Source organism: Sinorhizobium arboris LMG 14919 (genome assembly GCF_000427465.1).
GTDB lineage: Bacteria > Pseudomonadota > Alphaproteobacteria > Rhizobiales > Rhizobiaceae > Sinorhizobium > Sinorhizobium arboris.
In genome coordinates, this window is the sequence record NZ_ATYB01000008.1 from 1141972 (window position 1) to 1198414 (window position 56443).

The 56443-nt window shown below is 64.4% G+C and carries 48 protein-coding genes (2 of these 48 running past the window's edge); 21 read left to right on the forward strand and 27 right to left on the reverse strand.

Features of this window, described 5'->3' with window-relative positions; genetic code table 11:
- The 3 genes in view from SINAR_RS01000000133085 to SINAR_RS0105970 are tightly spaced (at most 13 nt apart) and all read right to left on the reverse strand, a layout consistent with a single transcriptional unit that may run on beyond the window.
- Nucleotides 1-232 carry the beginning of a CaiB/BaiF CoA transferase family protein gene (locus SINAR_RS01000000133085; protein WP_050577427.1) on the reverse strand. Its footprint begins 1022 nt before the window's first position, so the window shows 232 of its 1254 coding nt (coding positions 1-232); the start codon lies at nucleotides 230-232; its stop codon lies beyond the left edge, outside the window.
- 13 nt (nucleotides 233-245) lie between these two features.
- Nucleotides 246-1403: an OpgC family protein gene (locus SINAR_RS0105965; RefSeq protein WP_027998233.1), complete on the reverse strand. Its 1158-nt coding sequence runs from the start codon at nucleotides 1401-1403 to the stop codon at nucleotides 246-248.
- Nucleotides 1381-3006 carry a thiamine pyrophosphate-binding protein gene (locus tag SINAR_RS0105970; RefSeq protein WP_027998234.1) on the reverse strand — a complete coding sequence of 542 codons (1626 nt, stop codon included), beginning with the start codon at nucleotides 3004-3006 and terminating at the stop codon, nucleotides 1381-1383. Before SINAR_RS0105970 ends, SINAR_RS0105965 begins: the two co-directional genes overlap by 23 nt.
- 100 nt (nucleotides 3007-3106) lie before the next feature.
- Here SINAR_RS0105970 and SINAR_RS0105975 point away from each other — a divergent pair, with 100 nt between their 5' ends.
- Nucleotides 3107-3901 carry a CE1 family esterase gene (locus tag SINAR_RS0105975; RefSeq protein ID WP_027998235.1) on the forward strand — a complete coding sequence of 265 codons (795 nt, stop codon included), beginning with the start codon at nucleotides 3107-3109 and terminating at the stop codon, nucleotides 3899-3901.
- A gap of 20 nt (nucleotides 3902-3921) precedes the next feature.
- On the opposite strand, the gene SINAR_RS0105980 is transcribed toward SINAR_RS0105975, so the two are convergent.
- The 4 genes from SINAR_RS0105980 to SINAR_RS0105995 form a co-directional block, all read right to left on the reverse strand.
- Nucleotides 3922-4401, reverse strand: coding sequence for a hypothetical protein (locus SINAR_RS0105980; protein ID WP_167333589.1), 480 nt, complete (start codon nucleotides 4399-4401; stop codon nucleotides 3922-3924).
- A gap of 63 nt (nucleotides 4402-4464) precedes the next feature.
- On the reverse strand, nucleotides 4465-5781 hold the full coding sequence (locus SINAR_RS0105985; protein WP_027998237.1) for a tetratricopeptide repeat protein: 1317 nt from the start codon (nucleotides 5779-5781) through the stop codon (nucleotides 4465-4467).
- Complete coding sequence (locus SINAR_RS01000000133090) at nucleotides 5778-6029, reverse strand: hypothetical protein (protein WP_033057009.1); 252 nt, start codon at nucleotides 6027-6029, stop codon at nucleotides 5778-5780. Before SINAR_RS01000000133090 ends, SINAR_RS0105985 begins: the two co-directional genes overlap by 4 nt.
- A gap of 81 nt (nucleotides 6030-6110) precedes the next feature.
- Nucleotides 6111-6788 carry an RNA polymerase sigma factor gene (locus SINAR_RS0105995; protein ID WP_033057010.1) on the reverse strand — a complete coding sequence of 226 codons (678 nt, stop codon included), beginning with the start codon at nucleotides 6786-6788 and terminating at the stop codon, nucleotides 6111-6113.
- Nucleotides 6789-7115: 327 nt separating this feature from the next.
- Here SINAR_RS0105995 and aztD point away from each other — a divergent pair, with 327 nt between their 5' ends.
- On the forward strand, nucleotides 7116-8351 hold the full coding sequence (gene aztD, locus SINAR_RS0106000; protein WP_027998239.1) for a zinc metallochaperone AztD: 1236 nt from the start codon (nucleotides 7116-7118) through the stop codon (nucleotides 8349-8351).
- A gap of 73 nt (nucleotides 8352-8424) precedes the next feature.
- On the opposite strand, the gene SINAR_RS0106005 is transcribed toward aztD, so the two are convergent.
- A complete protein-coding gene (locus SINAR_RS0106005; RefSeq protein WP_027998240.1) occupies nucleotides 8425-9282 on the reverse strand; it encodes a sigma-70 family RNA polymerase sigma factor in 858 nt (285 codons plus the stop codon).
- Entirely contained in the window at nucleotides 9282-9755 is a 474-nt protein-coding gene (locus SINAR_RS0106010; protein WP_027998241.1) for a carboxymuconolactone decarboxylase family protein, read from the reverse strand. The genes SINAR_RS0106005 and SINAR_RS0106010 overlap by 1 nt, the downstream gene beginning before the upstream one ends.
- 173 nt (nucleotides 9756-9928) lie before the next feature.
- Here SINAR_RS0106010 and SINAR_RS0106015 point away from each other — a divergent pair, with 173 nt between their 5' ends.
- Entirely contained in the window at nucleotides 9929-10903 is a 975-nt protein-coding gene (locus tag SINAR_RS0106015; protein WP_027998242.1) for a C45 family peptidase, read from the forward strand.
- A 46-nt stretch (nucleotides 10904-10949) separates the two neighbouring features.
- On the opposite strand, the gene SINAR_RS0106020 is transcribed toward SINAR_RS0106015, so the two are convergent.
- The 4 genes from SINAR_RS0106020 to SINAR_RS0106040 form a co-directional block, all read right to left on the reverse strand.
- Nucleotides 10950-12455 carry a tripartite tricarboxylate transporter permease gene (locus SINAR_RS0106020; protein ID WP_027998243.1) on the reverse strand — a complete coding sequence of 502 codons (1506 nt, stop codon included), beginning with the start codon at nucleotides 12453-12455 and terminating at the stop codon, nucleotides 10950-10952.
- Nucleotides 12456-12562: 107 nt separating this feature from the next.
- On the reverse strand, nucleotides 12563-13024 hold the full coding sequence (locus SINAR_RS0106025) for a tripartite tricarboxylate transporter TctB family protein (RefSeq protein ID WP_027998244.1): 462 nt from the start codon (nucleotides 13022-13024) through the stop codon (nucleotides 12563-12565).
- 262 nt (nucleotides 13025-13286) lie between these two features.
- Nucleotides 13287-14261, reverse strand: coding sequence for a tripartite tricarboxylate transporter substrate binding protein BugD (locus SINAR_RS0106035; RefSeq protein WP_027998245.1), 975 nt, complete (start codon nucleotides 14259-14261; stop codon nucleotides 13287-13289).
- Between the two features lie 235 nt (nucleotides 14262-14496).
- Nucleotides 14497-15327, reverse strand: coding sequence for a pseudouridine synthase (locus tag SINAR_RS0106040; protein WP_084617094.1), 831 nt, complete (start codon nucleotides 15325-15327; stop codon nucleotides 14497-14499).
- Between the two features lie 219 nt (nucleotides 15328-15546).
- On the opposite strand from SINAR_RS0106040, the gene SINAR_RS0106045 reads away from it, so the two are divergent.
- Entirely contained in the window at nucleotides 15547-19164 is a 3618-nt protein-coding gene (locus tag SINAR_RS0106045) for a hydantoinase B/oxoprolinase family protein (protein WP_027998247.1), read from the forward strand.
- 138 nt (nucleotides 19165-19302) lie between these two features.
- Here SINAR_RS0106045 and SINAR_RS0106050 read toward each other — a convergent pair whose 3' ends face one another.
- Together SINAR_RS0106050 and SINAR_RS0106060 are read right to left on the reverse strand one after the other, a co-directional pair.
- Nucleotides 19303-19869, reverse strand: coding sequence for a dienelactone hydrolase family protein (locus SINAR_RS0106050; RefSeq protein WP_027998248.1), 567 nt, complete (start codon nucleotides 19867-19869; stop codon nucleotides 19303-19305).
- A gap of 584 nt (nucleotides 19870-20453) precedes the next feature.
- Nucleotides 20454-20924 (reverse strand): Lrp/AsnC family transcriptional regulator, encoded by a 471-nt coding sequence (locus SINAR_RS0106060; protein WP_027998250.1) that lies wholly within the window; start codon nucleotides 20922-20924, stop codon nucleotides 20454-20456.
- 117 nt (nucleotides 20925-21041) lie between these two features.
- Here SINAR_RS0106060 and SINAR_RS0106065 point away from each other — a divergent pair, with 117 nt between their 5' ends.
- The 9 genes from SINAR_RS0106065 (at nucleotide 21042) to SINAR_RS0106105 (ending at nucleotide 32526) form a co-directional block, all read left to right on the forward strand.
- A complete protein-coding gene (locus tag SINAR_RS0106065) occupies nucleotides 21042-23120 on the forward strand; it encodes an alpha-ketoacid dehydrogenase subunit alpha/beta (protein ID WP_027998251.1) in 2079 nt (692 codons plus the stop codon).
- A 2-nt stretch (nucleotides 23121-23122) separates the two neighbouring features.
- Nucleotides 23123-24271 (forward strand): dihydrolipoamide acetyltransferase family protein, encoded by a 1149-nt coding sequence (locus tag SINAR_RS0106070; protein WP_027998252.1) that lies wholly within the window; start codon nucleotides 23123-23125, stop codon nucleotides 24269-24271.
- Between the two features lie 157 nt (nucleotides 24272-24428).
- A complete protein-coding gene (locus SINAR_RS0106075; RefSeq protein ID WP_027998253.1) occupies nucleotides 24429-25451 on the forward strand; it encodes an ABC transporter substrate-binding protein in 1023 nt (340 codons plus the stop codon).
- A 248-nt stretch (nucleotides 25452-25699) separates the two neighbouring features.
- Nucleotides 25700-27205, forward strand: a complete 1506-nt coding sequence (locus SINAR_RS0106080) for a sugar ABC transporter ATP-binding protein (RefSeq protein ID WP_027998254.1) — start codon at nucleotides 25700-25702, stop codon at nucleotides 27203-27205.
- The gene (locus SINAR_RS0106085) at nucleotides 27205-28197 is read left to right on the forward strand and encodes an ABC transporter permease (RefSeq protein ID WP_027998255.1); all 993 of its coding nucleotides are present in this window, start codon (nucleotides 27205-27207) and stop codon (nucleotides 28195-28197) included. Before SINAR_RS0106080 ends, SINAR_RS0106085 begins: the two co-directional genes overlap by 1 nt.
- On the forward strand, nucleotides 28194-29150 hold the full coding sequence (locus tag SINAR_RS0106090; RefSeq protein ID WP_027998256.1) for an ABC transporter permease: 957 nt from the start codon (nucleotides 28194-28196) through the stop codon (nucleotides 29148-29150). The genes SINAR_RS0106085 and SINAR_RS0106090 overlap by 4 nt, the downstream gene beginning before the upstream one ends.
- Nucleotides 29147-30154: a LacI family DNA-binding transcriptional regulator gene (locus tag SINAR_RS0106095; RefSeq protein WP_027998257.1), complete on the forward strand. Its 1008-nt coding sequence runs from the start codon at nucleotides 29147-29149 to the stop codon at nucleotides 30152-30154. Before SINAR_RS0106090 ends, SINAR_RS0106095 begins: the two co-directional genes overlap by 4 nt.
- Before the next feature lie 55 nt (nucleotides 30155-30209).
- A complete protein-coding gene (locus SINAR_RS0106100; protein ID WP_027998258.1) occupies nucleotides 30210-31454 on the forward strand; it encodes a Gfo/Idh/MocA family protein in 1245 nt (414 codons plus the stop codon).
- A gap of 130 nt (nucleotides 31455-31584) precedes the next feature.
- On the forward strand, nucleotides 31585-32526 hold the full coding sequence (locus SINAR_RS0106105) for a bifunctional helix-turn-helix transcriptional regulator/GNAT family N-acetyltransferase (RefSeq protein WP_027998259.1): 942 nt from the start codon (nucleotides 31585-31587) through the stop codon (nucleotides 32524-32526).
- Between the two features lie 88 nt (nucleotides 32527-32614).
- Here SINAR_RS0106105 and SINAR_RS0106110 read toward each other — a convergent pair whose 3' ends face one another.
- Complete coding sequence (locus SINAR_RS0106110; RefSeq protein ID WP_027998260.1) at nucleotides 32615-33847, reverse strand: ROK family transcriptional regulator; 1233 nt, start codon at nucleotides 33845-33847, stop codon at nucleotides 32615-32617.
- A gap of 353 nt (nucleotides 33848-34200) precedes the next feature.
- Here SINAR_RS0106110 and SINAR_RS0106115 point away from each other — a divergent pair, with 353 nt between their 5' ends.
- The 6 genes from SINAR_RS0106115 (at nucleotide 34201) to SINAR_RS0106140 (ending at nucleotide 41899) form a co-directional block, all read left to right on the forward strand.
- Nucleotides 34201-35211: a substrate-binding domain-containing protein gene (locus SINAR_RS0106115; protein ID WP_027998261.1), complete on the forward strand. Its 1011-nt coding sequence runs from the start codon at nucleotides 34201-34203 to the stop codon at nucleotides 35209-35211.
- Nucleotides 35212-35304: 93 nt separating this feature from the next.
- Nucleotides 35305-36291 (forward strand): ABC transporter permease, encoded by a 987-nt coding sequence (locus SINAR_RS0106120; RefSeq protein WP_027998262.1) that lies wholly within the window; start codon nucleotides 35305-35307, stop codon nucleotides 36289-36291.
- A complete protein-coding gene (locus SINAR_RS0106125; protein ID WP_033057013.1) occupies nucleotides 36288-37076 on the forward strand; it encodes an ATP-binding cassette domain-containing protein in 789 nt (262 codons plus the stop codon). Before SINAR_RS0106120 ends, SINAR_RS0106125 begins: the two co-directional genes overlap by 4 nt.
- A 27-nt stretch (nucleotides 37077-37103) precedes the next feature.
- Nucleotides 37104-38135, forward strand: a complete 1032-nt coding sequence (locus tag SINAR_RS0106130) for a beta/alpha barrel domain-containing protein (RefSeq protein WP_027998264.1) — start codon at nucleotides 37104-37106, stop codon at nucleotides 38133-38135.
- Complete coding sequence (locus SINAR_RS0106135) at nucleotides 38132-39151, forward strand: carbohydrate kinase family protein (RefSeq protein WP_027998265.1); 1020 nt, start codon at nucleotides 38132-38134, stop codon at nucleotides 39149-39151. The genes SINAR_RS0106130 and SINAR_RS0106135 overlap by 4 nt, the downstream gene beginning before the upstream one ends.
- A 204-nt stretch (nucleotides 39152-39355) precedes the next feature.
- A complete protein-coding gene (locus tag SINAR_RS0106140; RefSeq protein ID WP_027998266.1) occupies nucleotides 39356-41899 on the forward strand; it encodes an NAD-dependent epimerase/dehydratase family protein in 2544 nt (847 codons plus the stop codon).
- Between the two features lie 31 nt (nucleotides 41900-41930).
- On the opposite strand, the gene SINAR_RS0106145 is transcribed toward SINAR_RS0106140, so the two are convergent.
- Both SINAR_RS0106145 and SINAR_RS0106150 read right to left on the reverse strand, forming a co-directional pair.
- Nucleotides 41931-42710, reverse strand: a complete 780-nt coding sequence (locus tag SINAR_RS0106145; protein WP_027998267.1) for a ZIP family metal transporter — start codon at nucleotides 42708-42710, stop codon at nucleotides 41931-41933.
- A gap of 217 nt (nucleotides 42711-42927) precedes the next feature.
- Complete coding sequence (locus SINAR_RS0106150; RefSeq protein ID WP_027998268.1) at nucleotides 42928-44007, reverse strand: alpha/beta fold hydrolase; 1080 nt, start codon at nucleotides 44005-44007, stop codon at nucleotides 42928-42930.
- A 93-nt stretch (nucleotides 44008-44100) separates the two neighbouring features.
- Here SINAR_RS0106150 and SINAR_RS0106155 point away from each other — a divergent pair, with 93 nt between their 5' ends.
- Entirely contained in the window at nucleotides 44101-45030 is a 930-nt protein-coding gene (locus tag SINAR_RS0106155) for a LysR family transcriptional regulator (protein WP_027998269.1), read from the forward strand.
- Here the strand turns inward: SINAR_RS0106155 and SINAR_RS0106160 are convergent.
- From SINAR_RS0106160 to SINAR_RS0106180, 4 genes are all read right to left on the reverse strand, one after another.
- Complete coding sequence (locus tag SINAR_RS0106160) at nucleotides 45017-46084, reverse strand: ATP-dependent DNA ligase (protein ID WP_027998270.1); 1068 nt, start codon at nucleotides 46082-46084, stop codon at nucleotides 45017-45019. The two genes, SINAR_RS0106155 and SINAR_RS0106160, sit on opposite strands and share 14 nt — an antisense overlap.
- Nucleotides 46085-46109: 25 nt before the next feature.
- Nucleotides 46110-48221, reverse strand: coding sequence for a catalase (gene katE, locus SINAR_RS0106165; RefSeq protein WP_027998271.1), 2112 nt, complete (start codon nucleotides 48219-48221; stop codon nucleotides 46110-46112).
- A 193-nt stretch (nucleotides 48222-48414) separates the two neighbouring features.
- Complete coding sequence (locus SINAR_RS0106175) at nucleotides 48415-49335, reverse strand: pyridoxamine 5'-phosphate oxidase family protein (RefSeq protein ID WP_033057130.1); 921 nt, start codon at nucleotides 49333-49335, stop codon at nucleotides 48415-48417.
- A 153-nt stretch (nucleotides 49336-49488) separates the two neighbouring features.
- The gene (locus tag SINAR_RS0106180; protein ID WP_027998273.1) at nucleotides 49489-50100 is read right to left on the reverse strand and encodes a glutathione S-transferase family protein; all 612 of its coding nucleotides are present in this window, start codon (nucleotides 50098-50100) and stop codon (nucleotides 49489-49491) included.
- Nucleotides 50101-50214: 114 nt separating this feature from the next.
- Between SINAR_RS0106180 and SINAR_RS0106185 the strand changes: the two genes are divergently transcribed.
- Nucleotides 50215-51120 carry a LysR family transcriptional regulator gene (locus tag SINAR_RS0106185; protein ID WP_027998274.1) on the forward strand — a complete coding sequence of 302 codons (906 nt, stop codon included), beginning with the start codon at nucleotides 50215-50217 and terminating at the stop codon, nucleotides 51118-51120.
- A 6-nt stretch (nucleotides 51121-51126) separates the two neighbouring features.
- On the opposite strand, the gene SINAR_RS0106190 is transcribed toward SINAR_RS0106185, so the two are convergent.
- The 5 genes in view from SINAR_RS0106190 to SINAR_RS0106210 are tightly spaced (at most 60 nt apart) and all read right to left on the reverse strand, a layout consistent with a single transcriptional unit that may run on beyond the window.
- Complete coding sequence (locus SINAR_RS0106190; protein ID WP_027998275.1) at nucleotides 51127-51903, reverse strand: pyrroline-5-carboxylate reductase; 777 nt, start codon at nucleotides 51901-51903, stop codon at nucleotides 51127-51129.
- A 60-nt stretch (nucleotides 51904-51963) separates the two neighbouring features.
- Nucleotides 51964-53034: an ABC transporter ATP-binding protein gene (locus SINAR_RS0106195; RefSeq protein WP_027998276.1), complete on the reverse strand. Its 1071-nt coding sequence runs from the start codon at nucleotides 53032-53034 to the stop codon at nucleotides 51964-51966.
- Entirely contained in the window at nucleotides 53031-55295 is a 2265-nt protein-coding gene (locus SINAR_RS0106200) for a glycoside hydrolase family 2 protein (protein ID WP_027998277.1), read from the reverse strand. Before SINAR_RS0106200 ends, SINAR_RS0106195 begins: the two co-directional genes overlap by 4 nt.
- Before the next feature lie 8 nt (nucleotides 55296-55303).
- The gene (locus SINAR_RS0106205) at nucleotides 55304-56122 is read right to left on the reverse strand and encodes a carbohydrate ABC transporter permease (protein WP_027998278.1); all 819 of its coding nucleotides are present in this window, start codon (nucleotides 56120-56122) and stop codon (nucleotides 55304-55306) included.
- A protein-coding gene (locus SINAR_RS0106210; protein WP_027998279.1) for a carbohydrate ABC transporter permease crosses the window boundary here: on the reverse strand, nucleotides 56119-56443 show its 3' portion. Its footprint extends 572 nt past the window's final position; only the last 325 of its 897 coding nucleotides appear in the window; its start codon lies off the right edge, out of view; the stop codon is at nucleotides 56119-56121. The genes SINAR_RS0106205 and SINAR_RS0106210 overlap by 4 nt, the downstream gene beginning before the upstream one ends.

Sequence of the window (56443 nt, forward strand, 5' to 3'; positions counted from 1 at the left end):
TGTTGCGGTTGGCCGAGAGGAAATAGGCGCTGAGGTCGCTGTCCGCCCCTTCCGCATCGGGCACGAAGGGAGGCCCCCAGCGCCGGGTGTCGTCCCCGAACACCGGTCTCTCCACTTTGATGACCTCGGCCCCGAGATCGCCCATCAACTGTGTCGCCGTCGGGCCGGCGAGAATCCGCGACAGGTCAAGGACCCGGATGCCGGCGAGTGCTCCTTTTTTGATCTGTTCCATCCGTTGAACTCCTTTACGTTTTCCACGGCGCCTGCTTGAACCAAGCCGCCCCATAGGCCGTCGCCACCAGAATTGCGAACCCGGCGAGATTGGCGGTCGCGACCGGCAAGGCGCCCCGCCCGACATGATCGAGCGCGATGCCGATGAGCTGTGCGGCGACCATGCCCGTCATGAAGACCGGGAGGGACTGCTGGCCGACCTTGATCAGGATCGTGGTCAGCGGCCGGACCGCTGGATGATAAAGCCGCGCCCCTTTGTCGCCGACGACGAGCACGGCGATCTGCGCAAGGGCTAGAAAGTGAACGAGCCGCAGGATACCGAAATCGGTCTTGCTCGTGAGGGGGGCGATCGCTTGCGCAGCCTCCAGGAAAACGGGCGAGGCCGAAAGGACGACGTGCCAGGCGAAGGGGATCGTGACGAGGACGAAGGCGATCGAAGCGATCAGCAACGGGCGGCTCCCGACCGGAAGCGTCAGCGTGCCGCGCATGAGAAAGAAGCCGAGAAAGAAAATGAGCTGCCAGCCGAAGGGATCGAAGAACCAGGGACGGTTGCTCCATGGCTCGGCCGGGAAATGGGTGAGGCCAAGCTGGGCCGACAGCCACAGCAGCGCCATGAGGACGAAGGGCAGTCGCGAGTCGATGCGCTCCGCCAGCAGCATGACCGGCATCAGCGCAAGGATCACCATGTACATCGGCAGGATGTCGAAATAGTTCGGCACATAGGTGAGCGTCATCAGGCCGGCGAGCAGCGGCCCGGGATCATCGAAGAAGCGGACGAGGTTGAGGCTCTGGACATAGGACGTGCCGTCGGGCTTGTTGCCCGCTGCAGCCATGATGGTGGCGACCGTCAGGAAGACGGCGACATGCGCCCAGTAGATCTGCCAGCACCGGTGGGCCACTCGCGCGGTGAGGAGCCCGAAACCTTCCCGGTCGAACAGTCTGCCGAAGGCGATCGCCGAGGCCATGCCCGAGAGGAAGACGAACATCTCGGTCGCGTCCGAGAAACCGAAGCGCGCCGGTATCCAGAGCGCCCAGGGATCGTTCGGGACGTGTGCGACAAGGATGATCAGCATGCCGATGCCGCGGAAGACATCGAGCCTCGGGTCGCGAGCGCGCTTGCCGGCAGTCGCTGAGGCCGGCAGCGTCAGTTCAGAAGGCGTCTTGGTAAGCATCCGCATCAAACCGGCAACTGATGAGAGTGAAATTCGAGCGGCTTTCGGCCGCACTGAGTTCGCGCTGCAGGTCAAGGGCATCGTCGACATTGACGCCGTAACCGCCGAAGCCCTCGGCAAGCCGGGCAAAGTCGGTCTGGCCGAGCGTGACGCCCGCGCGGGCGAGCCCGCTTGCCCGCTGCTTCATTGCGATCAGCGCAAGGCTGCAGTCCTGGAAGACGACGATCGTCAGGGGAAGTGCCAGATCTCGCAGCGTCGCCAGCTCGCCGACCCCCATCTCCAGGCCCCCATCTCCCATGACGGCTATGACGCGTCGTGACGGATCGGCCACTTTCGCGCCGATCGCCAGCGGCAGCGCGGCGGCCATGGTGCAGAACCCCGCCGACTGGATGAGCGAGAGCGGACGCCGGCAGACCCATTTCTGGGAAAGGAGAATGCGGTGGGCGCCGCTGTCCACCGTGACAAGGGCATCCGGTCCGACCGTTTCATTCAGCACTTCGATGATCGCATGCGGTCCCCAAATGTGAGGTCTGCCGAAAATCCGCTTCAGTTCGTTCGCGGCCCCTGCGGGTTCCCGTTCGGCCCATGACGAATGATCGGCAACCGCTTCCGCGAGCACTTCCACCGTTGCTGCCGTGTTCGCGACGAAGCGAAAGCTGCAGTGGTGCATGGCGTGGTCGGGGGGCGCCGCCGACAATTCGACGGTTCGGTCGGGATCAACGGTATCCAGCCAGCCGAGACGCATCTCGATCGGATCGTAGCCGACCATAAGGACGAGATCGGCCTCGTTGAAAAGAGCGAGCAGGACCCGATCCGCCGCCGGGGACAGGCCGGCCGCGCCGAGCGAAAGCGGGTGGGTTTCATCGATCAGACCCTTGCCCTTGTAGGTCGTGACGACAGGGGCCTCGATTTTCTCCGCAAGGCGGCGGATGGCCTCTCCTGCGCCATCGCGGGCGGCTTCGAAGCCTGCAAGAATGATCGGCCTTCGGGCCGCATCCAGGCGCTTGGCAAGGCTTGCGACAACCGCGTCGCCGGCAACGACCGACGGGCGGCGAATGGTTGCCGGCCGGACGATGCGAGGGGCGGGATCGTCCGTTGCCGCTACTGCGGGCGAGAGGTCAAGATGTACGGGTCCCATCGGCGCGGCGCATGCGATCGCCAGTGCTCGCGCGACCGTGGAGGCGGCGCTCTCCGGTTCGACCTCAAAGCTCGCCTTGACGATCGGCCGCAGGAGGGCGGCGTGGTCGATCACCTGATGCGTGTAGCGCGTTCGCGTCGAGCGATCGACGATGCCCGAGAGCACGACCAGCGGAACGCGTTCCTGCAGCGCGTCCGCAATGCCGTTGACGGCGTTGGCAAGGCCGGGGCCGACGGTGGTGACCAGGATGCCAGGCCCGCCGCTCAACAGACTGGCGCCCGCCGCCATCGACGCCGCGGCCGTCTCGTGGCGCGCCAGATGAAAGCGAATGCCGGCCTTTTCAAGGGCGTCAACGAGCGTGATCACCTCGCCGCCCGGCATGCCGAAGGCGTGCCGGCCACCGTGCTCGTAAAGCGTTGCGGCAATTGTGTCGGCCACCCTTGGTCTTTCGCGGTTTTCATTCATGGGGCCGGATACCTTTCGCGACGACGTGAACGGACGTGAAATTGTTGGTTCGCGGAAAAGGGGCTATGTCCACGGCTGTGACGTCGAGGGAGATCAACGTATGCACATCGCCGCCCCGGTCGTTCTTGCCGCAGTCTTTCTTCTTGCGCCCGGCGCCGGTGCCGAACCGTGCGGAGGTTCCGTCCCATGCACCGTCGAAGGCGGCTTCTACCGGATCGAAATGCCCGAAGGGGGCAAGCCCAAGGGGGGCTATGTCTTCTTCCACGGCTATCGCGGCTCCGCGCAACTGCAGATGCGGCATCGGGCATTGGTCGACGCCGCGCACCGCCATGGCCTTGCCTTCGTCGCGGTCGACGGTCTGCGGGGAACCTGGTCTCATCCGAATGCGCCGGTGCACTATCGCAACGAAGCAGCCTTCGTGCGCCAGGTTCTCGGCGACCTCAAAAAGCGTTTCGGCTTCGATCGGTCCAACACCCTGGTCGGCGGGTTTTCGCAAGGTGCCTCCATGGCGTGGTACACGCTCTGCCGGTCCGGCGACCGGTTCGCCGGCGCCGTGACCTTCTCCGGTGTCTTCTGGAACCCGCTTCCGAAACCGGAGGACTGCGTTGGCGACCTGCCGCCGATCATCCACTTCCACGGCCGGCAGGACGGAACCTTCCCGCTTGCCGGAAGAGCGATCGGGGACAGGTTTCATCAGGGGGATACGTTCAAGAGCATCGCGGTCGCGCGTGAAGCCGCCCGTTGCGAGGCAGATGCCGAGGCCCTCGATATCGCCGGTCTCTCCTGTTCCGTGTCCCGCTGTATTCGCGGAAGCGTGGCGCTCTGCCTCTACGACGGGGGACATCAGGTGAAGCCGGAATATCTCGACATAGGCCTGACGAGACTCGGATTTTGAACGAAGGCCATCGCGGACGGTCATTTCCCCCTCTCGCGCCACTCGACGACGTAGGCGACAACCACGCCGAAGAGGAGATGCCCGGCGAGCGACACCCAGGCAAGCGGTATGAAGCCGAGGAAAGCGGGAAGTCCGGCGATGAGGTGCGCCATGATGTAGAGCGCGAATATCCAAAGCCCGGTCCCGAAGCCGAGCGCGGTGAGGATCAGGGGCAGTCCGGGCAGAACCAGCCGCTGCAGCGGACGCGCGATGAAAAGATAGCCTATCGGATAGAAGACGACGCCGACGACCGCGTGAATCGCTTCCGCCAGGAGACGGTTTCGAAAGCCGAAGACGCTCTGAACGAGAGCGGCCGGCTCGAGCGGACCGCCTACCAGCATCGGCGTGATGACGCGTGCCCAGAACTCCCAGGCAAGATCGGCGGCAAGGCCGGCAAGAACGATCGTGACGAGCAATCTTGCAGAAGCTGTCGGGAAAAGCGCCCCCCGCTGGGCAGTCATCGTGTGCATGTCGATTCTCCGATAGTGGTGGGGTGAACAGGTGTCCTCTTGCGGCCTCTTGCCTCAAAGAGAGGCATGGCTCTCGATGGAGCCCAGCAGCCGGTCCTCGACCTTGAGATGGCGGCGCACACTGCAGATGCGCGAGAATGCAGCCCTGTCGCCGTTGGCACCGGCGGCCTTGGCAAGGGCGAGTACGAAGAAGTCACGTTGCGCATTGCTGCCGCCGATCTTCGGCAGACCGGTGAGGATCGCATCGAGCGAGCGGCGGTCCCTGCCAGTCGACAGTCCCGCGATGATGCGGGCAAGGGGAAGTCCGACATCGGCCGCGATGCGCGCCTGCTCGCCGGTGCCACGGGCTTTTATGGCCAGTTCCTCGACCATCTCGTGCGCGCTGCCGGTTTCGCCGAGAGCGACCAGGGCCGCGAGCGTGTGCAAGGCGGCAAAGACCAGGGTCGTGTCGCGGCGGCGGTTCAGCGCCGTCTCCGCCAGATCCGACCAGCGCAATCCGACGTCGACACCCGTCTGGCCGAGGCGCCAGAGAAGCGAAACGGCATTGGCCATATCGCGGAAATCATCGGTCTGCCGGGGGCGAACCTCGTCGTCGTAAATTCTCAGGACCTGCTCATGGTCGCCCTGCTCCAGGTGCAGCAGTGCCAGATGCCAGGCCATGTGGAAGGAGAAATTGTTGCATCGGGTCCACGACACGCGTCCGTGCTCGAGCCAGTTTATCCCCTTTGCCGTCTCTCCGCGCATCTCGTAGACGTGCGACACGGCGTGGCGCCCCCAGGCATCGTTGGGTTCCAGGCCGACGGCTTGCCGGCCGACCTCTTCGGCGGCATCGTAAAGACCGAGCTCTTCGAGCGCGAATGCGTGGCAGCCGAGCATGAATCCGGCCGCGGGCGTGTCCGTGCTCCACCGTTCCATGACCCGGGAACTGGCAGACAGCATTCCCGCAGCGTCCCCCAGCATGAACCGCAGCGCATGGGAGATCTTGAACGGCAGGAAAGTCGGCGCCCGCTCGGAGAATCCGTCGTCCAGCAGTCTCGCCGCCTCGGAGAAGGAGCCGCCGACCGCCCTCTCCAGGGCGTCGACCAGAATTCGCTCGTCGCGCGTGCCGCCGTCGCGGCCGGCCATCGCGCGCCTTGCCGCGGTCAGGGCCTGACCGGCCGACGCGACGAGCTCGGAACGGGCAAGGATCAGGCTTGCAAAGCCCTTGAACGCAAGCGCCGCGACATGACCGGGATCGGCCGCCAATGCCGCTTCGAGGGCGGCTCCCGTCGTCGGGCGGTGGGCCGCCAGGCCGTGGACGGCCTGTTCGAACGCGGTTTGCGCCTCTTCGCTCGTCGTGCTGGTGGAAAGGTTGAAGGCATCCAGTCTCATCGCTTTGGCTCCTCTGCAGAACCGTTGCGATCAGGTGCATTCAGGCCAAGCTTCCCGTAGAGATCGCCCGGAACGTCATCGTCGAGGCTCGCTGCGGCGAGCCTCGTGACGGTCTTCATGCCGCGCACATAAGTGCGGCAATGTCTGCATTGCAGAAGATGCAAGGCGACCATGAAATTGGTCCGCTTCGAGCCGTCCCGGCTGACGAAGTCGCTTGCTAGATCCGGTATTTCCCTGCATTTCAGCATATTGCTCGTCTCACGATGAAGAACCTGATCGGGTCCTTCCCGTGAGACCGCCGAACCGACCGGGCGTTACAGGACGAGAGGTCACGCTTTCGTGAGCGCGGCCCGATCGCCGGTCAGCTGCGCTGCGATCTCGTCGCGGATGCGCGTGCGTGCCCGGTGCAAAAGGGTTCGCTGGTTCTCGGGTGTCAGGTCGAGCAGCCGGCAGGTTTCCGCCGCGTCGGCCCCTTCGACGTCGCGCATCACCAGAACTGCCTTTTGCGCCGGTGGCAAACGATCGATCATCTGCCTCACATGCTCCCAGAGATGCCGGCCGGCGACGATCCGTTCCGGCGTGAGACCATCGAAGGAGACCGGCGCCTCGCGCCAATGGCCGCTTTCGTCGAATCGGTTGCGCAGTCTCTGCTCCAGATCCCGCTCCGGATCGTCCCCGTCTCCCAACGCAGCATAGCGGCTCTCACGCTTCGCGTGGTTCTTAGCCTTGTTCAGGAGGATGGAAATGATCCAGGTGGAAAGGGCCGATCTCCCTTCGAAGGACCCCAGGTTGGCGATGACCGCTAGCCAGGTCTCCTGAGCGACCTCCTCCGCGACGGCGCGGTTCCTGACGATACTGTCCGCCAGCCGGACCAAAGCACCGTGGTGCCGTGCGATCAACTCGCTCATTGCCTTCTGGTCGCCCCTGCGAAGGAGACCCAGAAACTGCTCGTCTATGCTGAATTTAACGGCGAACGCCGCCGCCGATAACCAGAATGTAAGCCCCATCACAACCGCCCGTTGGCCCGCGCCTCCTTGAATGACACGTCATACAAGCCGGGCGTCAAATAAAACCTGTGTGACCGAACGTGCTCAGCAGGTTCTTTTGTCCCCATGCCTGGGCCGGAGCCTGAGAGCGATGGCGTGTGGCGCGCGCCGCCAGTCTGCCCTGGGGATTGACATGCACCGCTTCAGTAATGTTATTACATTTTGTAGAATATGTGTAACGTAATAACATTGCGATCCGAATCCGCTGTCAAGCGGCCGATTCCAGGGCGGCCGTGTTGCCGGTGTCGCATGGAGCGGGAAACGTTCGAACGAAGAAAGGAAAACCTGATGACATTGTCTCTCAACCGGGCCCTCCTGATGGCCGCAGCGGCGACCGCTCTCGTCTTTGCCGCAGGCGGCGCACGTGCCGATGACCATGAGACGAAGGAGGCATGGCGCCTCTTCGTCGCCGATCACACGCTGCCCGTCGTGAGAGCGATCGATTTCGCCGATGGCAAGGAATTGGGCCGCTACGACATCGAGGGATATGCCGCTCTGGCGGTGAGCGCATCCGGGCAGACGGTGTTTGCGGTGCAGTCGGACCAGAATATCGTGCACGTCATCAAGACCGGCATTGGGTTTTCCGATCACGGGGAGCATCGCGACCTGGAAGTCTCCGATGTCGCGCTTCTTCCGGTGAAACTCGAAGGCAAGCGTCCCGTTCATGTGGTGCCGCATGACGACCATGCGATCATTTTCTACGATCGCGACGGCAAGGCCGATATCATCGATGAAGCCGCACTTCTCGAGGGCAGGACGGAGACGCGGACCGTCGATGCAACCAAGCCGCACCACGGGGTCGCCGTGAGCATGGGGCGCCACGTCCTCGTCTCCGTCCCGGACACGGAAATCGAACCGAAACCGGACGAACTGCCGCCGCGGATCGGCGTGCGGGTGATCGACGAGAAGGGCGAGCAGATCGGCGAAGTCGGCAAATGCACCGACCTGCATGGCGAGGCGACCTCGGCCCGTCTCGTCGCCTTCGGCTGCAGGGAAGGGGTGCTCGTCGCCCGGCCCGGCGGCCTCGATGGGCCGAAGCTGCAGATGCTTCCCTATCCCTCCGATTTCCCGAAGGGCCACACCGGCACTCTGCTCGGAGGCAGGGCGATGCAGTTCTTCCTCGGCAATTACGGCGAGGACAAGGTCGTTCTCATCGATCCCGACAGCAGCGAACCATACCGGTTGATCGCGCTGCCGACGCGGCGTGTCGACTTCCTCCTCGATCCTGCGACGCCGGCCAATGCCTACATCCTTACGGAAGACGGCGATCTGCATGTACTGGATGTGATCAAGGGGGAGATCCTTCGCAAGGCCAAGGTCACCGAGCCGTACAGCAAGGACGGCCATTGGCGCGATCCGCGCCCGCGCCTGGCGATAGCCGGCGGCCAGATCGCGATCACCGATCCGCGACACTCGCTCGTCCGGGTGATTGATGCTGAGACGCTCGAGGAGAGCCGTACCATCCCCGTCGAAGGCCAGCCCTTTGCGATCGTTGCCGTCGGCGGTTCCGGCGCCTCGCACTGAGTCGAGTTCGAGTTGCCGGCGCGGATCCGAGACCGTTGCGGCGGTTTCGGATCCCGCGCTTTCAACCGGCGCCTCAGTGCAGGTGCCTCAGCTTGTCGGGATTCCGCACGACATAGATCGCCGCGACCCTGCCGCCTTCGATCTCGAGGGCTGTGGTCTGGATGTCTCCGTCGGCCTCCATCGTGATGAAGCCGGGCAGTCCGTTCACGAAGCCCACGCGCAGAAGCTTCGAGCCGTTCGCCCGGAAAAGCGCCGCCAGCTTCTCATGGACCTTCATCACGGCGTCAAAGCCGATGATCGGCATGGTTGCTGCCGAGCGCTTGCCGCCGCCGTCCGCATGGATGCTGACATCGGCCGCGAGCATTGCGCCCAGCTTGTTCATGTCGCCGCTGCGCGAGGCCGCAAAGAAAGCCTCCGCAAGCTCGAGGCCGCGCTCTTTCTCGACATGAAAACGCGGCCTTGCCTCGCGGATATGGGTGCGTGCGCGGGCGGCAAGCTGGCGGCAGGCGGCGGCGTCGCGCTGGATGGTCGCTGCCACCTCCTCGAAACCGAGCCCGAACACGTCGTGCAACAGGAACGCTGCCCGCTCGAGCGGGGACAGCCGCTCAAGCGCCAGCATCAGCGGCAACGTCACATCTTCCTCTCCCTCCTCTTCGACGACCGGGTCGGGAAGCCAGGGCCCCACATAGGTCTCGCGCTGGCGCCGTGCCGATTTCAGCTGATCGAGGCAGAGCCGGGTGACGGTGCGACGCAGGAAAGCCTCCGGCTCGCGTACCGCCGCGCGGTCGGCCCCCATCCAGCGGATGAAGGCCTCCTGCACCATGTCCTCGGCATCGGCCACCGAGCCGAGCATGCGATAGGCAACGCGCATCAGCTTCGGACGCAGCGGGTCGAAGCTCGCTGCCGCATCCGCTTGCGTGCCCCGTGTCATCAGGCGACCGCCTTTTCGGCGATTGCCTTCGCGGCTGCCGGTTCGACCCACAGGCCGAAGCCCACGGCGAGGCGGTTCCACCCGTTGATGACATTGATCATGAGTGTGAGCTTCACCTGCTCCTCCTCCGTAAACTCGGCCTGCAGCATCGCAAGGGCGCTTTCATGCGTATGTCCTTCCGAAAGCCGCGTCAAAGCCTCCGTCCAGGCAAGCGCGGCGCGTTCGCGATCGGTGTAGCATGGCGCCTCGCGCCAGGCCGAGAGAAGATAGATCCGCTGCTCGGTCTCGCCCTTGCCTCGCGCCTCCGCCGTATGCATGTTGATGCAATTGGCGCAGCCGTTGATCTGCGACGCGCGGATCTTGACGAGTTCGATGAGGCTCGGCTCGAGGCTGGAGGCCACGGCAGTCGATATGCTGAGCCAGCTCTTCATCAGCGAAGGAGCGGCGGTGAAGGGATCCAGTCTTGCAATCATGGTTCGGTCTCCTTTTGTTGGTTCCGACACCATGACGAGACAGGATTCGCCAGTGTGACATGGATGTGATTTTTTTTGTGGCCGGCCGTTTCGGCCCGGGATGGTGAGGGCCACACGCCGGCATCAAGGTTGCGTTGCCAAGCCTCTCATTCCATCCTTATACTGCTCGCACCATGGAGAAGACCTTCGTCGCGGCGCGAGAGGAACGGCCTGGGGAAGCATGGCTTTCTCGGTTTGCTGCCGGTCGAAGTGAGGCGGAGAGCTGGTATTTCGGGCGGGCCCAGCGAGCATCGGGTCCGAGCGCCGAAGAATGTCGCGAGGCCCTGTGGCAGTACATGCCGGAACTCGTTCCTCACTATGAGCACGCCTGCGCTCTCGTTGGAGATGACGAGGTTGCTCATCGGATGCTCAGCCACTTTCGACCCGCGCCGGATGCCTATGGCTGCAGTCAATCTGTCTGGCTCGGGGAAGGGGGTCCGGCGCTGATCCGCAATTTCGACTATCCGCCGGGCGTTGTCTCCGATCGTTTCGAAATGACCGAGTGGTCCGGGTTAAAGGTCATCGCAAAGGCGCAACGCCCTTGGGGAGGCTGCGTGGATGGGATGAACGAGGAAGGACTTGCCGCAAGCGTCACTCTTGGGGGCGGACGTTCTCAGGGAAGAGGGTTCTCGATCATTCTCGTGATCCGTTATGTGCTGGAAACCTGTCACCAGGTCGAGCAGGCTGTCAAAGCCCTATGCCGGATACCCGTCGCGCTCGCGCAGAACGTCACCGTACTGGATCGTTCCGGCAATCATGCCACTCTATTCCTCGGACCGGGCCAGCGCCCGATCATTACGCGCCTGAGGGCATGCACAAATCATCAGCGGGCGGCACGACCGTCATCATTCTCGGTGGCCCGGCAGCAATGTATTCTGCGAGCGCTGGAGGATCCTTCCATGTCGCTGGAGAAGCTGACCGATAGCTTCCTTCGGCCGCCGCTTTATTCCGTGAGCGGGCCTCATCCCACCCTCTACACAGCCGTCTATCGACCCGCAAAAGGCAGAGTAGATTACATCTGGCCAGGGAAACGCTGGTCTCAGTGTTTCGAGCATTTCCAGACAGGCGAATACACGCACAACTTTACCCACCGATTTTCCGATCAGTAGGCGGGCGCATGGGGCCATGCGCCCGGTGCAGCCAGACTGATCCTGTTCAATCCTCCTCGATGAAGACCTCCTCGCGCTTCTTCTTGACGCTCGGCAGAAAGACGATGACGAGCACGGCGGCGGCGATGAGGAGCAGCGTCGCGCTGATCGGCCGGGTGACGAAGGTGACCGGATCGCCGCGCGAGAGGATCATGGCGCGCCTGAGATTTTCCTCGAGCAACGGTCCGAGCACGAAGCCCAGCAGCAGCGGCGCCGGTTCGCAGCGAAGCTTCAGGAGCAGGTAACCGACAAGGCCGAAGAAGGCGACGGCGTAAAGATCGTAGACGTTGGAATTGACGCTGTAGACCCCGATCGAGCAGAAGGCCATGATGATCGGGAAGAGCACGAAATAGGGGATCTTCAGAAGCTTCACCCAGAGCCCGATCAGCGGCAGGTTGAGGACCACCAGCATCAGGTTGCCGATCCACATCGAGGCGATGATGCCCCAGAAGAGGGCGGGTTGTTCCGTCGCGACGTTCGGTCCGGGCACGATGCCCTGGATGATCATCGCACCGATCATCAGCGCCATTACCGGGTTTGCCGGAATGCCGAGGGTGAGCAGCGGGATGAACGAGGTCTGCGCTCCGGCATTGTTGGCGCTTTCCGGTCCGGCGACGCCCGCGACGGCGCCGCGGCCGAATTCCTCCGGCCGGTCGGAGAGGCGCTTTTCCACGGTATAGGAGGCGAAGGCGGCGAGGATGGCGCCGCCGCCGGGCAGCACGCCAAGCGCCGAGCCGATGGCGGTGCCGCGCAGGACCGGGGCGAACATCTGCCTGAAGTCCTCCCGCGTCGGCATCAGGTCGGTGACCTTGGCCATCAGCACTTCGCGCGTCTTCTCGCTTTCGAGATTGCGGAGGATCTCGGCGATACCGAAGACGCCGACCGCCAATGCGACGAAATTGAGGCCGTCGGAATATTCCCGGATGCCGAGGGTGAAGCGCGGCGTGCCGGTGTAGATGTCGGTGCCGACGAGGCCGAGAAGCAGGCCGAGCGCCACCATGGCGAGCGCCTTGACGACAGAGCCGTGCGCGAGTGCGACCGAAGAGACGAGGCCGACGATCATCAGCGAGAAATATTCGGCCGCGCCGAACTGGAGCGCGATCTCGGTCAGCGGCGGCGCGAAGAGCGCGACCAGGAATGTCGAGACCGTGCCGGCGAAGAACGAGCCGAGTGCCGCGATCGCAAGCGCCGTACCGGCGCGGCCTTTGCGCGCCATCTGATAGCCGTCGATGGCGGTGACGGCCGAGGAGGATTCGCCGGGCATGTTGATCAGGATCGCGGTCGTCGATCCGCCATATTGGGCGCCGTAATAGATGCCGGCGAGCATGATCAGCGAGGAGACCGGTTCAAGCTGGAAGGTGATCGGCAGCAGCATGGCGATCGTCGCCGTGGCGCCGATGCCGGGCAGTACGCCGATCAGCGTTCCGAGAAGCACGCCGATCAGGCAGAAGAGGAGGTTCGCCGGCGAAGCGGCGGTGGCGAAGCCGAGGGCAAGATTGCTGAAGAGTTCCATCATCGCCTCTAAGGGACTTCCAGGAAAAATGTGAAACGTTTCTCAGCCCGGAAGTGCGTAATTAAATGACAGGTCGTTCCGCGGTTACGCTGAAACAGCCGATCGACCTAGAACCGGGTCCACGGGCCGAACCGCTCGAAGGGCAGTTTGAGACCGTAGCTGAAGACGGCGACCGAAAAGATGGTCAGGGCGAGCGAAACCGCTATCGCCCAGAGCGGCCGCATCCGGTTGGATGCGAAGCAGGCGATCAGTGCCGTGAAGAAAAGAGCGGGGACAAAGCCGAGGCCGCGCACCGTCAGCCCGAAGAAGATCGGCGCCGGCAGGATGAAGAAGATGCCGCGAATGGCGATCGGTCCCATCGGCTCCCCATGCACGCGAGCCGATTGCACCAGGATGGTCGCGCCGAGCAGGATCAGCACGGCGGAGAGAAGCAGCGGGAAATAACCCGGGCCCATGCGGAAGGCGGTGCCGAGTTCGAGCCCGAGCGACTGCCAGGCGAAGAACAGGCCGACGGCTGTCAGAATGCCGCCGCACAGTGCATTGGTCGTGTCGAAGGAGATGGATTTCATTGTGTCCCCATTATTTCTGCGGGTGCGCTCCCTTTTTCGGGTGAGCCGGGCCGCCGAATTTTTTGGCGAATATCTTCGCATGTTCTGCGGGCTGATGCACGCCGCCCAAAAAGTGCAGCGCGATTTTGGGCGGCATCGCCCCTGCCGCTCGTTGACAGCTGTCAACGCGGTGCGGACGGATCCTCGAGACGCCCGCACCGGTTGAGATCGGTTCCGCCACTGCATCGCTCGAAGAAGGACGGCGGCGGTTACCCTGGCGCGATCAGTCGGCGTACTGGCCAGCCGCCTCGATGACCGGCTTCCAGCGGTCGATCTCGCTTTCGAGCTTCGCCTTCAGCGCCGCCGGGGTGGCATCGGCTTCGCTCGACGGCTCGGTGCCGAGCTCGCCGAAGCGCGCGATCACGTTTTCGTCCTTGAGGGCCTTCTGCAGCGACTGCGACAGGCGGTCGGTAATCTCGGCCGGCGTGCCCTTCGGAGCATAGATGCCGTGCCAAATGCCCACCTGGAAGCCGGAAAGGCCCGCTTCCTCCGCGGTCGGCAGATCGGGGAAGATCTTGAGGCGCTCCGGCGAGGTCACGGCGTAGGCCTTGATCGTGCCGCCCTGGATCTGCTTCGTCGTATTCGTCGTCTGATCGCACATGATGTCGACCTGGCCGCCGAGCAGGTCGGTCATTGCCGGGCCGGTGCCCTTGTAGGGTACGGTCGTCAGCGGCGTTTCGATCGCGCTCATGAACATCATGCCGCAAAGATGCGAAGCCGCCCCGATCCCGGCATTGGCGACCGTCACCGTGTCCTTATTGGCCTTGACGTGTTCGATCAAACCCTTGAGATCGGCCGGCTCGAAATCCTTGCGTGCAACGATCGTCATCGGAACCTCGGTGACGAGGCCGACATATTCGAAGGCATTCAGCGTGTCGTAGGCGAGCTTGCGATAGAGCGTTGCGCTGGTGGCCATGCCGATGTGATGCAGAAGCAGCGTGTAGCCGTCCGGATCGGCCTGGGCGACGCGGCCCGCGCCGAGCGTTCCGCCGGCGCCGCCGACATTCTCGACGATGATCTGCTGGCCGAGATCCTTCGACATGGACTCGGCGACGAGCCGGGCGACCGTATCCGTCGGGCCGCCGGCCGAGAAGGGCACCACCATGGTGATCGTGCGCTCCGGATAGGTTTGGGCGCTCGCCGAAACGGCAAAAAGGGAAACGGCGGCGGCGCCCAGAAGCGCGTTCAGAATTTTCATCTTTTCCTCCCGGATGAAATCATCGTCCAGCCGGCATGGTTCCTCCCGCCGGTTCTGGGTCACCCATTAGCAAACGGGATTTTAGCACAGACAACCGCCGCCGGCGCCGTTTGATGCATTTCCAGCGCAGGGGCGCGTCAAATGGGTGGATTCGGAAACAAAGGGGCCTGTCGATGGGTGGATTTCCGCACATCGGCGATTGCCGCTGCCGACGGGTCCGCGGGGATGCCGCTCGTCAAAGGCCGGTGCGGCGCCTGAGATAGAGGACCTCCGCCTCCGTCAGCGGGCGGCTTGCCCCCTTCGGCAGTTCGCCGAGCCTTATCTCGCCGATCGAGACGCGCAGGAGGCGCAGGCATTCGAAGCCGAGCGCCTCGAGCATGCGGCGGATCTGGCGGTTGCGCCCTTCGTCAAGCTCCACCTCGATCCAGCTGTTCCTGCCTCCGCTTCTCAGGAGTTCGACCCGTACGGCCCTCAGCAGTTCGCCACCCTCCGTCACGCCCTCCACCATCCGCGCGGCCATGGCCTCGCGGATGATGCCGCGCACCTGTACATGGTACACCTTGCCGAGATGGGTCCTGGGATCGAGCAGACGCTGCGCCAGCACCGTATCGTTGGTGAAGATGAGGAGTCCCTCGCTTGCCTTGTCGAGCCTCCCGACCGGCGAGAGCGACGGGACGTCGATACGGTCAAGGCAACTGAAGACCGTCGGCCGGCCCCCGGGATCGTCGCGGGTGGTCACCAGGCCGCGAGGCTTGTTCAGCATCAGATAGACTTTGGCTTGCGCGGCAATGACGGTCCCGTCGACGGCGATCCTGTCCGCCTCGATGTCGACCCAGTAGGACAGATCGATTATCCTGCGGCCCGCAACGCTGACGCGCCCCTCCGAGATCAGCTTCTCGGCCTGCGTCCTCGAGCAGTAGCCGAGCTTGGAGAGCGCCCTGGCGAGCGTCACGCGTTTGCCGGCCTGTGCATCGGCTTTCGCGCTGCCGACCTGCCTTTTCTCTCTAAGACGGTGTTGTTTCACCGTTCCGTCTCCGTGCTGCTGGACCCATGCTTCCTCTGACATAAATGGCGATGCGAGGCCAGCGTGACAAACGGTGCCCCCGCCTGCGGGGAGACGGTCGCGGCAGCGGCACGGGGGGCGGCTGCGACGGAAACGCGTGGATCGCGAAGAAGGCGATATCGCTCATTGCGCCCGACTTCTTCCCTTGCCTGCCGGTCGCCCCCGGCCCATAAAATGCGCCCATGACACGCCGGAAGCAGGCGAAATGCGGAGGAACTGTACATGAGCGTGGCTGGAGCTTGGGATTTCTGGGTGGATCGCGGCGGTACCTTCACCGACGTGATCGGCCGCGATCCGGCGGGCTCATTGCACGCGCTGAAGGTCCTTTCGGAAAATCCCGGCGCCTATCGCGATGCAGCGGTCCATGGCATCCGGCAGCATCTCGGCCTTGGCTCCGGCGAGCCGGTCCCGCCGGGCCTCGTCGGCGAGGTCCGGATGGGCACCACGGTTGCCACCAATGCTCTGCTGGAGCGCAAGGGCGAGCGGCTGGCGCTCGTCACGACGCGCGGATTCCGTGACGCGCTCCGGATCGGCTATCAGGAGCGCAAGAAGATCTTCGCCACCGAGATCGTCAAGCCCGAAGCACTCTATTCGGATATCGTCGAGCTCGACGAACGGGTGCTCGCCGACGGCACGATCGAGCGGCCGCTCGACGAGGCGACGGCGCGTCAGGCGCTCGAAGGCCTGCGGGCGAATGGCTACGGGGCGCTCGCCATCGTCCTCATGCACGCCTACAGATATCCCGCCCACGAGGCGATCGTCGCCCGCATCGCGCGCTCGATGGGTTTCGAGCAGGTATCCGTCAGCCACGAGGTATCGCCCCTCGTCAAATATGTCGGCCGCGGCGACACGACCGTGATCGACGCCTATCTCTCGCCCGTGCTCGGCCGGTATGTGGCGCAGGTTTCGGAAGAGCTGGACGTCGCCCGCTCCGGCGCCCGGCTCATGTTCATGATGTCGTCCGGCGGGCTGACGGCGGCGGAGATGTTTCAGGGCAAGGACGCGATTCTGTCGGGACCTGCGGGCGGTGTGGTCGGTCTCGCGCGCACGGGCGAGGCGGCCGGCTTCGACCGGGTCATTGGTTTCGACATGGGCGGAACCTCGACCGACGTTGCCCATTTCGACGGCGAGTACGAGCGTGCCTTCGAGACCGAGGTCGCCGGCGTGCGGGTGCGTGCGCCGATGATGCTGATCCACACGGTCGCCGCCGGCGGCGGCTCGATCCTCCATTTCGACGGGGAGCGCTTCCGTGTCGGCCCGGATTCTGCAGGCGCAAATCCCGGTCCCGCCTGCTACCGCAACGGCGGACCGCTCGCCGTCACCGATGCGAACGTCATGCTCGGCAAGCTGCTGCCGGAACATTTTCCGGCAATCTTCGGCCCGGAGCAGAACCTGCCGCTCGACGTGGAGACCGTGCGCGAGCGTTTCGCCGCGCTAGCGGCCGAGATCGGCGACGGGCGAGGCCCGCAGGACGTCGCCGACGGCTTCATCCGTATTGCGGTTGCCAACATGGTCGAGGCGATCAAGAAGATTTCCGTAAGCCGCGGCTATGACGTGACGCGCTACGCGCTCAACTGCTTCGGCGGCGCCGGCGGACAGCACGCTTGCCTGGTCGCCGACGCGCTCGGCATGAAGAGCATTCTCCTGCATCCGATGTCCGGGCTGCTCTCCGCCTACGGCATGGGCCTTGCCGATATCCGCGCCACACGCCAGAAAGCGCTCGGCGTCACGCTGGCCGACAGCGCACCCGAGGCACTTGCCGCCCTTGGCCAGGAACTGCAATCGGAATGCCTTGCCGAACTGGAAGCGCAGGGGATCGCCTGCGAACGGATCCGCACGCATCTGCGCGCCCATATTCGCTATGCCGGCACGGACACGGTCCTGCCGGTGGAAGCGACCTTCCCTGATCGGGACGACCAGGCGCGGCTCCGCTGCGAATTCGAACGATTGCACCAGCGCCGCTTCGGCTTCACCGCCGAAAACAAGGCGCTGGTGATCGACGCGGTCGAGGTCGAAACGGTCGGCGGCGGGGCTGCGGAAGTGGAGGCGGAGGGCCTTGCCGCGACGGCCGGAGATGTCGTCGCGAATCGGCGGACCCGCTTTTATTCGCAGGGCGCGTTTCATGACGCTCCGGTGGCGCTGCGTTTGGAAATCGGGCCCGGTCAGAAGCTCACCGGGCCGGCAATCATCATCGAAGCCAACCAGACGATCGTCGTCGAGGACGGCTGGCAGGCGGAGCTGACCGCGAAAGACCATATCGTCCTGAGGCGGATCAAGGCGCTGCCCGAGCGCACCGCGATCGGCACGAAGGCCGATCCGGTCATGCTGGAGATCTTCAACAATCTCTTTATGTCGATTGCCGAGCAGATGGGGGTGACGCTGCAGAACACCGCCTATTCGGTCAATATCAAGGAGCGGCTCGATTTCTCCTGCGCGGTCTTCGACAACAGGGGAAATCTGGTTGCCAATGCGCCGCACATGCCGGTGCATCTGGGCTCCATGGACGCTTCGGTCGCCACTGCGATCCGCGAGAACCCGGTTATCCATCCGGGTGATGTTTTCCTGATCAATGCGCCCTATAACGGCGGCACGCATCTGCCGGACCTGACGGTCTGCACGCCGGTCTTCGACGATGAGGCCCGCGCCATCCGCTTCTGGGTCGCAAGCCGCGGACACCATGCCGATATCGGCGGCATCTCGCCGGGCTCGATGTCGCCGCTTGCCACCAATATCGAAGAGGAAGGCGTCTATATCGACAACTTCAAGCTCATCGACCGCGGACGCTTCTGCGAGGAGGAACTGGAGAGGCTCTTGAGCGGAGCGCGCTATCCGGTGCGCAACATCCTCCAGAACGTCAACGATCTGAAGGCGCAGGTCGCGGCCAACGAAAAGGGCGTGGCGGAACTCAGGAAGATGATCGCGCAATTCGGGGAGGACGTGGTCGAAGCCTATATGGGCCACGTCCAGGACAACGCGGCCGAAAGCGTGCGCCGCGTGCTCGACCGATTGCCGGGCGGCGAATTCTCCTACGAGATGGACCAGGGCTGCCGGATCGTCGTGAAGATCTCCATCGACCGCGAGGGCCGGGAAGCAACGGTGGATTTCACCGGAACGTCCGAGCAGCGCTCGGATAATTTCAACGCGCCGGAGCCGGTGACGCGCGCCGCCGTGCTCTATGTCTTCCGGGTGCTGGTCGAGGCCGATATCCCGATGAACGCCGGTTGCCTGAGGCCTATCCGCATCGTCATCCCGCAAGGCACGATGCTTTCACCGCGCTATCCGGCGGCGGTCGTCGCCGGCAATGTCGAGGTGAGTCAGGCGGTCACCAACTGCCTCTTCGGCGCGGTCGAGGCGCAGGCGGCGGCGCAGGGAACGATGAACAACCTCACCTTCGGAAATGCCGGCTACCAGTATTACGAGACGATCTGCTCCGGCGCTCCGGCAGGCCCCGGCTATGACGGAGCCGACGCGGTTCACACCCATATGACCAATTCGCGCCTCACCGACCCGGAAATCCTGGAGGCGCGCTTCCCGGTGGTGCTCGAGGACTTCCACATCCGCAAGGGCTCGGGCGGCCGCGGCAAATGGTCGGCGGGAGACGGCACGCAGAGGACGATCCGGGCGCGTGAGCGGCTGGACTTCGCGATCCTTTCCGGCCATCGCCGCGTCCGGCCCTTCGGCCTGAAGGGCGGCGAGCCGGGCGAGCTCGGCCGCAACTCTGTCCGCCGCAACGACGGCCGCATCGAAGAGCTGCCGGGCTCAGCCCATACGGTCCTCGAGGCGGGCGAGGCGTTTACTGTCGTGACGCCGACGGGCGGCGGCTATGGAAAGGCCTCGTAACGTCTAAACTGCATGGATTGCCCTCCCCGTTATGATCTGGGGAGAGGGGACTTAAAAGCGCGCGGCTTGCCCCTTCTCCCCGCCTGCGGGGAAAAGGTCGCGCGGCAGCAATGCGAGGGGCAGTAATCGAGCGGCAGCTCAGAGCGCTGCAAGGCAACGTTCGACGCGGCTCCAGGTGAGCCGGGCGGCTTCGGAGTCATAATCGGCAAGCGTGGCGTCGGTGTAAATATGCCCGGCGCCCGGATAGATGAAAACCTCCAGATCCACCGGCGTCCGTTCGGCGTCGGCACGCCAGGCGGCGACCTCGTCTGCCGGCTCGAAAACATCCGGGTCGGCGAGATGGACCTGCACCGGCAGCCCGCGCCGTGCATTCGCCGGAATTTCGGCAATGCTGTGCAGAAAGAGAATACCGGCCGTCTCGGGCCGCTTCGGCCAAAGGCTGGCAGCGACCGCAGCGCCCATCGAAAAACCACCGAGAACGGCATCGGCAGGCAGATCCGCGACCGCCCGCTCGGCGCGCTCGCAAAGGGTGCGCCAGCCGATCCCTTCTTTCAAGGCAAAGCCCTCCTCGATCGAGGAGGCGACTCGGCCTTCGTAGAGGTCCGGCGTGAAGACCTCGTGCCCTGCCACGGTCAGGCGCTCGGCAACGCCCCGCTCGAACGGGCGCAGCCCGTAGACGGAATGGAAGAGGATCACTGTCGCCATGAATCATGCTCCTGACGAGATGCACTTGAGCACGCCGGACCGACGGCGGCAATAGTCGTGTCGGTGGCGGCCTCAGGGGGGTGGTCGTGCACGGTCACGATCGGCGCCAGACGCGCATGGATTCATGAAGTCTTTGAGGTAATGGCGGCGCCCCCGAGGGAGGAGAAAGGGCGCCGCCTGTCGGTCGACTCTTCCGTCTGAGGGGAGGGGGAATGACGAGCCGACCCTCTTTCAGTCGCCTTCGGACGGAAAGCGACCGCGTTTAACGTGTCGACCTTCGGATGGTTCCGAAAAACGACCTCTCTTGGCCTGCGGTGAACGTGGATTGCTTCAAGGAGGGTCGGCGCGGCGGGGAGGAAATAGCAAGCGAGGGTCGCAGAGCGATGCAGATGGGGCTGGGGCGGCGTCGCTCTGCGACCCTCGCGCGCCCGGGCGGCAGTTTGGGGCTTTCCGTTGTCCCGTGAACGCGCAACCATCGGCATATGTGACGGGAACTTGGCACGCAACGGTCCTAGGACCTATGGCAGAGAGCATCGGACTAAGGTCTTAGCGCATTTTGAAGGAAAGTGCGTAACTTCAAAGACCTAGACGGGAACGGCGGTGGAATATTTGACGCTCTTCAGGGCGAAGTGGGAGGACGAGTTCGCGACCGCCTCGTGGGTGAGGATGCCGCGCATAAGCAGGCGCTCGTAATCGGCGACATCGGCAACGAGGACCCGCAGCAGGTAATCCCAGTCGCCCGACATGGAATAGCATTCGAGAACCTCCTCATGGCTTTCCACGAAGCGTTCGAAATTGCGCCGGGCCACCGGATCATGGGACTTCATGCGTACCTGGCAGAAGACGTTCAAGCCGCGTCCGACCAGGTCGGGATTGACGAGGCTGACGGTCTTTACCAGCACCCCCGCCGTCTCCAGGGCCTTGATGCGCCGCCAGCACGACGCCGGTGAGGCGCCGACCGCCTCCGCCAGGGCGGCATGGCTGATGTCGCCCCGTTCCTGAAGGATTCCTAGAATTTTTCGGTCGATCGCGTCGAGATTGAATGAATTCATCATATATCTCTCCAAACCGAAACGTTTTCATCAGAGCCTAGCCAAAATAAGATGAGATTGAAACCGTTTTGCGCGTCGAGCGGCGTAGTCTTGGTTTCGGACGAACTGGAGGAGACCCGGATGCCCCAAGCCGCACTCAAAAAGGACCGGCGCAACGCACCGGATGAGAGCATCGACTGGAAGAGGGTCGTGCAGCTTCTGCTCCTGTCGCGCGAGCTCGACGAGATGGAGGAACAGCGTCTCGTTCCGGAGAAGAAGGTCCTCTACCAGTTCTCCGCGCGCGGCCATGACATGGCGCAGATTCTCCTCGGACTTCACCTCACGGGCAGGCACGACGCGGCATGCGGCTATTACCGCTCGCGCCCGCTGCTGCTTGCGCTGGGCGTCGACCCCGTCGACGCGCTCGGCTCTGCGATGGGACGCGCGGGCGGATACTCCGACGGCCGCGACATCGGCGTCGTCTTCAACTATCCAAATCCCCACGGGGCCTCGGCCCTGCCGATGTGCGGCGGGGTCGGCACGCAGTATACGCCGACGGCCGGCTGGGCGCAGGCGATCACCTATTTCAGCGAAGTCCTTGGAAAAGAGGAATATCGGAACGACATTGCCGTCGTGCTGGGCGGTGACGGGTCGGTCGCCTCGAACGGCTTCTGGTCCGCGCTGACCATCGCGACGACGCAGGGCCTGCCGCTGCTGTTCTATATAGAAGACAACGGTTTCGGCATCTCGGTTCCCTCGAGCTTTCAGACGCCCGAAGGCAACATCGCCGGCAATCTCGCCGGCTGGAAGAATTTGACCGTTCTCGACGGCGACGGCTCGGATCCGGAAGAGGCCGCCCGACTGACGAAAGGCGCCGTGGAGCTGGTGCGTGAAGGGCGAATGCCGGTGCTGCTGAGGCTTGAGGTGCCTCGCCTCGAAGGTCACAGCTTCCAGGACACCCAGACCTACAAGAGCGAGGAGCTCGTCAGGAGCGAATGGGCGCACGATCCGCTGCCGCGGCTGAGGGACTATCTCGTGCCTGCCATGCTCAGCGCGGAGGAATGGAACGAGATAGCGCGGACCGCAAAGGCTGCCGCCGAACGGGCGCGCGTCGAGGCCGAATCCCGGCCGGTCGCCGACCCTGAAACCGTCACCAGCCATGTCTTCTTCGAAGGGCAAATGCAGGTCATGGGCGGTCAGCACTCTGCCGGCTACCTGCCGCCGGAAACGACGGAGACGGCGGCGAGCGACGGCCAGCGGATCAACATGGTGACGGCGATCCGCCGCACGCTCGATTACGAGATGTCGGTGAACGAACGGGTCGTCCTCTTCGGCGAGGACATCGGCCCGAAGGGCGGCGTCCATGCCGTAACGCTCGGGCTGCAGGAGAAATACGGTGCCCACCGCGTCTTCGACACGTCGTTGTCGGAGGAGGGCATCATCGGCCGGGCCGTCGGGATGGCGCTCGCGGGCCTCGTGCCCGTACCGGAAATCCAGTTCCGCAAATATGCCGAGCCCGCGATCGAGCAGCTCAATGATTGCGGCACGATCCGTTGGCGGACCAGCAACCGCTTCGCCGCGCCGATCGTCGTGCGCATGGCTGGCGGCTTCTTCAAATGCGGCGATCCGTGGCACAGCCAGACGAACGAGGTCGCCTTCGTCCACCAGCCCGGCTGGAGGATCGCCGTTCCCTCCAACGCCGAGGATGCGGTGGGGCTCCTGCGCACCGCCTTGCGCGGCAACGATCCGGCGATCTTCTTCGAGCATCGGGCCATGCTCGACCACCCCTGGGCGCGGCGACCCTATCCCGGCGATTCTTTCGCCCTGCCTTTCGGCAAAGCGAAGTTCACGCGGCAAGGCGGCGACATCACCATCGTCACCTGGGGTGCCATGGTACCTCGCTGCGAAGAGGCGGCGGAAGGGATCTCCGCCGATGTGATCGATCTCAGAACCCTGATGCCCTGGGACAGGGAAACGGTCATCGCCTCCGTGCGCCGCACCCGCCGATGCCTTGTCGTCCACGAGGACCTCGGAACTGCGGGTTTCGGCGCGGAAATTGCCGCAGCCGTCGCCGACGAAGCCTTCATCGAGCTCGATGCGCCGGTCTCGCGGCTGACCATGCCGGATATTCCCAGCCCCCATAATCCTGTTCTGCTCGACTGGGTGGTCCCCTCGACGGAACGGATCCGCAAGAAGATCACCGATCTGCTGGAGTTCTGAGCATGGGCGACCTCATCGACATCCAGGCTCCTCTGGAGCAGGAAGGGACAAAGGCGGTCGTTCGCAACTGGCTGAGGGCGATCGGCGAGACCGTGAAGGCGGGCGATCCGCTGGTCGAGCTCGAAACCGACAAGGTGACTCAGGAGGTCGGAGCCCCCGCCGACGGGGTGCTCGCGGAAGTCCTGATGCAGAGCGGTGACGACGCCATCCCCGGCGCCGTTCTCGGCCGGATCGGCAGCCAGGCCACCGAGGCCGGAAATGCGCCGCATTACTCGCCCGCCGTGCGCCATGCAGCGGAAGAATATGGGCTCGACCCGGCGACCGTCGCCGGCACCGGCCGAGGCGGCCGCGTCACGCGCGCCGACATGGACAGGGCGTTTGCGGCGCGACAGGAGGGGCCTGCTTCGGGCGCGACAGGGACCGAAGGCAGGGGAGCGGCCCCGAGGTCGCGCAGGATACCGCATAGCGGCATGCGCGCCGCGATCGCCGAACATATGCTCAACTCCGTCACGAGGGCGCCGCATGTTACGGCCGTCTTCGAGGCCGATTTCTCCGCGGTGATGCGTCATCGGGACGAGCATGGGAAGAGGCTTGCGGCCAGAGGGATCAAGCTCTCCTATACGGCTTATGTGGTTTCGGCCTGCGTGGCGGCGATGCGCGCGGTCCCCGAGGTGAACAGCCGCTGGCACGAGGATGCGCTCGAAGTGTATGAGGACATCAATATCGGTGTCGGGATCTCACTTGCGGACAAGGGGCTGGTCGTGCCGGTCATCCATCGGGCGCAGGACCTGTCGCTTGCCGAGATCGCGGCCCGGCTGCAGGATCTGGCGACGCGCGCGCGTTCGAATGCGCTCTCCCATGCGGAGGTAACGGGCGGCACCTTCACCATTTCCAATCATGGCGTCTCCGGATCGCTGCTCGCGGCGCCGATCATCATCAACCAGCCGCAATCGGCGATCCTCGGCGTGGGCAAGCTCGACAAGCGGGTGGTCGTCCGAGAGGTGGACGGCGCCGACACGATCCAGATACGTCCGATGGCCTATGTGTCGCTGACGATCGACCATCGTGCCCTGGACGGCCACCAGACGAATGCGTGGCTGACGCATTTCGTCCGCGCGATCGAGACCTGGCCTACTGAACGTGGCCGATAACGTCCCGCAGATTGAAGTGCTACGGCGATCTTTGCGCGTCTGATAGGACGCGCGGCGCTGCAGGTGATCCTCCCGGCCCCTGATCATCGCCCGAAACGGCGATTGAAATCGATTACATTTTCTGGCTTCATGTGCCGGCAAGATTTGGGAGGATCTTATGAGGAAATTCATCGCATTTGCGCTGGGCACCGTTGCTTCCATCGTCCTGTCTGCAACCGCATACGCCGAGACTTTCAAGATCGGTCTTTCCAACGGCTGGGTCGGCAGCGAGTGGCGCACCCAGATGATCGACGAAGCGAAGGCCGCGGCTGCGAAATGGAAGGAAAAGGGCGTCGATGTGGAGGTCTCGGTCCAGAGCGCCAATGTCGACGTGCCGGGCCAGATCGCGCATATTCGCAACTTCATCGCGGAAGGCGTGAATGCCATTATCGTCAACCCGAACAGCCCGACCGCTTTCGATCCGATCTTCGCCCAGGCCAAGGAAGCCGGCATACTGGTGATCGCCACCGACGCGGAAGTCTCTTCGCCGGATGCGATCTATGTCGGCATCGACCAGACCGCCTGGGGTGCGGCGGGCGCCAAGTGGCTGGCCGAGACGCTCGGCGGCAAGGGCAAGGTGGTCGCGATCAACGGTGTCGCCGGCCATCCGGCAAACGAAATGCGCGTGGCCGGTTACAAGAGTGTCTTCAAGGAAAATCCGGATATTCAGGTCGTCAACGAGGTCAACGCCAACTGGGACCAGGCGCAGGGCCAGCAGGCGATGCAGAACATTCTCGCAACCTATCCGGACATCAATGGCGTGCTGGTGCAGGACGGTATGGCGGCCGGCGCCTGGAAATCGATCATGGACGCCGGCAAGACCGGCCAGATCGCGGCAACCGGCGAAATCCGCAAGGACTTCATCGACCTCTGGATCAAGGAAAAGCTGAACTCGGGCGCGACCGTCAACCCGCCGGGCGTCATGGCCAGCGCGCTCAACGTCGCCGTTTTGATGCTGCAGGGTAAGGAACTGAAGGAGCCGGCAAAGGCCGGGCAGTACGGCAATGCGCTCTATCTGCCGATCCCCTTCATCGACTCGAAGAATGTTGCCGAGGCCGCAAAGCAAATAGAGGGAAAGCCCGGCTATTATTCCTATACGAGCTCGCTTTCGATCGAAGAGGCGGAAGCGCTTTTCAAGTGAGCCTTCCGGCGCGTGCCGCGGTGCCTGCAAATCCTGTTGGACGAGGGGTCCGCGGCAGTGGCGTCATGGCTTTGACGCATTCATTCTTCCTCATTCCAGTGCCTGTCACAGGGATTCGGCGGCGCCGCGTCTGCGGCGCGGGAGAATTCTTCCGGCCTAATGACTTGGGCTAGCTGGATTCCTGTGACGAGCACAGGAATGAGGATCGGAGGAGAGCCTCCCCAAACCAGGCGAACGGACGAGTTTCCATGTCGAAGTTGAAACTGAGCGGCGTAAGCAAGGCTTACGGTGCGACCTTGGCGCTCCGCCGTGGCGATTTCGAGGTCATGGCCGGCGAGGTCCATGTCCTCATGGGTTCCAACGGCTCGGGGAAGAGCACGCTCTGCAAGGTCATTGCGGGCAGCGTGCGGCCCGATAGCGGCAGGATCCTGGTCGACGACCAGCCGGTGACGATCACCGGACCGCGCTCGGCGCGAGCTCACGGGATCGGCATCTTCTACCAGGAACTCAGCCTCGCGGCCCATCGCTCGGTCGAGGAGAACATCTCGCTGGGCAGGCTCCCGGTCAAATCCGGCATCTTCGTGGATCGGGCGGAGCTCCGGCAACGCGCTGCGCGCTATATCGGCCTGTTTGACGGCGTATCCGGTGAGGGGTTTGCCGCCGACACGCTCGTCGGCAACCTGCGGCCGGACCAGCGTCAGCTCGTAGAGATCATGAAAGCGCTGGCGAGCGAGGCGCCGCTCCTCATCTTCGACGAGCCCACCTCGGCTCTCGATCGCGTCCAGGTGGAGCGCTTCTTCGAGATCCTGCGCGATCTTAAGCGTCGCGGGCGCGGCATCATTTTCATTTCGCACCGCATGGACGAGATCAGGGCGATTGGCGACCGCGTCACCATCATCCGCGACGGCGAGACCATCACGACGCTCAACCTGAGCGACACCGACGCGGCAACCGTTATCCGGCTGATGGTCGGTGGTGCTGGCGACATGCCGGCCTCGCAATCGTCAGTGCCGGCGGTGATAGAGGGGCAGGGAGGCGCAGCGCTGACCGTGCGCAATCTTTCCGGCCGCGGCTTTCGCGACGTGAGCTTCGAGGTCATCAGGGGCGAGATCCTCGGTTTCGGCGGTCTGCACGGCCAGGGTCAGTCGGCGGTGCTCAGGTCGATCTTCGGCGCCGGCCCGGTTGCCTCCGGCGAAATCCTGATCGGCGACGGCCGCTTCGACGCCTCGAGCCCGCGCGACGCGATCCGGCGCGGCTGCGCCTACGTCTCCGGCGACCGCGCCCGCGACGGGGTCATTAGCGGCCGGCCGATCATCGAGAACGTCACGCCGATCCATTATCTGCGCGACCGGCTGATGATCGCGCGGCCGGGCAAGCTGCGCGCCAGGGTAGCGCCGGCGCTGGAAAGCATGCACACCAAATTTGCGAGTCTCTTCCACCCGATCAGTTCGCTTTCGGGCGGCAACCAGCAGAAAGTGATCATCGCCCGCTGGCTGATCGACCGGCCGGATGTGCTGCTGCTCGACGATCCGACCAAGGGCATCGACCTGTCGGCCAAGGCGGACCTTTTCGCGCTGATCCGGCAATTGGCGGCAGCAGGCCTCGGCATCGTCCTCTATTCCTCGGAGGATGCCGAACTGCTCGGCAATGCCAACCGCATCCTTGTCTTCAACGGCGGATCGGTCAGCCGCGAGCTCACCGGGGCGGACCGCACCCGCTACAATCTATATCAAGCCGCTTACGAGGCCGCGTGATGGCAGAGACCACAACCCTCCCCACCTGCCGGCACGCGGGCGGAATCGGCAGGCTTCTGGAGCGCTATCCGTTCCTGCCCGCACTCGCCATCGCTGCCGCACTCCTGCTCCTGAACGGCCTTTTTTCGCCGAACAGCCTTTCCTTTCGGGCTCTGACCGGTCTGCTCAGCACCTATATGGCACTGATTCTGCTCGCCATCGCTCAGACCTACGTGGTCTATGCCGGCGACATCGATCTTTCGGCCGGGGCGATCCTCTCGCTCGTCAATGTTGCGATCGTGGTCCTGATGGAGCGTTGGGGAGGGGGCGCCGGGGCGGTAATCCTGGCGCTCGCAATAGGTCTCCTGCTTGGTGTCGCTTGCGGCGTAGTGAACGGCTTCGTCGTCGCGGCCCTGCGGCTGCAGGCAATCGTCGCAACCTTTGCGACCAGCATCTTCTTCACCGGGCTTGCGTTGTACATCCTGCCCGTTGCCGGCACGCCGGCGCCGGCGCTTTTCTGGCGCACCTATGGTGGTCGTGTTTTCGGCCTGCCTTTCGTCTTCTATATTCTGGGGGCCCTCGTCGTCCTCCTGGCCGTAATAAGCCGCACGAGGCTTGTCGCGCAACTGCTTGCCGTCGGCGACGACCAGCAGGCGGCCTACCAGACCGGGCTGCCAGTTATCGCGACCCGGATCAAGGGCTATGTTCTCTGCGGCCTTTTCTCGGCGCTCGCTGCCTTCTGCATTACCGGCGACACCGCAAGCGGCGACCCGCTGGTCGGCGGCAAGATGACGCTCTACAGCATTGCAGCGGTCGTGTTAGGCGGCACCGCGCTCTCCGGCGGATGGGGCACCGTCGTTGGCTCGCTGCTCGGCGCCCTGACGATAGGACTCATCAACTCCGTCGTCTTCTTCATGGGCACGCCGTCCGAGTGGCAGAACTTCGCGCAGGGCCTTGCGATCCTCCTCGTCCTGATGGCAGGCGTGCTTGCCGGCAGGAGGGCGCGTTCATGAGCCGCGTCGTGTCCTTCGTCCGCCAGCCGATCGTCGTCGCGCTCGTGCTCATCGTGCTGCTCCTCTATCTTGGCGAAGCGCTGTCGCCGGGCTTTGCCACCGGCGGGCAGATCCTGAGGCTGCTGATCGTCGCGTCGCTGCTCGGCATCATTGCGGCCGGTCAGAACGTTGTCATCCTCGGCGGACGCGAAGGCATCGATCTCTCGGTGGGCGGTGTCGTCTCGCTCTCGGCGATCATCGCGGGCAACGTCATGAACGGCGCCGACGGCGGCATCGTGCCGGCGACCGCAGCCTGTCTTGCGGCCGGCGCCTTCTTCGGCCTCCTGAACGGGCTCGGCGTCACGCTCCTCAGAATCCCGCCGCTCGTGATGACTCTCGGAATGCTGGGCGTGCTGCAGGGGCTTCTCGTCGTCATCCGCATGGGGATTCCTTCCGGTCAGGCCGCTCCAGCGCTCTCGCGCTTCGTCACGCAGCCGCTCGCGCTCCATGTCCCCGGCATCATCTGGCTCTGGCTCGCGATCGGCATTCTCATGGCCTTCATGCTCAACCGCACCGTTTTCGGCCACCGTATCTATGCGATCGGCTCCAATGAGCACGCGGCCTATATGGCGGGCGTGCCGGTCAAACTCGTCCGCATCGCGCTCTTCGTCATCTCCGGCATGTTCGCCGCGATCGCCGGGCTCTGCCTGCTCGGCTATTCCGGCACGTCCTTCGCCAATGTCGGCGAGCAATACATGCTCCCCTCGATCATCGCGGTCGTCTTCGGCGGCACGTCGCTTGCCGGGGGCAGGGGCGGCTATACCGGCACCATGGCGGGTGCGGTCCTGCTCGTCATCCTGCAGAGCATCCTGACGACGATCAATATCGAGGAGTCCGGGCGCCAGATGGTGTTCGGCGCGACGCTGCTGCTGCTCATGATGTTCTACGGACGCGGCCGGGCGATGCGCGCATGAAGGACCGGCCGAAGATCAAGGATATCGCCGAGAAGGCGGGCGTGTCGGCGGCCACCGTCTCGCGCGCCCTTGCCGCTTCCACACTGGTGACGGCCGAGACGCGCCAGCGCGTGCTCGACCTGGCGCGCGAGCTCGATTACCGCCCGAATGTCAGCGCCCGAAATCTGCGCACCCGCAGGTCCATGACGGTGCTGATGGTCGTGCGCGATGTCGGCAATCCCTTCTACCTCGACATCCTCAAGGGCGTCGAGGCGACGGCGCGCGAAGCCGGTTATGCCGTCTTGATGGGCAATACCGAGAACGACCCCGCCCGCGAGACGGAATATTTCAACATGCTGCGCGACGGACATGCCGACGGCATGATCCTGATGACCGGCAAACTGCCGTCCGACGGCGGCTGGAACCATATGCCCGTGGTGGTGGCGCTGGAAATGATCGAGGGCTCGGGACTGCCGCATGTGCAGGTCGACAATGTCGCCGCGGCGCGCGGAGCCGTCGAGCACCTGATTTCACTTGGCCACCGGCGGATCGCCCATATATCCGGCCCCGTTCCCGAGCCGATGAGCGTCTGTCGCCGGGAGGGGTTTCGTCTGGCGATGCGCGATGCCGGGCTGACGATTCCAGGCGGATACGAAGTGCGAGGCGACTTCCTGATCGAAAGCGGCGAACGGTGCTGCCGCTCGCTCTTCTCTCTTTCACATCCGCCGACCGCGCTCTTCGTCGCCAATGACGAGATGGCCTATGGGGCCGTCCATGAGCTGAGACGGATCGGACGCGACGTGCCGGGCGACGTGTCGGTCGTCGGCTTCGACGATCTCTATCTGAGCAAGGCCTTCTATCCGCCGCTGACGACCGTCGGCCAGCCGCGCTCGGAGATCGGCCGAACGGCCATGGCGGTGCTCCTTCGAATTCTGGCAGGCGGCAGCGCCGCGGAAGCGGTCGAACCGATTGTGCTGCCCACTGTTCTGAAAGTCCGCGGCAGCACGGCGCGGCCACCTATCTAAGAGCGCATGCGGGCGACAGGAGGCGGTCGCCGCTGGTTATCCGGGGGAGGAGAAAATGACCACATTACCGAAACAGACCTTGCGCGTCGGCTTCGTCGGCACCGGCTTCATCGCGCATTTCCACCTGAAATCACTCATCGGCGTGCGAAACGTCGAGGTGGCCGGCGTCTACAGCCGAAGCGCCGAAAACCGCGCGCGTTTCGCGAGAGAGGTCGAGGCGCTCGATCTCGGCCGGTGCCGCGCGCATGAAAGCCTCGAATCGCTGGTGCGCGCCGGCGACGTCGACGCGATCTGGATTCTTTCGCCCAACTACACTCGGCTTGACGTCATGCGCACGCTCCACCAGGAGATCAAGGCGGGGCGAAGCGAGATCTTCGCGGTTGCTTGCGAGAAGCCGCTTGCGCGCACCGTGGCGGAGGCCCGCGAGATGCTGCATCTGGCTGAGGATGCCGGCCTCAATCACGGCTATCTCGAGAACCAGGTCTTCTGCACGCCGGTGCTGCGTGGCAAGGAGATCATCTGGCGGCGCGCCGCCTCGACCACCGGCCGGCCCTATCTCGCACGCGCCGCGGAAGAGCATTCCGGTCCGCATGAACCCTGGTTCTGGCAGGGCGACAAGCAGGGCGGCGGAGTGCTTTCCGACATGATGTGCCACAGCGTCGAGGTGGGGCGCCATCTCTTGACCGCGCCCGGCGCCCCCCGCAATTCGCTTAGGATCAAGTCGGTGAACGGCACGGTGGCGAACCTCAAATGGACTCGGGCGAGCTATGCCGATGAGCTGCGCCGCCGCTTCGGCGAGGATGTCGATTACCGCCGGCGGCCCTCGGAGGATTTCGCCCGGGCGACGGTCACGCTTGAGGACGAGGCGGGCAACGAACTGATGATCGAGGCGACCACATCCTGGGCCTATGTCGGCGCCGGCCTGCGCATCCAGCTCGAGCTTCTCGGTCCCGAATATTCGCTCGAGTACAACTCGCTCGGGACGGGCCTGAAGATCTTCCTGTCGCGGGCGGTGCAAGGCGCGGAAGGAGAGGACCTCGTCGAAAAGCAGAATGCCGAACACGGTTTGATGCCGGTGCTGGAGGACGAGGCGGGCGTCTACGGCTACACGGACGAAAACCGCCACATGGTCGAATGCTTCCGCAAGGGCGTGAAACCACTCGAAACCTTCGAGGATGGTCTTGCAGTCGTCGAGATCCTGATGGGCCTCTACCGGTCCGCGGAGATCGGCGCGACGCTCCATTTCCCCGCACCGGAGCTCGAAAACTATGTCCCCGTTGTGGCGCGCTTAGGATCATGATCGTGCGGGCAGAGAGCTCTTCCCGCGCGCGGGAAGAGCCTCCCAGCGCGCGGGCATATGGAAGCCGGACTCCAAATTAGTTGACTCAGTCCACTAATGGCGCGAGTATCTGCTCGGGTGGAGGTCCGAAATGCAGGTCGATCGCAACGCGCTTGTCGGTGAAATCAGACGTTTCAACCGCTTCTACACGCGCACCATAGGCCTTCTCGACGAGACGCTGACGGAGAGCGACTTCACGCTCGCCGAGGCGCGTGTGCTGTTCGAACTTGGCCATCGGGAGGATCCGGTCGCATCGGAAATCGCCGAGGCGCTGCGTCTCGATCCGGCCTATCTTGCGCGCATCATTCGTAGGTTTGCCGTTGGCGGCCTGACAGAGGTTCGTGCCGACGGCACCGACCGCCGGCGGCGTATCCTGTCCCTGACGGATAAGGGCAAAGCGGCATTGGCGGAGCTTCAGGTGGCAGCCGACAGGGACATAGCGCACCTCCTCCGCGATCTTTCCGACGAGAAACTGTGCGAACTCCAGGGCGCGCTGACGAAGATGATGGAGTTGCTGCACGGATCGCCCAGTGAAGGGCCGGCGGTAACGCTGCGGCCCTACCGCATCGGCGATGTCGGCTGGGTCATCCAGCGACAGGCGGTGCTCTATGCCGAGGAATACGGGTGGGACATCACCTACGAAGCGCTCGCTGCGGAGATCGGTGCCGCTTTCATCCGCAATTTTCGCGAAGGCCGCGATTTCTGCTGGATCGCCGAACTTGACGGGAGGCGGGCCGGCGCGATCTTCCTTCTTCATCAGGATGACGAAACGGCGAGATTGCGCCTCCTCCACGTGGAGGCAGCAGCGCGGGGCCTCGGCATCGGCAGGCGGTTGGTCGACACCTGCATCGAGCAGGCGCGTGCCTCGGGATACCGACGCGTCGTCCTCTGGACGAACGACGTGCTCGTCGCAGCGAGAGCGATCTATGAACGGGCTGGCTTCCGGCTCGTCAGCGAGGAAAGGCACCGGAGTTTCGGCAAGGATCTCGTCGGCCAGACCTGGGGGCTGGCGCTGCAAGCGGGCGCTCGATAGCCGGGGTCGCGCTCCAACGCAGTCGGGAACTTTCCTGTCGGAAGGGTTTGCCTCGGCATGCCGGACGATGCGAATCAGCCGACGGTCCTCATCCCGGCGCTCCTTCCGGTCTCGAAGCGGCGGCCGCGCCGTATCGTGCGAGAAGTTCACCGGTCTTCGCAGGGGCGAAGATATCGTCCAACAGCAGGTGGGCGGCACCGAACAGAGCGCTATCGTCACGGATCGTGGATAGCTCGATCGAGAGGTTGCGCGTGGCGAGCGGCAGACAGCGCTGGTAGACGAGTTCGCGGATGCCGGACAGCAGCAAATCGCCGCCGCGTGCAAGAGTGCCGCCGACGACGATCAGGCTCGGATTGATGATGCTGACCGCATCGGAAACGACCTCGCCGACCGTGCGGCCCGCAGCGCGCAGCAGCATCAGGGCTTCGGGCTTGCGCTGTTCGACGAGGTCGAGCACGTCGCGGGCGGTTTCGGCGCGAAAGCCGCGCGAGGAGAGGTCGCGGGCGATCGCCCAGCCGGCGGCGCGCGCCTCCACGCAGCCGAACTTGCCGCAACGGCAGAGCGGTGCGTCATCCGACAGGAACTGGATGTGGCCGATGTCGCCGGCGGCGCCCTGAGCGCCGCGGAACAACCTTCCGCCTGCGATCATGCCGCTGCCGATGCCCGTGCCGACCTTCACGAAGAGCATGTCGTCAACCGTCGGGACGCGACGTTTGTGCTCGCAGATCGTCATCAGGTTCACGTCGTTCTCGACATAGACCGGCACCGAGAACCGTGCATTGAGGCCGCCGATGATGTCGAATTCGTCCCAGCCGGGCAACACCGATGGGCCGACGACGCAGCCGCGCTTGAAATCCACGGGAGTCGGCAGGCTGAGACCGATGCCGAGGAGGAAACCGTGCGTCGGTGAGGCCCCTGCCGCCAGTGCGGCGAAGGCTTCGCCGATCCGTTCCAGCGTCGCCTCGGGGCCGCTCGCTACGCAAAAGGACAGCGTCGTCTGGGACAGGATCGCCGGCGTCAGATCCATGGCGGCGAGATGGATGTGCGTCTCGCCGACATTGGCGACCAGCAGAAAGCCGCTCGTGGCGTTGATCGCCAGCACACGGGTCGGCCGTCCCCCGCTGGGCAGGGTCTCTTCCGTCTCGCGTACCAGCCCGCTGGCGAGGAGCGCGTTCAGCCGCTGCGTCACGGTCGCCCGCGACAGGCCGGAGGCGGCCAGCAGTTCGGCGCGCGAGACGGCGCTGCCGGTCGCGATGAGCGAAAAGATACCTCCGGCGCCTTCCAGCGTCGGTCTGTCAGGCCCCTGTACCGGCCGTGCCATGCAGAACTCCTGTTTTTCGGCCCGGTTTAGCGGCAAAGCGGGGTGCGATAAAGCGCGGAAGCCCGTTTGGGACGATAACTTATGGAATATACCATACATAAGTCATCCCACTCTTACCGCATCGCCCGGCGACCGCGTGGCTCCGTTTCTCATATGGCTGCTTCTCGCCGCCTTGCCATTCGGAAAGTCCCCGTTCACGAAGCAATTTTGTATAAAAACATACATAACATAGCCGACATTAAGTTGACTCTATCTAAAATGGGTGCGTTAATCGCTGCGGCCTTTGAGGAGAGGCCATATACGTCGAAAGAGCCGGAGGGGTTCACGGCGTCTTCGGATTTTGGGAGGATCAAATGGCACTTCACTGCATTCGCGCGTCCGCGCGCTCCGCCGTCCTGCGGGGGAGCATCGCCGCCGGCGTGCTCGCTCTCGGCCTCGCCCTCGGCGGCACCGCCGCCGCCAGCGAGGTAATCGTCGGCCTGGTCACGAAAACCGAGGTCAATCCATTCTTCGTCAAGATGCGCCAGGCGGCCGAAGCGCGCGCCAAGGAGAAGGGCGTGAAGCTGATTGCCCGCGCCGGCAAGTTCGACGGCGACAACGAAGGGCAGGTCGCCGCAATTGAAGACCTGATCAGCGCCGGTGCCAAGGGCATCCTGGTCACGCCGAACAATTCGTCCGGCATGCTCGACATCATCAAGAAGGCGCGTGAGACCGGCGTTCTGGTGATCGCGCTCGACACGGCAACCGATCCGGCCGATGCCGTCGACGCCACCTTCGCCACGGACAATTTCGAGGCCGGCGTGCAGCAGGGCGCCTACGCCCGCAAGGCGATGGGCGACAAGAAGGCGGTCGTCGCAATGCTGGACGGCACGCCCGGCGGCACGGTCGATACGTTCCGCCACGACGGTTACCTGAAGGGCTTCGGAATAGCCGAGGGCGACCCTTCCATATCAGGCGCGGCCATCACCAACGGAGCGCAGGACAAGGGCCAGATCGGCATGGAGAACCTGCTCTCCAAGAACGGTGAGATCAACGCCGTCTACACGATCAACGAGCCGGCGGCGGCCGGCGCCTATGCGGCGCTGAAAGCCTTCGGCAAGGAAGGCGAGGTGATGCTCACCTCGATCGATGGCGGCTGCGCCGGCGTCCGCGACGTCAAGGACGGCAAGATCGCCGCGACGGTCATGCAGTTCCCCTACAAGATGGCGACGATGGGCGTCGACGCGGTGGTGGAATATGCGGCCACCGGCAAGAAGCCGAACGGCTTCGTCGACACCGGTTCCGTTCTCATCACGGACAAACCGGTGGAAGGGTTGGATTCGAAAGATAGCGCCTGGGGCCTCGAAAACTGCTGGGGCGACTGATCCGCCTCTGGCGGCGGGATCGCGCGGCGCCCTGCGCCGTAGCGGTCCCGCGGTCGAACGGACGGGCAACGAGATCTGACCCACGGGACGTCCATGAACACAGCAACCGTATATCCAGCCGAGGCGCCGCGAAGCCTGAAAGCGCGTATCCTGGGCAGCCCTTCGGCGGGGCCGCTTCTGGTGCTTCTCGGCTTCTGCGTGATCTTCGCGCTGACCAATCCCCGCTTTCTCGCCAGCCAAAACCTATCGATCATCCTGCAGCAGACGGTCGTTATCGGCGCTCTGGCTATCGGCCAGACGCTGGTGATCCTCACCGCCGGAATCGACCTTGCCGTGGGCGCCATATGCGTGCTGGGCACGATCGTCGCGGGCAAGCTGACCAATCTCGGCTATGATCCGGTTCTCTCCATGGGCATCGCTGTACTCGTATCAACGGCCGCCGGCCTTGCCGCCGGCGGCCTCGTCAGCGGCCTCAGGCTTCCGCCCTTCATCGTCACGCTCGGCATTCTCGGCATCCTGACCGCGGCGCTGCGGCTCATTTCCGAGGGTGGCGCCTTCCCGGTGCGCGATCCCTTCCTGGCCTGGACGGGAAATACGATGAAGCTGGGCGGCTTCGTGCTCACCTATGGCGTGCTGATCATGTTCATGCTCTATGCGAGCGTCTGGTATTTGCTGAACCAGACGAAATGGGGCCGGCATGTCTATGCCATCGGCAACAATGCCGAGGCGGCCCGGCTGGTCGGCATCCCGGTGCGGCGCCACCTGCTCTCGGTTTATGTGCTGGCCGGCCTCATCTACGGCATTGCCGCCTGGCTCGCGCTCGGGCGCATCCCCAACGCCGACCCGAATGCCATGCAGAGCGCCAATCTCGATTCGATCACCGCGGTGGTGATCGGCGGCACCAGTCTCTTCGGCGGCCGCGGCGGGCTCGTGGGGACATTGATCGGCGCGCTCATCGTTGGCGTCCTGCGCAATGGGCTGACGCTCGCCGGCATCGACCCGCTCTGGCAGGACCTCATAACCGGTATCCTCGTCATCATCGCCGTCGCGCTCGACCAGTTGTCCCGGAGGAAGCGATGATCCCGGCCAGTTCCCGCACCGAAAAGCCTTCCGCCCGCGTGGTTCTCGAAGCGCGCAACGTGGTGAAGACCTACGGCCACGTCACTGCGCTCGACGGCGTCGACTTCGAGCTCAGGGCCGGCGAGATCCTTGCCGTCGTCGGCGACAACGGCGCCGGCAAGTCGACTCTCATCAAGACCCTGACCGGCGCCGTGCGCCCGACCAGCGGTGAAATCCTGCTCGACGGAGTGCCGGTCCACTTCAAGGGACCTCTCGATGCGCGCCATGCCGGAATCGAGACGGTTTATCAGGACCTCGCCGTGGCACCTGCGCTCGATATCGCCGCCAATCTCTTTCTCGGCCGGGAGCTGCGCGCACCTGGCCTCCTCGGGAGCCTCTTTCGCCGTCTCGACAAAAAGGGCATGCGCGAGGAAGCCCGCCGGGCCATGGGAGAACTCAAGTTTCGCCTGCCGGCGATCGACAATCCGGTGGAATCGCTCTCGGGAGGCCAAAGGCAGGGCGTGGCCGTGGCCCGCGCTGCGCTTTTCGCCCGCAGGCTGGTGATCATGGACGAGCCGACCGCGGCACTCGGAGTGCGTGAGACGGGACAGGTGCTGCAGCTCATCCGCTCGATACGGGATCGCGGCCTGCCCGTCGTTCTGATCAGTCACAACATGCCGAACGTCTTCGACATCGCCGACCGTATTCACATCATGCGCCTCGGCCGGCGTGCCGCCGTCGTTACCCCCAAGACCCATTCCATGAACGACGTCGTTGCCATCATGACCGGCGCAGCGACTGCCTGACCCCCTTGTCCCGAAAGGAGTGAGACCATGTATCGCCTCGACCGGAAGCTCGCGCGCATCCGCGCCGGCCAATACACCCGCAGCGACTTCATCATCGCCGACGCAAAGGACGGCGACATGGGTCCATCGATAACCTCCTGCGGTCCCAAGCGGGAGAAGGACGGCAGCTGGTCACGCCACTATACCCGTCCCGAATTTCTAGAGAATATCCGCGCCGTCGTAGAGCAGGACATCGTAGACATCATGCTCACCTCCGCCTCCAATATGGAAGCGCTGACCGAGATGGGCGTCTATCGCGACAGTGCCGTCAAGCCGGCTATCCGCGCCAACGATACGACGGACGTCTGGGTCTGCCGCGGCGCGACCTATGTGAAGGAGGCCTCGCGCCCCTTCCGCACCGCCTCCCTCTCGCGCGTGATGACCGGCTCCGTCGATCCTGCGCCTGGCGCGCCGATCATCGGCACCGATCTTGGTCTCTACTCCATCACCTTCAACAACGATCTTGACCGCGACTACGAGGCGCTCGAAGCCTTCCGCGCCTTCCGCGAGGATGCGGCGCGCAACGGGTTCAAGTATTTCCTCGAAGTCTTCAATCCCAACGTCGACTGCGGCATCGACCCGGAAGTGCTGCCCCATTATGTCAACGACGTGATGATGCGCTGCCTTGCCGGCGTCACCAGGGGAGACCGGCCGCAGTTCCTGAAGATCGCGTTCAACGGCGCCAGGGCGATGGAGGAACTCGCCTCCTACGATCCGAGCGTCATCGTCGGCGTGCTCGGCGGCGGCGCCGGCACGACGCGAGATTGCTTCGAGCTGCTCCACCAGGCCGAACGCTTCGGCGCACGAGTGGCGCTGTTCGGACGCAAGATCAACCTTGCCGCGGACCCGCTTTTGATGGTGCGCCTGCTTCGCGAGGTCGCCTCCGGCACTGTCTCGCCCTCAGAGGCGGTGAAGGCCTATCATGCGGGTCTTGCCAAGGAAGGCATCACGCCGCTGCGCGATCTCGCGGCCGACAACGTCGTCACGGAAGCCGTCCTCAAACCGGAAGAGAGCCGATGAGCGGTGGCCGGCGGGGGATTCTCACGGGCGGAACGTGGTGTGCCGACTACAACCGCACCGTCAGCCACTGGCCGGGCGAGGACGGTCTTGCCGAACTCCTCGAGGAAGAACGCCACGGCGGGGGCTCGGGTTGCAATCTGGCGCTCGACATCAAACGCCTGGATCCGTCGATCCCCGTCGAGACGATAGGGCTCGTTGGTGACGACGACGACGGCCGCTACCTGTTGGAGGCAGCCGCGGCGGGCGGTATCGATACCCGCCAGATGACGGTGACCGGGGACGCCGCCACCCAGTTCTGCGACGCCTATGTCTCGCTGCGCTCCCGCCGGCGCACCCACATATTCCACGCGGGGTGCGCGGCACTCCTGACGCCGGACCATTTCGACTTTTCTTCGACACGCATGCGCTATCTGCATCTCGGGCTCCCCGGCGTGCACCGCATTCTTGACGCCCCCTGGCAGGGCGAGCCGAATGGATGGGTGGCGGTTCTCAAGAAGGCGCGCGCGGCGGGTCTCGAAACCAATTTGGAACTGGCGAGCATCGACCGCGCGCTCATGGCGCGTCTTGCCGTGCCGTGCCTGCCGCATCTCGACTTTCTGATCGTCAACGACCTGGAGATCGGGGCAATTGCCGGCGTGGAAACAATTCTCGATGGTGCGCCCGATGAGGCGGCATGCATGCATGCCGCACGCACCGTTCTGGAGCGCGGCGCACTGAAACTCGTCGCCGTGCACTGCCCGGTCTTTGCGGTCGCGGTCAGCCGCGAAGGAGAAAGCGTGGCGCTGCCGTCCGTCGCGGTTCCGGAATCGGAGATAAGGGGTGCCAACGGGGCTGGCGATGCCTTCGCTGCCGGAATGCTATACGGCATTCATGAAGGCTGGAGTGTCGAGGAATGTCTCCGGCTGGCCCATGCATCAGCGGCTGCATCGTTGCGCAGCGTCTCGACGACCGGCGCGATCGAGCCATGGAGGGAATGTTTGGCGCTCGCGGACAACTGGGGACCTCGCAACCGTTGAGGGGCGATCACGCGCTTGGCCTTCCCTCGAACCGCCGGGTCCGCAAAGGGAAAATTCCAAGGATGACGACCGAGGGAGGTCGAGGCGGTCGGGTTCCCGAGGGATCCCAGGATCCAGAAGACATATGTGCATGCCGTAGCGAGGCGGCGGAAGCCTGTCCCGGTGTCTCTGGAACTTTCCCGCCGGAACGAGGTTTGCTTCGGCATGCCGAAAGATGCAAACCAGCCGACCGTCCTCATCACCGGTTCGAGCGGCTTCCTGGGTCAGGCGATCGCGCATCGTCTGAAGGACCGCTACCGGGTCATCGGACTCGACCTGTCCCCTCCGAAGGGACGCTCCGAGATCGAAGAGACGATCGAGCTCGACATCACCTCCGACGAAAGCGTGGAGAAGGCGATCGAGGCGGCGCGCAACCGCAGCGGCGGGCACGTAGCGTCCGTGATTCATCTGGCCGCCTATTACGACACGACCGGCAAGGACAACCCCAAATACGATGCCGTAAATGTCGAGGGAACGCGACGGCTGTTGAAGGCACTGCAGGACCTTCCGACCGACCAGTTGATATACGCGAGCACGCTCCTGGTGCAGGCACCGAGCCCCGCCAAGGGAACACGGATCGACGAGGATGCGCCATTGGACCCGGCCTGGGCCTATCCCAAGTCGAAGGCCGAGACCGAGGCGGTGATCGCGAAGGAGCGGGGGGCGATCAGGACCGCGACCCTTCGCCTCGCCGGCGTCTATGACGAGGACTGCCGCGCCGCCTTCATCGCGCAGCAGATTGCCCGTATCTTCGAACGCCTGCCGACTGCCTATCTATTCAGCGGCGATCTCGAGGCGGGCCAGCCTTACCTGCACAAGGACGATCTGGTCGAGGCCTTCGTGCAGACCGTCGAACGCCGCAACGAACTGCCGGAGGAAAGCGTGTTCCTGATCGGCGAGGAGGAAACGCTCTCTTACGGCGAATTGCAGAAGCGCATCGGTCGGCTGGTCCACGGGGAGGACTGGCGCACGCTCGCTCTGCCCAAGAGCCTTGCCAAGCCGGGGGCATGGATGCAGACCGAGATTCTCGACCAGGACTCCGAGATCAAGCCGTGGATGATCGAGAACTCGGACGATCATTACGAGATCGACATCTCCCGTGCCCGCAACGAGCTCGGCTGGCAGCCGAGGCACAGCCTCGCTGTGACGCTGCCGGAAATGATCCGGCGGCTCAAGCAGGACCCGACCGACTGGTACGCGAAGAACAAGCTGGAGCCCTCCGTTGTCGCGGCCTCGGATCCGGAGATCGAGCAGGCGGAGCAAAGGCTGGCTCAACCGCTGGAGCGCAGCGATGCCGAAGTCGAAGTTGCCATCGAGGAGCACCGGCTGCGCACGCTTTGGGCGCCGCTCGCAAACGTCGCGCTCGGCCTTTGGCTCGTTGCCTCGCCTGCGACGCTCGGCCTCTTCGACCCCGTCAGCGCGCCGCTGCCGCCGGCGCTTGGCCACGAGATCGCCGAACCCGCCATCCGCAATGCCCGTCTCGGGATCAGCGAGATCCTGTCCGGGTTGCTCGTTGCGGCCTTCGCCCTTCTGGGCATGTACCGGCGCTGGTCCCACGCGCAATGGATCACGGCCGCGCTCGGCGTCTGGATCATGCTGGCGCCGCTCATCTTCTGGACGACCAGTCCCGCGGCCTACGCGACGGACACGCTTGCCGGCATGCTGATCGTGGCTTTTGCGGTGATGATTGCGCCGACGCCGGGGATCCGGCCGCGGGCGCTCGCCGCCGACGACGACCGGCCGCTCGGCTGGAGCTATTCGCCGTCCTCCTTCACCCAGCGCATGCCGATCGTCGCGCTCGCCTTTGTCGGCCTCTTCGTCTCGCGCTATCTCGCCGCCTATCAGATGGGCCATGTCGACGGGCTGTGGGACCCATTCTTCGGGCCGGGTGAAGCCCCCGTTCGCAACGGCAGCGAGGCGGTCGTGACCTCCTGGGTGTCCAAAGGCTTTCCGATCGCCGATGCCGGCCTTGGCGCCTTCGCCTACGGGCTGGATATCCTGGCCGGCTCGATCGGGGACAGCCGCCGCTGGCGCACCATGCCCTGGATGGTGCTCCTCTTCGGCCTCCTCATCGTGCCCCTCGGCGCCGTCAGCGTCTCCTTCATCATCATCCAGCCGCCGCTTATCGGCGCGCTCTGCACGCTCTGCATCGTCCAGGCGGCCGTCACCGTCGTGCTCATCCCCTATTCGATCGACGAGGTGCTCGCCACCATCCAGTATCTCTGGCGCGTCACGAAGGCGGGCGAGCCCTTCTGGCGGACCTTCTGGATGGGTGGCCCGGCCATTTCGGAGGACCAGACGCCGGCGCCCGACCTCAACCGCCCGGCCTCCGAGCTGTTGAAGGAATTCATCGTCGGCGGCGTCAACTTCCCCTGGACGCTGGTCGCGAGCACATTGCTCGGCGCGTTCCTGATGACGACGCCCTTGGTTTTCGGCAGCGTCCCGCCGCTCTATCACAGCGACCACATCCTCGGTTGCGTCGTGATCCTGGTCGCCGTCACCGCCATGGCGGAGGTGGTGCGCCCGGTTCGCTTCCTCAATGTGGCGCTCGGCGCCTGGGTAGCGGCCTCGCCGTTCCTGCTTGCCGGCGGCAGCACAGCGGCCACCGTCGCCAATCTCGCGATCGGTCTGGCATTGGTCGCACTCAGCCTGCCGCGCGGGACGCGCAGCGATGAGCATTATGGCGGGTGGGACCGGGCCATCGTCTGAGCGGGCAGACATTTCGCCAGACGCGGTTCGGTCAGCTCATCTGCGCAAGCACCATGACAATCAGGAAGCCGACGGCGTTGGCGATCGCCGAAGATTGCTGGAACTGATGCGACTCCGCCTCCGGCACGAGGTCGGTGATGGTGAGGTAGAACATTCCGCCCGCTCCCGTCGCGAATAGAAAACCGGTGACCGGCTGGGCCAGGCCTTTCAGCAGCAGCCACCCTGCCACGGCGGACACGAAAAGGGAGAGGCCGATGAGGGAGGTCCATCCGAGTGTCCGGTGCCTCGCGTTCTTCCGCTCCTCGTCGAGCGTCAATTCGCCGATGCTCATTCCTTCGCTGAAATTATCGATGCAGATCGCGAGACCCACGATCAGCGCCACCTTCGGCTCGAAGGTGGCGCCGACACCGATCGTCATTCCTTCGATCAGCTCTTCCGCACTCGTGCCGCCGGCGAGCACCGCGACATTGCTCCCGCGCGGCTTGCGCCGCCGATGCAGGCGATCGACCTCGGCCCTTTGGTCCGCTTCCGGTCCGGCCATTTTCCAGCGGTTGACGTAGAGGTCGAGGACATAGACGAGTCCGAGGCCGAGCAGAAATCCGGCAACGGCAAGCGGAAGACCTGCGAGTTTCATGGAGGTGGGCATCATCTCGAAAGCGAAGGTGCCCATGAGGACGCCGGCCGCGAAGCCGACGCCGATCGAGAGCACGAGGCTCGACGGCCTGAGCGAGATCGCCACCAGGCCGCCCAAGGGCGATGCGACGGCGGCGGCCGCGGCAGTCCCAAGGATGATCAGGAGATCATTATTCATCGCGGCCCAGGATGGTCATCGGCGGGGCGCGAGTGCCCCTTGTGATTCGCATTTCGGAGACAGCGCCGAGAACGAGGACACACCCGCAGTCCCGAAAGGCAGATGTGATCCGCGCATGGACCGCTCCTTGCAAGAGCTTCAACCGGCCCTCTCGCCAAAAGTTCCGAGCAGATGGTGCGCAAGTGCGTAGGCTGTTTCAATTAAAAAGTGAAACGCTCTATCGCGTCGCGTGATCCAGGCCCGGCAGCAGGAACTGAATGACCGCCGACAGGAAAGCTGAACGCCCCGCTTCGTTGCGGTCGAGATGCACGAAGTGGGTAGCGTCCGAAAGCTCGACGAGGCTCGCTTGCGGCGCCTCTCGCGCAATAGCCGCTGCATCCTCCGGACGGCTCCAGAAGTCGCGCTGTGAACGGATGACGAGCACCGGCATCGTCAATGCCGCCGCATTCCACTGCTTGCGGCCGAACGCCAGTTCAAAACTGTCAGCCATCGCGCCGCTCGGCGCGCGGAAACTCGGCGGCGTTCTCCGCGCGGAGGTGGGATCGGAGGACAGCGCCATGTCGGCGTAGGCGCGGGCGACAGCGGGGTCGCGCCACTCGGATTTATCGGGAACGGGGATGCTCTTGTCCCAGGCCGCAAACAGACTTTCCGCGGTGTTGAGCCGATAGGCGCCAAGCGCATCCATGTTCAGACTGCCCGGACGATCGGGGGCCTCGAGCGGCGAGCCTCGCCCGAGCGTCGGATGCCGGTCGGAGGCACCATAAAGGCTGTTGTAGAGGATGATTCGTTCCACGCGACCCGGATGGCGGGCGGCAAAGGCCGCGGCCCATTGCCCCCCCGTCGCCCATCCGAGAATGCTGACCTTGCCGTCGCCGCTCCATTCCGCAACCGCCTCGACGGCCGCGGCGACGTCGGAGACCGCTTCATCGGTTCGCATGAGAGGCGTGCCTCCGCCGGGCGGTGCATCCATTTCGAGCGGCCGGCTTGAGGCGCCATAGCCGCGGAGATCGAGGAGGTAGACCGAATGGCCCTCCGCCGCCAGCTCGGCCGCGATCGAGCCGCCGGGCACCGCGAGATCGAACGAAGCGAGCGAAGGCACGCGCGCGCCATGGATCAGCAGAACGGCGGACACCGCTTGCTGCTGTTCGGCCGGTCGCACTTCGCGCACGAAAAGCCTGTCGCCCCCGGCAAGCGTCACGAATCGGTCGGTGCGCACAAGTCGATCGTCGCTCGCGAAAAGCGGCGTAGCGAGCGCAGTTGAGATGAGGGCGAGGAAGAGCGCATTGAGTCTTGTCATGTCAATTCTCCCGACAATCTGAGCGCCATCAAGATCGACCGCATTCGCATTCAAATCGATGATGAATATGGGAAACTTTGATATCATCCGCATATGGAACTTCGTCACCTACGTCATTTCGTCGCCGTGGCCGAAACCCTGCATATGGGGCGCGCCGCGCAGCTGCTCGGCATGGCGCAGCCGCCGCTGAGCCAGTCCATCGCACGGCTGGAGAGGGAGCTCGGCGTGAAGCTTTTCGAACGCGCGCACCGCCGGCTTGCGCTGACGCGGGCGGGCGCTTCGCTGCTTCCCGAGGCGCGACGGACGCTGCAGGATGCGGAGGCGGCACGGACGGTTGCCCGCGGCGCGGGTAACGGGACCGCCGGCGACGTCCGGATCGGTTTCGTCTCCGCTGCGCTGTACGAGCTGCTGCCGTCGCTGGTGGTCTCGCTGCGGCAGGAGTTTCCGATGATCCGGCCCGTGCTTACTGAAATGGCGACGAATGAACAGGTGGCCGCGCTTGCGGAGGGAACGATCGATTTCGGCATATGCCACCCGCCGCTCGGCAGTCCGGAACGACTGGACATCATTCCAGTCGCCGACGAGACGCTCATTGCCGCCATACCGGAGGACGGGCGTACTGGTCCGGTCACCATCTCCGAGCTTGCCCGAATGGGATTGGTGCTCTTCCCCGCCGCCCAGGGCCCTTCCTTGCACGCGCGCATTCTCGACGCCTTCGCGGAAGCCGGGCACGACGTTTCGATTCGGCAGCCGGCGACGCGTGCGCTGACCATGCTTTCGCTGGTTGCCGCGGGGGTCGGCGCCGCTCTTCTGCCACGCTCGACAGAGCGCATATCGTTCAAGGGCGTTCGCTTCGCTCCCATCGAAGGTCAGCAACTGCCCGCCTTGCCTATTGCCGCGATAGCGCGGCGCCGCCCACGTCCCTTGATCGTCGACACGGTGCTCGGCGTATTCAACCACAGCCTGGAAGCAGGTATCGGCGCAGCGAACGGGATTGGGGCAAACAAGCTCAGGACGGCATGATCTGCTGATAGGTACATTGGCGCGGGTCCTTGTCCGGCCGCCATCGCATGAGTTTCGTACCGTGGCGAAAGCGCCGGTTGCCGACATGGTCGAACCGGACCTCGACGACCAGTTCCGGGCGAACCGGCTCCCATTCGCCGCTGCGCTCGCTGCTCCAGCGGCTAGGCCCACCCGGTGCCTTGCCGGTGAAGCCCGGCGGTTCCCGTAAAGCCTCGAGCTGGCGCGTCAAGGCAGGCCGCTCCTTGTCCGAGATTGTAGCGGTAAAGCCCACATGGTTCAGCAGTCCCTCGGTGTCGTAAAGACCGAGCAGGAGCGAGCCGACGAGCGAACTGTTGCTCTCGTAACGGAAGCCGCCGACGACGCAATCGGCCGTCCTCAGCCGTTTGACCTTCATCATTGCCCTTTCGCCGCATTCATACGCACCGTCGCGCCGCTTTGCGACGACCCCGTCGGTGGCACCCGCCTCCCATGAGGTGAGCCACCGCCGAGCCTCCTTGACGTCGAAGGTGAAGGGTGAAAGCACCAGCATCTCGGTAACCGTATTCTCCCTGGCGAAGGGTTCGAGGCAGGCGCGCCGTGCTGTGAGGGGCTGATCGGTCAGGACCGTTCCGTCGGTGCCGGCCAGCATGTCGAACAGGATGAGTTTGGCCGGTGTCTCCTGCGAGAGCTTTTGCACGCGGCTTGCCGCCGGATGCAGGCGCATCTGCAGGGCGTCGAAGGAAAGGCGCCCGTCGACCTCGATCACCAGTTCGCCGTCGAGGACGAACATGTCCGGCTCCAGTCGGCGCAGCAGGGCGACGATCTCGGGGAAGAAGCGTCCGAGCGGCTTGCCGGATTTCGCCCTTATGTCGACTTCGTCGCCGGACTTGAACGCAAGGCAGCGAAAGCCGTCCCACTTCGGCTCGTATTGCCATGCGTCGCCGCCGGGGAGCTCGGTCGCGGAGCGGGCCTCCATCGGCGCCGTGCTGACGGGCAGCGGAAAGCCGCCCGCCTTCTTCGCCGCGCTTGACGGAGCGGTCTCCTTCTTCGGCTTCCCATGTGCGGGCGACGCCATCGTCCACTCCGTCTCAGTCTTCGGCCTATTTCAGCTTGACCGAGGGCTCTCTTCCCCAGACGCGGAGCTTGCCGAGTTCCCTGAGGAAGGCGGCAGCACTCGCAGCGTCGGTGAGCTCGATCGTTCCCTCATCGAGCAGTCCCGCAATGCCGGCCCTCTGGAGAAGGGGAACCGCGGCGCCGACATAGCCGATATATTTGCAATGGGCGAAGGCATCGGCCACGAAATCCTGCGCGGTGGCGACGCCGATCAGATCCGTGACGGCCTCTGCGGAAGGAAGCAGGACCACCGCGTCGTAGAGTACCGACGGGCCACCATCGAGCATCTGGTGGGCGGCGATGCGTTTTCCGTCGGAGCCGGTGAAGCCGCCGACTTTCGGCGCGATCAGCTCGAACACCGCCTTCTCCTTCTCGACCGCCGCTATCAAGGCGTCGAGAAGCGCGGCGTCCGCGCCGTCCGTCGCCAATATTCCGAGCTTGCGGCCCTCGAAACGCTTCGGCCCACGCTGAATGATGCTGAGGGCCGGCGACGGGTCGAGGTCCTGGCGAGTGGCAACGGCCGCGGCCGCCGGTTCCGGCATCGTCTCCAGACCGAGCGCGTGGCCGACCTTCTTTCCCAGCGTCTCGTCGATATTGAGAAGATGCGCGACCATCCGCTCGCGGATGACAGGCGTCTCCACCTTGCTCAATTCGAAGGTCAGGGCGTCGGCGATGTGACGCTGTTCGGGCGGCGTCTGGCTGATGAAGAACTGCCGGGCCTGGCTGTAATGGTCGGCAAAGCTCTCGGCGCGGATGCGCTGCTTCGGGCCCTGCTCCTCGGAAGGAAAATGGCGGAAGCCTTTCATGGGCGACTCGCGCGGCCCCTCGCCCCAGGAATTGGGCTGGTAGTTCACGCGCCCGACGGGGTTGCGCATGGCCATGTGGCCGTCCTGCTGAAAGTGCTGGAAGGGACATTTCGGCGCGTTGATCGGAAGATGGGTGAAGTTCGGGCTGCCGAGCCGCTTCAGCTGCGTGTCGAGATAGGAGAAGTTTCGCCCCTGCAGCAATGGATCGTCGCTGAAGTCGATGCCCGGCGGCACGTTCTGCGTCATGAAGGCGACCTGCTCGGTTTCGGCGAAGAAATTCTCCGGCATGCGATCGAGCACAAGCCGGCCCACAGGCTTCGTCGGCAGCACTTCCTCCGGGATGATCTTGGTCGGATCGAGAATGTCGAAATCGAACTTGTCGGCGAAGTCCTGATCGAAAAGCTGCACGTGCAGGTCCCATTCCGGGAAGTTGCCGGACTGGATGGCTTGCCACATATCGCGCCGGTGGAAGTCAGGATCGGCGCCATTGATCTTCACGGCCTCGTTCCAGACGACCGATTGCAGCCCGAGCTTCGGCTTCCAATGGAATTTGACGAAGGTGGACTCGTCCTTGTCATTGACGAAACGGAAAGTGTGGACGCCGAAGCCTTCCATGAACCGGAACGAACGGGGGATCGCCCGGTCCGACATGATCCACATGATCATGTGCATGCTTTCCGGCGTGAGGCTGATGAAGTCCCAGAAATTGTCATGGGCGGACTGCGCCTGCGGAAACTCCCGGTCCGGTTCCGGCTTTACCGAATGTATGACGTCGGGGAACTTGATCGCGTCCTGGATGAAGAAGACCGGGATGTTGTTGCCGACGAGATCCCAATTGCCCTCCTTTGTGTAGATCTTGACCGCGAAACCGCGAACGTCGCGGGCGAGGTCGAAGGAGCCCTTGCTTCCGGCGACCGTCGAGAAGCGCACGAAGGCGGGGGTGCGCTCGCCCGGGCGCTGGAACAGATCCGCCCGGGTGTAGGCTGCAAGCGATTCGTAGGTCTCGAAGAAGCCATGCACGCCGTAGCCGCGGGCATGCACGACCCGCTCGGGAATGCGCTCGTGATCGAAATGGAAGATCTTCTCGCGAAAGTGGAAATCCTCGATGAGCGTCGGGCCGCGTTCGCCGGCGCGCAGACTGTTTTGGTCGTCGGCGACGGGGCCGCCCTGGGCCGTCGTCATGACGGGCGTGTCGCCTTCGGCGATCTGGTGAAGCTCTCCACCGTTGCCGCGTGTCGCTTTCTGGTCATGAATGGTGGCCGGTTTCGTATTTGCAGAGGGTTTCTTGGCCATGGCAGCACTCCTTGGTCGAGGGCGGATGGCCACGAAACCTTGGCGGGGGAGGTTGGTTCCTTTCTGCGCGAAATTTACACGGCTGCTCCTGACCGCCGGCTCATCGCCAGCCCCCGTCGCCAGGGCGAAGGGCGATTGTGATCTATTCCAACAGTTGGAGCGGAATGCGGGCGGAAACCCCGCGCGCTTTTCCTCATCCCGCTCCGGCAAGGTCGTAGCGGATCGGTAGCGCGTCGGCGCGCCAGACGACGCGACGCGGACGGAAGCGCCAGAAGCGCTCGGCGCCGTCGAGAGGTACGCGGTTCGGAGCTTCGGACAGGAGCTCGGCCTCGCCGGTCATCTGCAGGAGGCCGCCCGTGGAGAAGTCCGGGAAAGTGAGCCCGGCGCGCGGATTGACCACGATGTTGCCGAGCGTGTTGAAGAAGCGGTTGCCGACGAAATCCGGAACCGTCAGCCAGCCGTCGTCTCCGACATGCACGAATCCCGTACGGCCGCCGCGATGGGAAACGTCGAGCTGGCGCCCTCCGGCGAGATCGGCATAGGTTGCGACGAAGAACGTGTCCGCCTGCGCCACCAGAGTACGCGCGGCGGCGTCGAGCTCGAAGCTCGAAACGGGCGGCACGGCAGGCGGCACGGACGGGTCGCGCACGAAATGAACCCGCCGGAGCTGGATGTATTTCGGACAGTTGCCGAAGCTCTGGTCGACGCCGAGGTCGAAACCGCGGGCATGCCGTCTGAGCGTGCCGTTCAGCCGGTTGCGCCGGCGGGTGCCGAGGTCGATTCCGAGGAGGGCGAGGGGAGCGCCGTCCTCCATACCCGCCTCGGCAGGGTCCGCCGGCTCCCGCGGGAGCTCGACGGTCAGTCTTTTTTCGTCCGGCGCATGGAGGAAGCCGGGTTCGCCCGCCCGGAGCGTCGCCCAGGCGTCACCGTCGCGGTCGACCGAGCCCAGCACGACCATCGGCAGAAGCGGATAGAATTCCCGGTGCTGGTCGATCAGGTGGTCGCGCATGACCCGGCGTCCGACCTCGTCCATGCGCGCTTCCACACCCAGCCGCTTCTGCAGGGCGATTTCGCCCCCGTGCCAGGGCGAATGTGCGAGAATGGGAGCCTCCATGACGATTGCCTCCTTTGGGGTGATTTGGATGCGGGCGGAAACGCGCGTGCGTCCGGCCGAGTTGAACAGCACGATTGCTTGATGACATGGCCTTCCCCGAACCTCATTCCTGTGACAGGCACAGGGATGAGGTAGAGGAAACGTACGGCCTCGCTAAGCCGCCAGCCCCACCGGCGTCTTTTCGAACTCGACGAAGCCCGGCAAGGCTTCGATGCGGGTGAGCCAGGCGCGGATCTCCGGATAGGGCTGGAGATCGACGTCGCCTTCGGGGGCGCGCGCTACGTAGCTGTAGAGCGCGACATCGGCGATCGTCGGCCGGTCGGCCGCAACCCAGCCTCTGCCCGTGAGTTCCTGCTCGATCAGCGCCAGGATCGCATGCGAGCGGGGGATCACCTCTTCCGGTCGGTAGGGCGCCTTGAACACGTTGATGAGCCGCGCCTGGGCCGGACCATGGGCGATCTGCCCGGCAGCCACCGAAAGCCAGCGCTGAACGGCAGCCGCCCCCGCGGCATCATCCGGCAACCAGTCCGTGCGGCCGGTCTTCTTAGCCAGATAGACGAGAATGGCGTTTGAGTCAGAGATGATCGTGCCGGCATCGTCGAGCACCGGAACCTGACCGAAGGGATTGAGCTTCAGGAAATCCGCTTGCTTGTGTTCTCTCCCGGCGAGATCGACGACCACCAGCTCATGCTCGACACCGAGCAGTGAGAGGAACAGGCGGGCGCGGTGCGCGTGGCCGGAGAGGGGATGGTGATAGAGTTTCATGTCGGCCTCGTTGAATGATGGAACGAACCCAAGATGATTGTTATCCGCGGAGTTGATAAGCTCTGATGAAAACACTACACCATTTCATGTGGTGAAATAATCGAGGCGCAATCGATGGATCGCTGGCAGGCGATGCGGATCTTCGTGCAGGTGGTCGAAAGCGGCGGCTTCGCGCCGGCCGCCAAGGCGCTGCATATGAGCCCGCCATCGGTCACCCGGGCGGTGGCGAAGCTGGAGGAGCTGATCGGCACGCGGCTTCTGGTGCGCACCACCCGCTCGCTGAAGCTTACGGCGGCCGGCGAAGGCTATGTGGCCGACTGCCGGCGGATCCTCACGGAAATCGCAGAGGCAGAAGCCAATGCGGCGGGCAGCTTCACCGCTCCTGCGGGGTTGCTCACGGTAACGGCGCCCGCGCTCTTCGGGCGCATCCACGTGCTCCCCGTCATCCTCGACTTTCTCGATCACTATCCGGCGATGCAGGTCAAGACCATCTTCGTCGACCGCGTGACCAACTTGGTCGACGAGGGCCTGGATGTGGCGATCCGCATTGCTTCGCTCCCGGCCTCAGGGCTCGTGGCGCGCCGGATCGGCTCGGTCCGGCAGGTGCTTTGCGGATCGCCGGACTATTTTGCCCGCTTCGGCGAGCCCGGCAGCCCGCAGGAGCTTGCCCGTCACCGGATCATCGGGCGCGAGGGCCTCTTCGGCCACTCGGAATGGCTCTTCGGACGCGACAGCAGCATCCGCGTTCCGATCAGCCCTCGTCTCATCTGCAACACCAATGACGCGGTCCTTTCCGCCGCCGTGGCGGGCTGGGGATTGTCGCGGTTTCAGTCCTACCAGGTGGCACCCGATGTGAGGGCCGGCAGGCTCAAGGTCGTCCTTGCCGCCCACGAGCGCGAGCCGGTGCCGATCCATATCGTGCATGCGGAAGGCCGCATGGTCTCGGCAAGGGTGCGCGCCTTCGTGGACTTCGCCGCCGGGCGTTTTCGGCGCCAAGCGGGTCTTGGCACCGAGCTTTGAGGGCCTCTACCGGTCGTCGCCGCGCACCCGCAGCAGCACGCGTTCGAGCGCATCCGTCAGTGCCCGGTGGCCGCCGCCGCGGTCGAAGTCCGTCAGAACCTGCTCGTTCAGTCCGCCCTTGGTCGAAAATTCGCGGGCGAGTTCTTCGAGCGGCGTCCCCTCGTCCCTGACCGCCCGGTGCGCAAGGCTGGCAAGGAGCGGCGCGATATAGGCGCGTGCCCTGCCGCGGTCGAGACCCTTCTCGGCGAACCAGCGGGTGGTCCGGTCGAGAATGCCGAGAAAGGTCGCCATCAGAGCGCTTCCGACGGCAAGCAGGTCGTATTCCTCCCTGGTTTCGCATTCGACCGCTGTCCCGAGTGCCGCAAAGATCGCGGCAACGGCGCGGTCCGGCGGATAGATCGCTGTCACGCCGTCGCGCTCGGCGACGAAGGGCAGGGGGATTGCCTGGGTGAGCTCCACCTCCTCGCCGATCCAGCCGAGGAGCGTGGAACGGTCGGTCGCGGCGATGACGCTGACGACCTTCTGGCCCTTGCGGAACTTGAGCTTGGGGATCACCTCCTCGGCGATCTGCGGGCGGACGGCCAGGAACAGCATGCCGGCCGCGTCCACCGCCTCCTGATTCTCCTTGACGATCCGAACGAGCGGGAAGCGGCCGGCAAGCCGGGCAGCGATTTCCCGATTGCGCGGGGAGACGAGGATTTCGGCGACGTCGAGGCCGGAACCGACGATGCCCGTCACCATCGCTTCGGTGATGGCACCGGTGCCGATGAAGCCAATACGCATCGCTGTTCACTCCCTTGATTCGTACCGGCGACATTAGATCAATTCCGGGAAACTGCGTCACTAACGCAGCCGTTTTCCGTCTCCGCCGAACACCAGAACCGAAACCGGATCGAAGCGGGCTGTCAGGCGATCGCCGGCCTTGAGCCCGCGCCCGTTTTTCGTTTCGACGACGATGAGCGCGCCGTCGCCGTGGCGGGCATAGGCGAAGGTCTCGCCGCCGAGATGTTCCAGCATGTCGATGGTGAGGTCCAGCGCTGCAGGACCTGCTTCGTTGAAATGCTCGGGCCGGATGCCGATCGTCACCGGGGTGCCCGCCGCCGCTTGCAGGCTGACGGGGATCTTAGCGTCTCCATGGCCCGGCAGGCGCGCATAGGCCTGGTCGCGGTCGACTTCGATCACGCCCTCCAGAAAATTCATCTTCGGCGACCCGATGAAGCCGGCGACGAAGAGGTTGGCCGGGTCGTCATAGAGGTCGAGGGGTGAACCCACCTGCTCGACCACGCCGGCGCGCATGACGACGATCTTGTCGGCGAGTGTCATCGCCTCCACCTGATCATGCGTCACGTAGATGATGGTGGTGGCGAGCTGCTTGTGCAGCCGCGCGATCTCGATGCGCATATGTACGCGCAGTTCCGCGTCGAGGTTGGAAAGCGGCTCGTCGAAGAGGAAGATTTTGGGATGCCGGACGATCGCCCGGCCGATCGCGACGCGCTGACGCTGGCCGCCGGAAAGCTGCCTCGGCTTGCGGTCGAGCAACGCCCCGAGCTCCAGGATTTCGGCAGCCTCGTTCACCCGCTTCTCGATTTCGGCCCTGGCTACGCCGGCGAAGCGGAGCGCGAAACCCATATTCTCGCGCACCGTCATATGCGGATAGAGCGCATAGGACTGGAAGACCATGGCGATGCCGCGTTTCGAGGGGTCGACGTCGTTCATCCTGACGTCGTCGATCGTGAGGTCGCCCGCAGTGATCTCCTCGAGGCCGGCGATCATCCGGAGCAGGGTCGACTTGCCGCAGCCGGAAGGCCCGACGAAAACGACGAACTCGCCGGATTTGATGTCGAGATCGACGCCCTTGATGACCTCGAGGCCGCCATAGGATTTACGGACATCGCTGAGTTGGAGTTCGCTCATGCGCTCGCCGCTCCTTCCGCCAGGGCGACGAGGTCGAGCTTCGCCGCGCCAAGCCGCGACGAAACGACCGAGACGACGATGGCGCCGGCGGCGCCCGTGGACTCCAGCCAGAAACCGGCGGAACCGCCCTGAAGGACAATGCGGGCCGGTCCGACGAGGTGCGCCGGACCGCGAAGCTCGATGTCGACCGCATCGTTCAGGAACGGCAGGACGTTGCCGGCCTGGTCGAGCGCGCGCAGGATGACGCGGACGCTGTCGCGGCCTTCGGCGCGGAGCGTCTTGCTGTCCGCCTCGACGTGAAGCGTCGTCGGCACGGGGTCGGCGGCCATGCGGAGATCGGCGACCGGCTTGCCCGAGACGAAGCCGGTGAATTCCGCGCTTTCCCACTTCATGCCCCAGAGCCCGAGCTCGTCCTTGGTGAAGTGGCGGTGGTCGATGACGACCGGCGGGTGCGGCAGGTGCGGGAAATTCTCGCGGTCCGGGCCGACGCGCTTGGTAAGCGAGCCGTACTTCAGTTCGACCTCGTCGCAATTCGTCAGCACGATCAGGGGCAGCACGCCGCCGATATTGCGCTCGCCGCGCGCCCAGAAGGTGACCGGCTTCATCACGATTTCCTCGGAGGGATCGCACTGGCTGGCATAGACATAGGCCGCGAATTTCGGCTCGCGGAACATGTCCATGACGCCGTGGTAGCAGATCCGGTCCCCGGAACCGAAGTCCTTGTGGGTGTTATAGTCGAACATGCACCAGCCGATGGCACCGGAAATGCTGGGATCGCCATAGGCGGCGTTCAGCACTTCCAGATGCCGGCGAACATGCTCGGCCTGGCGCTGCTCCTGGTCATAGATCTTCGTCGGATACATGTGGCCGCCGAACTCGGTGATGAGATAGGGCACTTTGCGGGAAAGCCCGGTGCATTCCTGCTGCGGGCGAAGCGCCGTGCGCGGCCGGTTCGAACCGGGCAGCTCCTCGTTGCCGAGGATGAAGTCGTTCATCGTGTATACGTCCTCCAGGAACTCGCTGTCGGTGATGTAGCGCACACCGCCGGTTTGCCGTGTCGGATCGAGCTCGCGGGCGAGCCCGTTGGTCTCCACGTAGAAGTCGTGCGAATCCTGCGATTCGTTGATGCGTACGCCCCAGATGACGATCGAGGGATGGTTCCAGTCGCGCTCGATCATGCGGCGGACGTTCCGGATCGCCTCCTGCTTCCACGCCTCGCCGCCGATATGCTGCCAGCCGGGGATTTCCTCGAAGACGAGCAGGCCGATGCGGTCGCAATGGTCGAGGAACCATTTCGACTGCGGATAATGCGAGGTGCGCACGAGATTGCAGTGAAGCGTGTGCTTCATGATCTCCGCGTCGCGCTCCTGGGCGGTGCGCCCCATGGCGTAGCCGACATAGGGGAAGGCCTGATGACGGTTCAGCCCGCGGATCTTCAACGGGCGGCCGTTGAGCCGGAAGCCTTCGGTCGTGAACTCCGCCGTGCGGAAACCGAAATGCGAGGCCAAGCGGTCGGAGCCCTGATGCGTCCGTAGCTCGGCTTCGATCTCGTACAGCACCGGATCGTCGATGTCCCAGAGCGAGAGGCCTTTCAGGCCTTCCATTTCGAGGGTGAGGCTCTCGCCGGCCGTCTCGCCGGCGACCTCGGCCAGCACTTCGCCGGCCGCATTTTTGAGGAGCGCCGAGACCGTGCCGGTAAAGGCTAGCCTTTGCGGATTGGAAAGATCACACCGGACGGAGACGCCCCTGGTGTCGGAGAGCACGTCGCGGGTCTCGATCTTGATATTGGCGATCGAAACCGGATCGGTGACCTTGAGCCAGACGTCGCGATAGATGCCGGCATAGGTCAGATAGTCGATCCGGCCGCCGAAAGGCGGGATCTCCGGATTCTCGCTGCCGTCGATCTTCACCGTTATGAGGTTGTCGCCTTCGCGAAGTCTGTCCGTCAGGCGCGCCTCGAAAGGCGTGTAGCCGTCCTTATGCGTGACGATCTCTTCGCCGTTGAGATAAACGACCGCATCCGCCATTGCCGCGTCGAAGACGAGCGAGACTTCGCGGCCGGAGAAGTCCGGTCGCCAGGCGAGGACCTTCTGGTAGGTAAAGGCGCGCTGGTAGCATGTCTCGTCGAAATAGTTGAACGGCAGTTCGACGGCATTGTGCGGCAGGCTGACCGACCGGCCGGCCCGGAGCGTGCCGGCGTCGGCTTTGGCGAAGCCTTCGGAGAAGACCCACGAATCATTGAAGCAAGTAACAGAGCGCATCATCGTTCCTATTTGACTGAGCCCAGCATGCCCTGGACGAACTGGCGTTGCATGAAGAAGAAGACGGCAAGCGTCGGCAGTGTCGCGAGAATCGTTCCGACCATGACGACGCCGTAATCGGGATAATAGGCGGAGGCGAGCGACGAGATGACCAGCGTGATCGTCTTGGTCTCGTTGGTCTGGAGCACGATCAGCGGCCAGAGATAATTATTCCAGGCGGTCATGAAGACGATGACGAAGGCGGCCGCATAGGTCGAGCGCATGACCGGCACGTAGATGAACAGGAATATCTGCCATTCCTTGAGGCCGTCGACCTTGGCCGCATCGCGGAGCTCCGACGGGAAGGCCTTGGTGCTCTGCCGGAAATAGAAGATGACGAAGGCGGAGCCGATCGAGGGCAGGACGACGGCGAGATGCGTGTTGATGAGACCCGCCTTGCCCATCATGATGAAGAGCGGGATCATCAGCGCGGCGAAGGGGATCATCAGCGTGAGCAGCATCGCCCGATAGACCCGCTCGCGCCGCCGCGAGCGGAACATCTCGAAGCCGTAACCGGCGAGCGAGGAGACGGCGAGCGTGAGCACGGTGGCAAGGATCGCAATCTTCGCCGAATTCCAGAAGACGAGCGGCACGTTCACCAGCGTGAAGAAGTTGCCGACATTGGCGGCAAAGGCTGCGCCAGGCAGGAGCTTGCCCTTGATGATGTCGATCGACGAATTGGTCGCGCCGAGAGCCATCCAGATGAACGGAAAGACCGAGAGGAAGGCCATCAGGCCGAGGAAGCCATAGGTGGCCGCCATTGCCGCGAAACGTCCAAATCCGCTCATCGGTCACGCTCCCTTGCTGCGAAGAACTGCACGAAGGCGAGGAGCGCGACCAGGACGACGATGACATAGGAGACCGTCGCCGCGTAGCCCAAATTGGGCATGAAGCGGAAGGTGAGATTGTAGATGTAGAGTGACAATGTGAGCGTGGCGTTGGACGGGCCACCCTTGCCCTCGGTCAGGTTATAGACTTCGTCGAAAAGCTGCAGCGTGCCGATCGTCGAAATGACTGTCGTGAAGAGGATGACCGGCTTCAGGAGAGGGATGGTGAGGTGGGTGAAGCGCGCCCAGGCCGGGACGCCGTCGATGCGCGCCACCTCGTAG

What these genes read in the sequence shown, in the direction of transcription:
- SINAR_RS0105965 (WP_027998233.1), bottom strand. Translation starts at nt 1,403, where the DNA reads ATGCTTACCAAGACGCCTTCTGAACTGACGCTGCCGGCCTCAGCGACT.
- SINAR_RS0105970 (WP_027998234.1), bottom strand. Translation starts at nt 3,006, where the DNA reads ATGAATGAAAACCGCGAAAGACCAAGGGTGGCCGACACAATTGCCGCA.
- SINAR_RS0105975 (WP_027998235.1), top strand. Translation starts at nt 3,107, where the DNA reads ATGCACATCGCCGCCCCGGTCGTTCTTGCCGCAGTCTTTCTTCTTGCG.
- SINAR_RS0105980 (WP_167333589.1), bottom strand. Translation starts at nt 4,401, where the DNA reads ATGACTGCCCAGCGGGGGGCGCTTTTCCCGACAGCTTCTGCAAGATTG.
- SINAR_RS0105985 (WP_027998237.1), bottom strand. Translation starts at nt 5,781, where the DNA reads ATGAGACTGGATGCCTTCAACCTTTCCACCAGCACGACGAGCGAAGAG.
- SINAR_RS01000000133090 (WP_033057009.1), bottom strand. Translation starts at nt 6,029, where the DNA reads ATGCTGAAATGCAGGGAAATACCGGATCTAGCAAGCGACTTCGTCAGC.
- SINAR_RS0105995 (WP_033057010.1), bottom strand. Translation starts at nt 6,788, where the DNA reads ATGGGGCTTACATTCTGGTTATCGGCGGCGGCGTTCGCCGTTAAATTC.
- aztD (WP_027998239.1), top strand. Translation starts at nt 7,116, where the DNA reads ATGACATTGTCTCTCAACCGGGCCCTCCTGATGGCCGCAGCGGCGACC.
- SINAR_RS0106005 (WP_027998240.1), bottom strand. Translation starts at nt 9,282, where the DNA reads ATGACACGGGGCACGCAAGCGGATGCGGCAGCGAGCTTCGACCCGCTG.
- SINAR_RS0106010 (WP_027998241.1), bottom strand. Translation starts at nt 9,755, where the DNA reads ATGATTGCAAGACTGGATCCCTTCACCGCCGCTCCTTCGCTGATGAAG.
- SINAR_RS0106015 (WP_027998242.1), top strand. Translation starts at nt 9,929, where the DNA reads ATGGAGAAGACCTTCGTCGCGGCGCGAGAGGAACGGCCTGGGGAAGCA.
- SINAR_RS0106020 (WP_027998243.1), bottom strand. Translation starts at nt 12,455, where the DNA reads ATGGAACTCTTCAGCAATCTTGCCCTCGGCTTCGCCACCGCCGCTTCG.
- SINAR_RS0106025 (WP_027998244.1), bottom strand. Translation starts at nt 13,024, where the DNA reads ATGAAATCCATCTCCTTCGACACGACCAATGCACTGTGCGGCGGCATT.
- SINAR_RS0106035 (WP_027998245.1), bottom strand. Translation starts at nt 14,261, where the DNA reads ATGAAAATTCTGAACGCGCTTCTGGGCGCCGCCGCCGTTTCCCTTTTT.
- SINAR_RS0106040 (WP_084617094.1), bottom strand. Translation starts at nt 15,327, where the DNA reads ATGTCAGAGGAAGCATGGGTCCAGCAGCACGGAGACGGAACGGTGAAA.
- SINAR_RS0106045 (WP_027998247.1), top strand. Translation starts at nt 15,547, where the DNA reads ATGAGCGTGGCTGGAGCTTGGGATTTCTGGGTGGATCGCGGCGGTACC.
- SINAR_RS0106050 (WP_027998248.1), bottom strand. Translation starts at nt 19,869, where the DNA reads ATGGCGACAGTGATCCTCTTCCATTCCGTCTACGGGCTGCGCCCGTTC.
- SINAR_RS0106060 (WP_027998250.1), bottom strand. Translation starts at nt 20,924, where the DNA reads ATGATGAATTCATTCAATCTCGACGCGATCGACCGAAAAATTCTAGGA.
- SINAR_RS0106065 (WP_027998251.1), top strand. Translation starts at nt 21,042, where the DNA reads ATGCCCCAAGCCGCACTCAAAAAGGACCGGCGCAACGCACCGGATGAG.
- SINAR_RS0106070 (WP_027998252.1), top strand. Translation starts at nt 23,123, where the DNA reads ATGGGCGACCTCATCGACATCCAGGCTCCTCTGGAGCAGGAAGGGACA.
- SINAR_RS0106075 (WP_027998253.1), top strand. Translation starts at nt 24,429, where the DNA reads ATGAGGAAATTCATCGCATTTGCGCTGGGCACCGTTGCTTCCATCGTC.
- SINAR_RS0106080 (WP_027998254.1), top strand. Translation starts at nt 25,700, where the DNA reads ATGTCGAAGTTGAAACTGAGCGGCGTAAGCAAGGCTTACGGTGCGACC.
- SINAR_RS0106085 (WP_027998255.1), top strand. Translation starts at nt 27,205, where the DNA reads ATGGCAGAGACCACAACCCTCCCCACCTGCCGGCACGCGGGCGGAATC.
- SINAR_RS0106090 (WP_027998256.1), top strand. Translation starts at nt 28,194, where the DNA reads ATGAGCCGCGTCGTGTCCTTCGTCCGCCAGCCGATCGTCGTCGCGCTC.
- SINAR_RS0106095 (WP_027998257.1), top strand. Translation starts at nt 29,147, where the DNA reads ATGAAGGACCGGCCGAAGATCAAGGATATCGCCGAGAAGGCGGGCGTG.
- SINAR_RS0106100 (WP_027998258.1), top strand. Translation starts at nt 30,210, where the DNA reads ATGACCACATTACCGAAACAGACCTTGCGCGTCGGCTTCGTCGGCACC.
- SINAR_RS0106105 (WP_027998259.1), top strand. Translation starts at nt 31,585, where the DNA reads ATGCAGGTCGATCGCAACGCGCTTGTCGGTGAAATCAGACGTTTCAAC.
- SINAR_RS0106110 (WP_027998260.1), bottom strand. Translation starts at nt 33,847, where the DNA reads ATGGCACGGCCGGTACAGGGGCCTGACAGACCGACGCTGGAAGGCGCC.
- SINAR_RS0106115 (WP_027998261.1), top strand. Translation starts at nt 34,201, where the DNA reads ATGGCACTTCACTGCATTCGCGCGTCCGCGCGCTCCGCCGTCCTGCGG.
- SINAR_RS0106120 (WP_027998262.1), top strand. Translation starts at nt 35,305, where the DNA reads ATGAACACAGCAACCGTATATCCAGCCGAGGCGCCGCGAAGCCTGAAA.
- SINAR_RS0106125 (WP_033057013.1), top strand. Translation starts at nt 36,288, where the DNA reads ATGATCCCGGCCAGTTCCCGCACCGAAAAGCCTTCCGCCCGCGTGGTT.
- SINAR_RS0106130 (WP_027998264.1), top strand. Translation starts at nt 37,104, where the DNA reads ATGTATCGCCTCGACCGGAAGCTCGCGCGCATCCGCGCCGGCCAATAC.
- SINAR_RS0106135 (WP_027998265.1), top strand. Translation starts at nt 38,132, where the DNA reads ATGAGCGGTGGCCGGCGGGGGATTCTCACGGGCGGAACGTGGTGTGCC.
- SINAR_RS0106140 (WP_027998266.1), top strand. Translation starts at nt 39,356, where the DNA reads ATGCCGAAAGATGCAAACCAGCCGACCGTCCTCATCACCGGTTCGAGC.
- SINAR_RS0106145 (WP_027998267.1), bottom strand. Translation starts at nt 42,710, where the DNA reads ATGAATAATGATCTCCTGATCATCCTTGGGACTGCCGCGGCCGCCGCC.
- SINAR_RS0106150 (WP_027998268.1), bottom strand. Translation starts at nt 44,007, where the DNA reads ATGACAAGACTCAATGCGCTCTTCCTCGCCCTCATCTCAACTGCGCTC.
- SINAR_RS0106155 (WP_027998269.1), top strand. Translation starts at nt 44,101, where the DNA reads ATGGAACTTCGTCACCTACGTCATTTCGTCGCCGTGGCCGAAACCCTG.
- SINAR_RS0106160 (WP_027998270.1), bottom strand. Translation starts at nt 46,084, where the DNA reads ATGGCGTCGCCCGCACATGGGAAGCCGAAGAAGGAGACCGCTCCGTCA.
- katE (WP_027998271.1), bottom strand. Translation starts at nt 48,221, where the DNA reads ATGGCCAAGAAACCCTCTGCAAATACGAAACCGGCCACCATTCATGAC.
- SINAR_RS0106175 (WP_033057130.1), bottom strand. Translation starts at nt 49,335, where the DNA reads ATGGAGGCTCCCATTCTCGCACATTCGCCCTGGCACGGGGGCGAAATC.
- SINAR_RS0106180 (WP_027998273.1), bottom strand. Translation starts at nt 50,100, where the DNA reads ATGAAACTCTATCACCATCCCCTCTCCGGCCACGCGCACCGCGCCCGC.
- SINAR_RS0106185 (WP_027998274.1), top strand. Translation starts at nt 50,215, where the DNA reads ATGGATCGCTGGCAGGCGATGCGGATCTTCGTGCAGGTGGTCGAAAGC.
- SINAR_RS0106190 (WP_027998275.1), bottom strand. Translation starts at nt 51,903, where the DNA reads ATGCGTATTGGCTTCATCGGCACCGGTGCCATCACCGAAGCGATGGTG.
- SINAR_RS0106195 (WP_027998276.1), bottom strand. Translation starts at nt 53,034, where the DNA reads ATGAGCGAACTCCAACTCAGCGATGTCCGTAAATCCTATGGCGGCCTC.
- SINAR_RS0106200 (WP_027998277.1), bottom strand. Translation starts at nt 55,295, where the DNA reads ATGCGCTCTGTTACTTGCTTCAATGATTCGTGGGTCTTCTCCGAAGGC.
- SINAR_RS0106205 (WP_027998278.1), bottom strand. Translation starts at nt 56,122, where the DNA reads ATGAGCGGATTTGGACGTTTCGCGGCAATGGCGGCCACCTATGGCTTC.